We start from the raw sequence: 45,577 nt of genomic DNA, 5'->3' as shown, positions 1-45,577 counted from the left end.
TCCGCCCCCATCGACAACGCCTTGCGCAGCGCGTCCTTCGCATCCTCCGGACCCACCGTCAGCACCGTGATCTCCGCGTCGTCCGCCGCCTCGGCAATCTGCAGCGCCTGCTCGACCGCGTACTCGTCCAGCTCCGACAGCAGACCGTCCACATCATCACGATCGACCGTCAGGTCATCCGCGAAATGCCGATCACCGGTGGCATCCGGCACGTACTTCACACAGACAACGATCCTCAAGCTCACGCCGGCTCTCCTACTGCATCGTCATTTCTGAGCTGCCTTGTGCAGGCAGCATAGGCGCCTGAAGGCGGGGTTTCCGGTCGGGGCGACCGGCACTCCGAACGAAATATTACTCACCAGTACACCCACTCCGTACCCGCTGAGCAAGCGCTTGGAACTGTGACCTTGCCAACGCTGCGTAGTCGGGATCTCTCAGTCCCTGAGCGCGTTGAAGCGGCCCTGGTGATAGAGGAGCGGGCGGCCGGCACCGGCCGGGTCCCCGGCGACGGCCGCGGCGACGACGATGTGATGATCCCCCGCCGGCACCCGGGCGACGACCCGGCAGACCAGCCACGCCAGCACCCCGTCCAGGACGGGAACTTCCTCGGGTCCGGTACGCCATTGGGTGGGCGGCGCGAAGCGGTCGGCGCCGCTGCGTGCGAAGGTCGCCGCCAGCTCGCGCTGGTGCTCGCCGAGTATGTGGACGCCGATGTGCTCGGCCCGCGAGACGACGGGCCAGCTGGAGGAGGAGGTGCCGATGCCGAACGAGATCAGGGGCGGCTCGGCCGCGACGGAGTTGAGCGAGGTCGCCGTGAAGCCGACGGGGCGCTCACCCCGGGCGGTGATGACGGCGACGCCTGCCGCGTGCTGCCGGAAGACGGAGCGTAGGAGATCGGGAGAGGCCAGCCGAGGGGTGCCGAGGTCGGGCGAAGCCGTCATGGAGTCGTCCTTCTGCGGTGGGCGCGTACGGGTCCGTGGTCGCTCAGGCACCCGGACAGCGCGCGCTCGCGTTGCGGGCCAGGTCCACATGGGGCCGCCCGAAGAGAAGGAGTCGTCGTGGCACCTCGTCAGACTGACGATTGTTGGCAGGTGCAGTCAAGTGGGCCCTGGGAGATGCGAGCTGTGTCACGACACGTGCACGCCCCGCTCACACCGCCTCGCCGAGCGCCGCGATCACATCGGCCTTACGGGGCTGCCCCGACGCCCTCCGCACGATCCGGCCGCCCGCGTCGAGCACCAGCACGGTGGGCGTCCTCAGGATCTCCAGCTCGCGCACCAGCGTGAGCCGCTCCTCGGCGTCGATCTCCACATGGGCCACCCCGCCCACCATGCCCGCCACTTCGGCAAGGGTCCGCCGGGTCGCCCGGCAGGGCTGACAGAAGGCACTGGAGAACTGCACGAGCGTGGCCCGCTCCCCCAGCTCCGCCCCCAGATCGGCCGCGCCGAGCCTGCGCTCCTCGTCCCGCCCGCGCACCTTCAGCCTCCCGCTGTTCCTCCGGTGCAGCAGACCGAAGGCCCCCGCCACCGCGAGGACCACCGCGCACACCACCAGTCCGGTCATGGTTCCCTCCCGACTCCCTTCCAGCGTTCACAGGATCGCAAAGATTCCCGCACCCGCTCTCCGCGTGTCCTGCGGGATCCTGGGCCGCATGGACATCGACGTCAGAGGGCCACGCTTCGGCGCCGCCGTGACCACCGTCGTACTTGCGGCCGTTCTCATCACCTCCAGCGGGATCCTGCTCGCCTGGCAGACGCTGTGTTTCGCGGTCGGGGCCGTGGCCGGCGTCCAGCGCTCCCCGTACGGATGGCTGTTCCGGACGGCCGTCAGGCCGCGGATCGGCCCGCCCACGGAGCTGGAGTCCCCTGCCCCGCCGCGCTTCGCGCAGGCCGTCGGGCTCGGCTTCGCCGTGCCGGGGCTCGTCGGCTATGCCTGGGGGCCCGAGTGGCTGGGGACGGCGGCCACCGCGTGCGCGCTGGCCGCGGCGTTTCTGAACGCCGCCTTCTCGTACTGCCTCGGCTGCGAGATGTACGTGCTGCTCCGCCGGGCAACGGCGGCACGCGGCTGATCTGTTGAGCGCGTCGTGAGCGCGATGACCGCGTGTCGGGAGCGACGAGGTTACGCGACGTGACAAGAATCTCTCCGTGCGACGGCCCCAGGACTGGCCGTTACGCCGCGCATGGGGCACGATCTGCCCAATGCCGGAAAACCTACGGCTGCGTAACTTCCGCCGGGCGAACCCTCCCCGGGGCACAGTAAGGAAGGGTCTCCCCACACATGGCAGAGCTCGTCTACCGGCCGGTCGTCGGCGCCGCTCTCACAATGTTCAAGGCGCTGGACCTGAAGATCGAGACCAAGGGTTCGGAGAACATTCCGCGCTCCGGCGGAGCGGTGCTGGTGAGCAACCACATCAGCTACCTCGACTTCATCTTCTCCGGTCTGGCGGCGCTGCCGCAGAAGCGGCTGGTCCGCTTCATGGCGAAGGACTCGGTGTTCCGGCACCGGATCTCGGGTCCGCTGATGCGCGGGATGAAGCACATCCCGGTGGACCGCTCGCAGGGCGAGGCGGCGTATGCGCACGCGCTGGACTCGCTGCGCTCCGGCGAGATCATCGGGGTCTTCCCGGAGGCCACGATCTCCCAGTCGTTCACGCTGAAGAGCTTCAAGTCGGGTGCGGCGCGCCTCGCCCAGGAGGCCGGGGTGCCGCTGATCCCGATGGCGCTGTGGGGCACCCAGCGCCTGTGGACCAAGGGGCGGCCGAAGAACCTCAGGCGCAGTCACATCCCGGTGACCATCCGGGTCGGGGAGCCGGTGGAGGCGCCCACCGACCAGTACGCGGGCGCGATCACCCGTCGGCTGCGCGAGCGGGTGCAGGAGCTGCTGGAGTCGGCCCAGCGCGCGTATCCCGTACGTCCCAAGGACCCGAGCGACACCTGGTGGGTGCCCGCGCACCTCGGGGGCACGGCGCCGACCCCGGCCGAGGTCCGCGAGGCCAGCTGAGCGGCTCGTCCTCCGGAGCCGGGCCGACGGGCAGAAACGTCACTTCGGGGTGTGGACGGTGATCCGCGCCCCGGGGCTCAGCTTCTCCAGCGACTCGGCGAGTTCGGCGCCCGCGGCCTCGAGCTCGCCGGTCGTCATGGGCGGGAGCGACTCCAGCAGGAAGATCGCGTTCACCGATTCCTCGGTGAGCCGGGTGCGCGGGCCCTGGCGCCAGTTCCAGCGCCGGCAGGTGACGCCCTCGTCGTCGCACCAGACGATCTCGCCCGCTTCCGGGTGCTCCACGGTCTCCTCGCCCGCCGCGGCGGTGACGAACGGTTCGTCGCCGGTCGCGCGCACGAGACGCATGCCGCCCTGGACACGGTCAAGGTCCTCGCCGCCGACCGGGATCAGATGGGCCACGCTGATCGCGTTGTAGGCGTCCACGAGGAGGTTGATGCGCGGCAGGCCGCCGTCGGCGAGCGCGCGCCTGGCAAGCGCCTCCGCGGAGTTGCGCGTGCGGGACGGCTTGGCGCCGAAGGCGCTGTAGGCCGCGCGCCAGGCGGTCATGTGCGGGTCCTCGTGCGGTGCGTGGCCGTCCAGCCGCTCGGCGAGCCGGCGCGCGGCATCGTCGAGCAGCGCCGAACTCGCTTCGCTGCTGGGACCGTTGACCAGGCCACGGGCCTCGGTCACGAGATGGGTGAAGCCGGGTACGAGGCTGCGCACCTCGTCGGACACGGTGAGCGTGAGGGTCATCGTCTGCCTTGCTTCGGCGTTCAGCGCTCGGGAGCGCGACGGAAGGGACTGCGCAGTCCATCATACGGCACTACGCAGTCCACTTCATTGACCTTTTGTGCCCGTTCCCGGGCGGCGGCCCTGCTACCGGGCCATCTCTTCCTTCAGCGCCTGGAGGAAGGCGTCCACATCGTCCTCCGTGGTGTCGAAGGAGCACATCCAGCGAACGTCGCCGGCCGCCTCGTCCCAGAAGTAGAAGCGGAAGCGCTGCTGCAGTCGCCGGCTCACGTCGTGCGGAAGGCGCGCGAAGACCGCGTTGGCCTGGACCGGGTGGAGGATCTCGACGCGGTCCACCGCCCGTACGCCCTCGGCGAGGCGCTGGGCCATGGCGTTGGAGTGCCGGGCGTTGCGCAGCCACAGGTCCTTCGCGAGCAGCGCCTCCAGTTGCACGGAGACGAAGCGCATCTTGGAGGCGAGCTGCATGGAGAGCTTGCGCAGGTGCTTCATGTGGCTGACGGCGTCCGGGTTCAGGACGACGACGGCCTCGCCGAAGAGCATGCCGTTCTTGGTGCCGCCGTACGAGATGACGTCCACGCCCACCGCGTTGGTGAACGCGCGCATGGGGACGTCCAGCGACGCGGCGGCGTTGGCTATCCGGGCCCCGTCGAGATGGACCTTCATGCCGAGGCCGTGCGCGTGCTCGACGATCGCGCGGATCTCCTCCACCGTGTAGACGGTGCCCAGCTCGGTGTTCTGGGTGATCGAGACCACCTGCGGCATGGCGCGGTGCTCGTCGTCCCAGCCGTACGCCTGCCGGTCGATCAGCTCGGGCGTGAGCTTGCCGTCCGGCGTCGGCACCGTCAGCAGCTTGAGCCCGCCGACCCGCTCGGGCGCCCCGCACTCGTCGACGTTGATGTGCGCGGACTCGGCGCAGATCACCGCCCCCCAGCGGTCGGTGAGCGCCTGGAGGGCGACGACATTGGCCCCTGTGCCGTTGAAGACCGGGAACGCCTCCGCGCATGCGCCGAAGTGGCTGTGCATGATCCGCTGGAGGTGGTCCGTGTAGTCGTCCTCGCCGTAGGAGACCTGGTGGCCGCCGTTGGCCAGGGCGAGGGCGGCCAGGATCTCCGGGTGCGCGCCCGCGTAGTTGTCGCTCGCGAAGCCCCGGACGTCGGGGTCGTGGTGGCGGCGGGCATCCGTGCGAACGGTCTTCGACGGGATCACGGCTTGGGGGTCAGCCACAGACGCTGTCCATTCACTTCCGGGGCGGGCCGGTCCCAGACTCCGGCGATGGCCTCGGCCAGTTCCTTGACGTCCGTGAAGCCCGCGAACTTCGCATTCGGGCGCTCGGCGCGCATGGCGTCGTGCACCAGTGCCTTGATGATCAGGATGGCAGCCGCCGTCCGCGGGCCTTCCTCGCCCCCAGCCTTCCTGAACGAGTCGGCGAGCGCCAGGGTCCAGGCCTCGGCGGCGGCCTTGGCCGCGGCATAGGCGGCGTTGCCCTCGGTGGGCTTGGCCGCGCCGGACTGGCTGACCAGCACGAAGCGGCCCCGGTCGCTGCGCTTCAGCGCCTCGTGGAAGGCGAGCGACGTGTGCTGGACGGTGCGGATCAGCAGCTTGTCCAGCAGGTCCCAGTCGGCGAGGTTGGTCTCGGCGAAGGTGGCGCTGCCGCGCCAGCCGCCGACGAGATGGACGAGACCGTCGATGCGGCCGAACTCCTTCTCGGTCTGGTTCGCCCAGTCCTGCGCGGCAACCGCATCGAGCAGGTCGACGGTGTCCCCGGTGACGGTCGCGCCGCCGTGCGCGTACCGGGCGGCGTCGACCGCCTCGGCGAGGCGCTCGGTGTCCGCGTCGGCACCCACGACGACCGCTCCGGCCTCCGCGAGGCGCAGCAGGGTGGCGCGGCCGGCCGGGCCTGCGGCACCGGCCACCGCGATCACGGCGCCGTCCAGCACTCCACCATTGCCGTTCGAGTTCATAGTGGTCGTCTCCTCCGTGCGAGAGCTCACGCGGCGACTCGCTCAGCTGCGTCGGCAGTGATCCCCTGGGTGGAGGCGATCACGTCCTTCAGCTTCTTGGAGAGCGCCTCATAGAACATGCTGAGCGGAAACTCGTCCGGAAGCACGTCGTCCACGAGCTTGCGCGGCGGCTGGGAGACGTCCAGGGCGTCGGGACCCTTGGCCCAGCGGGAGCCGGGGTGCGGGGCGAGGTAGTCGGCGACCAGGTCGTACGCCTTGAACCAGTGGACCAGCTTGGGGCGGTCGATGCCGTCCCGGTACAGCGTCTCGATCTCGGCGCAGAGCTGGTTGGTGACCTGCGGGGCCCGCTCCCAGTCGATCCTCAGCTTGTTGTCGGTCCAGCGGACCACGTCGTGCTTGTGCAGGTACGCGAAGAGCAGCTGGCCGCCGAGACCGTCGTAGTTGCGGACGCGGTCGCCGGTGACCGGGAAGCGGAACATGCGGTCGAAGAGCACCGCGTACTGCACGTCGCGGCCGTGCGGGTTGCCCTCGGCCTCGAGCTTCACGGCCTCCTTGAAGGCGGTGAGGTCGCAGCGCAGCTCCTCCAGGCCGTACATCCAGAACGGCTGGCGCTGCTTGATCATGAAGGGGTCGAAGGGCAGGTCGCCGTGGCTGTGGGTGCGGTCGTGGACCATGTCCCAGAGGACGAAGGCCTTCTCGCAGCGCTCCTGGTCGTGGACCATGACGGCGATGTCGTCGGGGAGCTCGATGCCGAGGAGCTCCACCGCCGCGGCCGTGACACGGCGGAAGCGGGCGGCCTCGCGGTCGCAGAAGATGCCGCCCCAGCTGAACCGCTCGGGGGCCTCGCGCACGGCTATGGTCTCGGGGAACAGGACGGCCGAGTTGGTGTCGTACCCGGCGGTGAAGTCCTCGAAGGTGATCCCGCAGAAGAGCGGGTTGTCGTAGCGGGTGGCCTCCAGCTCGGCGAGCCAGTCCGGCCAGACCATGCGCAGCACGACCGCTTCGAGATTGCGGTCCGGGTTGCCGTTCTGCGTGTACATGGGGAAGACGACCAGGTGCTGGAGGCCGTCCACGCGGTTCGCGGCGGGCTGGAAGGCAAGGAGCGAGTCCAGGAAGTCCGGCACGTCGAAGGCGCTGTCGGCCCACTTCTGCAGGTCGGCGACGAGCGCGCGGTGGTACGCGGCGTCGTGCGGGAGCAGCGGGGAGAGCTCCTCGATCGCGGCGGTCAGGCGCTCGACGGCGTACTCGGCTGCGGCGCGAACCGGGGCGCCCTCGGCGTCGAAGTCGATCGAGCCGTCCTTGGACTGCCAGGGCCGGATCTCCCCGACGGCGTTCTTGAGCGTCAGCCACGCCGGGTGATCGACCACTCGCTCCGCAGTGGCTATGTCCCCACCAGAAGCATCCTGCACAAGAATTTCCGTCATGTCACTTCCTCCACGGGAGAACCTCGCGTCAAGACACCGTATCCATGCGTAGTTCTTCCGTACAAGTGCGACCATGGGAAATTATCCTGCCGCGCCCCCTGGCTCGCCGCAGATTTTGCTGTCAGATCCCGATATCGAGTCGATGGCTTCGGCCACACCGCGCACCGCCCGCCGGGCGGCCTCGAGCTGTCCGGTCAGCGCCAGGAAGCCGTGGAACATCTCAGGGAAGTGTGCACGGACGGCCGGGACCCCCGCATCCCGAAGCCTCGTGACGTACACCCGCCCCTCGTCGCGGAGCGGATCGCAGCCTGCCGTGACGGCGTACGCGGACGGCAGGCCCTCCGGGCGGGCCCGCAGGGGTGAGGCGAGCGGATGGGCCGGGTCGCCGTCCGGGCCCGGGTACTGCGCCCGGAACCAGGCGAGATGCATGGCGGTGAGGTACTGGCCGCGCGCGTTGGTCCGGTACGAGTCCGTGTCCATGGCCGCATCGGTGGCCGGGTGGACCAGCACCTGGAGGGCGAGGGCCGGGCCGCCGCGGTCGCGTGCGAGGAGAGCGATCGCGGCGGCGAGCATGCCGACCGAGCTGTCGCCCGCGACCACCAGCGCAGCCGCGTCGCCGCCGAGCTCACCGATGTGGCCGGCCGCCCGGACGAGCGCCGCGTACGCGTCCTCCACCGGCACGGGGAAGGGCGCCTCTGGGGCGAGCGGGTGATCCACGGAGACGACGACGGACCCCGCGGTGCGGCACAGGGCGCGGCACGTGCGCGCGTACGTGTCGAGGCCGCAGAGGGTGAAGCCGCGGTGCTCCACGGCTCGGATCCGGTCGAAGCCCATCTCCTCTGCAAGCACGGCCTGTTCGACGCAGTCACGGATGATCTGGTGCTCGCGCTCGACGGTCGGATCGGCGAGCTGGGCCTCGAGGATGACGGAGAACTTCACCAGCGATCGCCTCACGACGGGTTGCTTCCTGTGGGCTGCCGCTATTTCAATTCGCCATATGACCAGTCGTCAGATGCTGATGGACAAGACATACGACAGCGCCTGTCCGCGGCGGAGTTGCCCGCGACGGCGTGGGCCGTGCTCGGGCTGCTCTCGTTCCCCGGTGAGCGCACCGGTTACGAGCTGAAGAAGTGGGCCGACGCCTCGCTGCGCTTCTTCTACCGGTCGCCCGCGATCAGCCGGATCTACGCGGAACTGCGGCGGCTGGAGGGCCTGGGCCACGTCACCTCGCAGCGCTCCGGACCGCAGGAGCCCCGCGCCGAGCGCCGGTACGCGATCACCGAGGCGGGCCGCTCCGCGCTCGCCAACTGGGCCGGGGCCGACGGGGACGCGGGCCCGCCCGTCCTGAAGCACCCGCTGGTGCTGAGGGTGTGGCTGGGGCATCTGGCCGCGCCCGAAAGGCTGCGGGCGCTCGTCGACGAGCACATCGACCGCACGAGGGCCGAGTTGAAGGAGGTACGGGCCGCACCGGCCAGGGCCGAGGGCGTGGACGACTGGGCGCATCCGCAGGTGGCACTGCGCTGGAGCGAGCGGCACCATCTCGCCGAGCTGGAGCTGGCCGGGGCGCTGTTGAACGACCTGGAGCGGATCCGTCAAGGCCCGGGGGACGCGCCCACTCGCGGGTGAAGCGATGAGCCCACGGCCCGCGGAACAAGCCGCTCCGGCCCGTCCCCGTACGCTCCGCGGGCTTGTGCACGACCGGGTCCGCCCGGCACGGCGGCCGTTAGGCTGCGGCCGTGCCGCGTGGGGCACCAGTTGCCGCACGGGGGCCGAGCCGCCGGAGCCGAGGGACGCGTGGCCTGCAGCGCCCCGAAGGCGACGACCCGACAAGACGACGGAAGAGAGAAGATCTTGAGTTTCCTCACCATCGGTCATCGCGGGGTCATGGGTGTCGAGCCGGAGAACACTCTCCGTTCCTTCGTCCGTGCCCAGCGGGAGGGTATGGATGCCATCGAGCTGGATCTCCATCTGAGCAAGGACGGCGCACTCGTCGTCATGCACGACGCGGAGGTCGACCGGACGACCGACGGCACCGGACCGATCGCCGAGAAGACCCTCGCCGAGCTGCGGGAGCTCGATGCGGGTCAGGGCGAGCGCATCCCCCTCTTCGAGGAGGTCCTGGACGCCGTGAGCGCGCCGCTCCAGGCGGAGATCAAGGACATCGCGGCGGCGCGGGCGCTCGCAGAGGTGATGCACAAGCGCGATCTCGTGAGCCGGGTCGAGGTGTCGTCCTTCCACGACGACGCCGTCAAGGAGATCGCCACGCTGGTGCCGGGAGTGCGGACCGCCCTCATCGCCGGCCGCTGGGAGAGCGATCTGGTGGAGCGCGCACAGGCGGTGGGCGCCACCACCCTCGCCCTGAACATCCGCCGGCTGACGCTGGAGACCGTGGAGCACGCGCACAACGAGGGTCTCAAGGTCATCGGCTGGGTCGTCAACACCCTGGACCATCTGCGGCTGGTGCGCGCTCTCGAACTCGACGGCGCGACCACCGACTTCCCCGAGATCCGGCGCACCGGACGCTTCACGGCCTGACGGAGCCTCGGGGCGGCTCCCCCGCGGCGTCCCTGCGGCCTCCCCGGAGGACTCCTCAGCCGAGGGGCTTCACCAGGAGCTCGAACTGCAGGTCGTCGCGCTGCGGGACGCCGAAGCGCTCGTCGCCGTACGGGAAGGGCGTCGTCCTTCCCGTACGGCGGTACCCGCGCCGCTCGTACCAGGCGATGAGCTCGTCACGCACCGAGATGACGGTCATGTGCATCTCGCTCACGCCCCACGAATCGTGCGCGATGCGCTCGGCCTCGGTGATGATCCGCCGGCCGAGGCCGCCGCCCTGCAGCTCCGGTCGTACGGCGAACATGCCGAAGTACGCCGCGTCGCCCCGGTGCTCCAATTGGCAGCAGGCGATCAGCTCGCCGTCGCGCTCCACGACGACCAGTCGGCTGCCGGCCGCCGTGATGACCTCGCGGACGCCCTGCGGGTCGGTGCGCTGCCCGTCCAGGATGTCCGCCTCCGTGGTCCAGCCCGCCCGGCTGGCATCCCCTCGGTAGGCCGACTCGATCAGCTCGACGAGCGCCGGCACGTCGGCCTCGGCGGCGTCGCGGAAGGTGAGCTCGGCCGGGTGCCGGGACGGGGCGGTCTCCATGGTGCGGGTCTCCGTTCTCTCTCCTCGTACACGCTGCACACGCGCGCACGCGCGGCACACGCGCGAAGGCGCGGTCCCGAGGAGCCTAACGCGGGCGCCGCCGCGGTCTACTGTGCTGACCATGATGCACGTGCTGAGCAGCCGCATCCTTCTGCGGCCGACCGATCCCGAGCGGTCCCGGCGGTTCTACGAGGACGTACTCGGCCTGCAGATCTACCGAGAGTTCGGCACCGGCCCGGACCGGGGCACGGTCTACTTCCTCGGCGGGGGCTTCCTGGAGCTCTCCGGACGCTCGCCGACCCCGCCCGCACCCGGGATCGCGCTGTGGCTCCAGGTCTCGGACGCGAAGGCGGCGTACGGGCATGTGATGTCGCACGGGGCGACGGTGGAGCGGCCCCCGCAGCGGGAGCCGTGGGGACTCGTCGAGATGTGGCTGACCGACCCGGACGGGGTGCGCATCGCGGTGGTCGAGGTGCCCGAGGACCATCCGCTGCGACACCGGCCGTAGGGCCTGCCTGACTCGTGGATCAGGCCGGATCCACGAGCGGCCCGCCGCGGAGCGGTTGATGTCACAGCACTGCGTGCAGCTGCAAGGCGGAGGCGGACATCGACCCGGTGGGGGGTACCGCCCGTGCCCGGAGGGCCACGCGGGAGCCGGTGACCGAGGGCCACACAGCTGGGGGTACCCCCAGGCGAAGCTCCGGGGAGCGCTTGCCGGCACACGCGAGCTCGGCAAGATCCGAAAGACGTGCCCTCGGACGCCGCGTCACCGGCCCCCGCCGTCCCGAGCGCCCCGTGTACGCCTGTGCGCTCGTATGTGCCGTGCGCGACGCGGGCATCACCCCCTCGACACCGTCGAGCGGGGAGGTGCTCGGTGCACGGACCGGCGATGTCGGGCTGGCTGCTCGTCGCATTGTGCGCGGCATCGGGTGCGTACTGTCTGGTGCGCGTGCGCAGCGGTCCCGATGAGGCGCGCGGGGCGGCGGGCGGCGAGGCGGTGATGGGGTTCGGGATGGCCGCGATGGCGGTTCCCGCCGCCGTCGTACCGCCACCGCCGTGGGCCTGGCTGGTGTACGCGGCCGTCTTCGGCGCGGCGGCGCTGCGGGCCCTGTGGGCGGCGCGGCTGCCGTCGGGCGCGGGGCATCATCTGCACCATCTGGTGGGATCGCTGGCCATGGTGTACATGGCGCTGACGATGGCGCCGGGCGGTGGGGGCCATTCCGGGCACGGCCGGGCCGGCGGGGTGCCGCTGCTGACCGGGGCCCTGCTCGTCTACTTCGCCGTGTTCGTGCTGCGTGCGGGGACGCGGCTGGTGCCGGTGGCCTCGGCCGCGGGCGGCGGGACCGTGGCGTGGGGCGCGCGGCCCGAGCTGGCGCTGGCCTGCAGGGTGTCGATGGGCGTGGCGATGGTCGCCATGCTCCTCACCGTGTGAGCCACGCTCGGTACAACCGTGGCGTACGTCACTTGCCGTGCGAGACCGTACCCGGGGGTAGTACCGCGCTCATAAGCTGGCAGGTATGTGGGTCTCCCTCGCGCTGCTGTCGCTCGGCGCACTGGCCGCCGTCGTGGCACCGCGAGTGATGTCGCGGGCCGACTGGCCGGAGCGCGAGCCCGTGGTGGCGCTGTGGGTGTGGCAGTGCGTGGTGGCCGCGGTGCTGCTGAGCTTCGGGCTCTCGATGACGTTCAGCGCGGCGGCGGCCTGGCAGGCGGTCCGTGGCCATGTGTTCGCGCCCGCGCCGAACTCTGTGGTGGAGGCGTACGCGCTGGCTGCGCACGGACCGTGGTCGGCGGTGCTCGCCGTGCTGCTGGCGTGCGGAGGGCTGTGGACGGCCGCGATGCTGACCCGGGAGATCCACCGGGCGTACGCGCGGCGCAGACGGCGCAGGGCGGAACTGCTGGTGCGTGCTCCGTCGTTGCCGGGCGAGGGGCCGGGCAGCGAGTCGCTGGTGCTGCTGGAGGGCGAGCGGCCCGACGCCTGGTGGCTGCCGGGCGCCGCACCCCAGCTGGTCGTCACCACCGCCGCGCTACGGCGTCTGAAAGGCCGTCAGCTCGATGCGGTGCTGGCCCATGAGCAGGGGCATGCGCGGGCCCGGCACGACTGGCTGCTGCACTGCTCGGCGGCCCTGGCGAACGGCTTTCCGCAGGTGCCGGTGTTCGCCGCGTTCCGCGACGAGATGCACCGGCTGGTGGAGCTGGCCGCGGACGATGTGGCCTCGCGGCGGTTCGGCCGGCTGACGATCGCGCTGGCGCTGGTGGAACTGAACGAGCACCGCGGAGTGTTCGGCCCCGGTCCGGCGCCGGACGCACAGCTGCCGAAGCGCGTGAACCGCCTGCTGGCTCCGGTCCCCCGGCTCGCCGCGGGCCAACGGCTGGGGCTGACCGCGGCGGCGGCGCTGGTCCCCGTCGTACCGCTGCTCGTGGCATTCGTGCCGGGTCTGCGCGCTCTGGGATAGCCCGCCGCGGTGGTCGTCGGCAAGGATCTCCGTATGCGTCGCCCCTCCCGGCCCACGCGGCCGCGCACCCCGGTCCCCTCCCCCGCCCGCACGGCTTCGCTGACCGCCGGCCTGGCCGCGCTCTTACTGGTGCTGGTCGGCGCCGCGTGGGGGCCGCTGATGGCCCTGGACGTCACGGTCGCCGACGAGCTGCACCGCTCGGCGCTCGCCGAGCCTGGGTTCACGCACGTCAACCGAGTGTTCAGCGACTGGGTCTGGGACCCGTGGACGATGCGGCTGCTGATCGCCGCTGTGGTCGTGCTGCTGCTGTTCCGGAGGGCGGCGCTACTGGCGCTCTGGGTGGCCGCCGCGAGCGCGCTGGGCACCGCCCTGCAGCAGGTCCTGAAGTGGGCGCTGGGCCGCGAGCGGCCACGATGGCAGGACCCGGTGGATTCGGCGCACTACGCCGCGTTCCCCTCCGGGCACGCGATGACCGCGATGGTCACGCTCGGTCTGCTGCTGTGGCTGCTGGGCCGGCAGGGCGTGGGGCCACGGTTGTGGTGGGCCGCGGTGCTGGTGTGCGCCGTCTCGGTGCTCGGGGTGGGCTTCACCCGGATCTACCTCGGGGTGCACTGGCTGACGGACGTCGTGGCCGGCTGGCTGCTGGGGGCGTGTCTGGTGGCCCTGGCCGCTGCGTCGTACGAGCGGTTCACCTTCCGGTCGCCCGGAGACGCGGAATGACGCACGGCGCACCGGATTCCGAGCACGCCCCACCGGATTCCGGGCAGGACGACGCCGACCGGACCGGGCGATCCCCCGCGTCGCCCGGTCGGGCCGGTCACCCCGCTGACCAGGCACGTAAGTGCACCGGAGCGGTGAGCGCTGAGTATATTGGCTCGGAGCCAGTCAACGCAGGAGTTAAGCATGTCCCCGCGGAGCGCATCGGTCAATGAAGAGCTCCGTCGGCGTTCTCGGGAGCGTCTGCTGCAGGCGACCCTGGACCTCGTCGGGGAGCGCGGCTACGAGGCGACGACGCTGGGTGACATCGCGGACCGCGCGGGGTCGGCGCGCGGTCTGATCTCGTACTACTTCCCCGGCAAACGGCAGCTCTTCCAGTCGGCGGTGCACCGGATGATGCATCTGACGCTGGAGGCGGCGCTGGAGCGCGAGCCGCGCACGGAGGACGGCCGGGAGCGGCTGGCGCGGGCGATCGACGCGGTGCTGGGGCTGGCGGTGGACCGGCCGGTGCTGATGCGGGCCCACATGGCGGGCATTCTGCAGGCCGAGGGGTTCGTCCAGTGCCCGGAGCAGCAGCGGCTGGCATTCCTGCTGCGCGACACGGTGGAGCGGTACGGCGCGCAGGACGTGGACACCGACTATCCGCTGCTGCGCGCCCTGCTCATGGGCGCGGTGTTCGCGGTGGCGCTGCCCGGTGCGCCGATGCCGCTGGAGCGGCTGCGGGCGGAGCTGTTCCAGCGGTACGGGCTGGACTGGGAGCTCGGCGTCCCGCCGGGCGATGAGCCGCCCGGCGGGACGCGTCACGCTCACGAGGATCCGGAAGGGGATCGGACCCCGCCGGACCGGTTCTCGTCGGATCAGTCGTCGTCGAAGTCGTCGAAGTAGTCCGGCTGGGTCTGCACGTTGAGTTCGTCCATCCGGATGCGCTTCGCCGGGTCCGTGCGACGGTCGTCGAGCTTCAATACATCGAAGCCCTTGGCGATGTCGTTGGAGTAGATGTAGCCGTTGTAGTAGTACGCCGACCACGAGCCGGCCGTGATGTTCGCGGTGGTGGAGACCGGACCGCGCTCGAAGAAGGCGATCTCCTTCGGCTTGGCCGAGTCGGTGAAGTCCCACACCGAGACACCGCCCTGGTACCAGGCCTGGACCATGATGTCGCGTCCCTTGACCGGGATGATCGACCCGTTGTGGGCCACGCAGTTCTCGGTGTCCGCCTGGTGACGGTCGATCTTGTAGTAGCTGCGGAAGACGAGCTTGCGCTTGTCGCCCTTGCCGACGATGTCGTAGATGCCGTCCGCGCCGCGGTTCGGACCGACCGCCGCGTTGCAGGTGGCACCGACGCCGCCGCCCAGCTCGTCGGTGAAGACGACCTTGTTGGCCCGCTGGTTGAACGTCGCCGAGTGCCAGAACGCGAAGTTGACGTTGTCCTGGACCCGGTCGATGACCTTCGGGTGCTCCGGGTCGTCGATGTCGAACAGGATGCCGTCACCCATGCAGGCGCCCGCCGCGAGGTCCTCCGACGGCAGCACGGTGATGTCGTGGCAGCCCGTCGTCTTGGAGACACCCGGGTTCGTCGGAGCGCCGGGGTTGCCGCCGCCGTCCGGTCCCTCGCCCGGGAAGAGCACCGGGAAGTTCACGATCGCGGACTTCTCGGGGGCGTTGCGCGGCACCTTGATGACGGAGATCCCGTCGTGCGGCGGCTGGCAGTCCGGGAACTCCGTACGCGGCGAGTACGAGGAGACGTACACGTACACGTTGCGGCGCTCGGGCACCAGGGTGTGGGTGTGCGAACCGCACGCGGTCTCGACAGCGGCGACGTACTTCGGGTTGCGCTTGTCGCTGATGTCGAAGATCTTCATGCCCTCCCAGGACGACTTCTCGGTCGCGGGCTGCGAGACGCTGTTGCAGGAGTTGTCGCTGCGCGAGGAGTCGGTGGAGAGGAAGAGCAGGTTCCCGGAGACGGAGATGTCGTTCTGCGACCCGGGACACAGGACCTGGGAGACGGTCTTCGGGGCGCTCGGGTTGCTGATGTCGAAGATCCGGAAGCCGTCGTAGTTGCCGGCGAAGGCGTACTTGCCCTGGAACGCCAGGTCGGAGTTGGTACCCGGGAGAGCATCCTTGGGGATGTTGACCAGGGGCTGGATGTTGTCGCTGTGGACGATCTCGTCCACGCCGGGTATCTCGCCGTTCGCCACGGCTGCCCGGGCGTCGGCGCGCTGGGCCGAGGAGACCGTCCCCTGGGTCGGGGTGTCCCCGGGGTCGGGGATGGCGGCCGCGGGCGCGGCCGTCAACAGTGTGGCGAGCAGCCCGGCCGCGGCTGCTGCCACGCCCAGACGTCTGCGCCGCACGCGGGTGGTGTGCAACGAGATCACTGCGTCCTCCCTTGTCTCCGTTCGAAGTTGAACGGTTCTTGGACCCCGGCAGTATCGTCCTTTGCATGCCCATTCCAACAGATGGAAGCAGAGCCGTAATGAAAGATTTTGATCATTGAGCCGTGCAAGCTTGCTAGTACGATCACCGACGACTCGCTGACGACCCCAAGCGCTCCAGGAGGTTGCTGTGTTGCTTCGCCGTAGATCCGGCCCCGCCGGCAGAACCGCGATCGCCGCGGCGGCGGTGGCCGCCCTACTCGCCCTGAGCGCCTGCGAGTCGGGGTCCGGCGGCACGGCCGAGGCCAAGGGCGAGGGGGGTCCGTCCGTGGTCGCGCCCGGGAAACCGGGCGAGCCGGCGAAGACGTTGTCGGCTGAGGAGGCGAAGAAGGCGCTGCCCGACAACAGCGCCAACTCGGCCGACGTCGCCTACGCCCAGATGATGATCATCCATCACACCCAGGCCCTGGAAATGACCAATCTCGTGCCGGATCGCGCGGGCAGCGACCCGGTCAAGCGGCTCGCCGAGCGCATCACGGCGGCGCAGCAGCCGGAGATCGGGGCGATGGAGGGCTGGCTGAAAAGCAACGGCGGCGGGAAGGACGGAACGAGCGGGGGCGGTCACGGCGCCCACGATCACGCCGCCATGCCCGGAATGGCCACCAAGGCACAGTTGGACCAGCTGCGCGCGGCACGCGGGAAGGCCTTCGACGAGCTCTTCCTCAAGCTGATGATCACCCACCACCAGGGCGCGGTCACCATGGCCGGCGACGTTCTCGCACAGGGCAACAACGTCCAGGTGGAGGAAATGGCCAATGATGTGATCGCACAGCAGACGGCAGAGATCAACCGTATGCGCGCGATGTGAGCCTCCCCGTGCGCCCTCCCAGATGCAATCCTGGAAGAACCCTGCGGGAAGGAGCGCAGCTGTGCTTCGAGTCGCCGTCGTCGGTTCTGGCCCGAGCGGGGTGTACACCGCTCAGGCCCTCGTCCAGCAGTCCCTGGTCCCGGACGTCCGTGTGGACGTGCTGGACCGGCTCCCCACTCCTTACGGGCTGGTGAGATACGGAGTCGCGCCCGACCACGAGAAGATCAAGTCGCTGCAGAACAACCTCCGGACGGTCCTGGAGGACGAGCACATCGGCTTCATCGGCAACATCGAGGTGGGCGCGACCGGGCCGGGGCCCGCGCAGCTGCTCGAGCTCTACCACGCGGTCGTCTACTGCGTCGGGGCGGCGCGAGACCGCAGGCTCGGGGTGCCGGGCGAGGATCTGCCCGGCAGCTGCTCGGCCACCGACTTTGTGTCCTGGTACAGCGCGCACCCGGACGCCGCGGCCGAGGACTTCGCGCTCGGCGGCGCGCGGTCGGCGGTGGTGATCGGGGTCGGCAATGTCGCCGTGGACGTGACGCGGATCCTCGCGCGCGGCGCGGCGGAGCTGCTTCCGACCGACGTGCCGCATGCCGCGCTCGACGCACTGGCCCAGAGCGGGGTGCGCGAGGTGCACATGGTCGGCAGGCGCGGCCCCTCACAGGCCAAGTTCACGACGAAGGAACTGCGGGAGCTGGGCGGGCTGCCGGACGCCGCCGTCTCCGTCGAGCCGTCGGATCTCGGACTGGATCCCGGGTACGCGGACCCGTCGGGGCTGCCCGCCGTGAACCGGCGCAACGTCGACGTCGTACGGGGCTGGGCCGCCGGACCGTCGGCTCCCGACGCTGCCGGCGAGCGCTCGCGCCGCATCCATCTGCGGTTCTTCCTGCGGCCCGTGGAACTGCTGGAGGGCGACGGGCGGGTCGCGGCGGTGCGCTTCGAACGAACTGTTCCCGACGGTTCGGGCGGCGTGCGCGGCACGGGGACGTACGAGGAGATCGAGGCACAGCTGGTGCTGCGGGCGGTCGGCTACCGCGGAGTGCCGCTGGAGGGGCTGCCGTTCGACACGGCGCGGGGAACCGTGCCGCACGAGGCGGGACGGGTGCTGCGGGACGGCGTCCGCTCACCGGGCGAGTACGTGGCGGGATGGATCAAGCGCGGCCCCACCGGGGTGATCGGCACGAACCGGCCGTGCGCCAAGGAGACGGTGACGTCCCTGCTCGCGGACGCCGCCGAGCTGTCGACCCGTCGGCTCGCCGGCGAACCGCTCGAGGTGCTACGGGAATTGGGGCACCGGCCCGTCGAGTGGCCCGGCTGGGAGGCGATCGAGGAGGCCGAGGCGGCACTGGGCAGGTCGCTGGGGCGGCGCTCGGTGAAGATCGCCGACTGGGCAGGGCTGCTCGAGGCGGCGGCGGGCGTGGAGTCGGCGCCGAAGGAGCCGGCGGCCTGATCCAGGAACGGCGATCCGGGAGGGGTGACACAGGCGCCCGGCCACCCGGGACGGATCAGTCGGTGCCGCGGCGGCCCGCCTCGCGGGCTGCCGCGGCGAGAACGCTGTCGAGGAGGCCGGGGAACAGGGTGTCCAGGTCGTCGCGGCGCAGCCTGTTCATCTTCGCCGTGCCCCGGTAGATCTGCCGGATCACACCGCTCTCGCGCAGCACACGGAAGTGGTGCGTGGTCGTGGACTTCGTGACGGGCAGGTCGAAGTACGAACAGGAGAGCTGGTCCGCCGCGGTCGCCAGCTCCCGTACCACCCGCAGCCGCATCGGGTCGGACAGCGCGTGGAGCACACCTTCCAGGCGGATCTCCTCGCGCGCGGGGTGGGCGAGTGCGCGAGGGCTGGTCGCGGTGGTCACGGCGGCTCCACTTCATCCGGGGACTCCATGGTACGAGACTCATCGTAGTTTGCCCCGGGGCGACGGGTCGGGCGGGGGACGAAGGGCGACGCGGGTGCGGTGCCCGGACGACCGGGCACCGCACCTGCGTCGCCTTCCCCTGCCCCGCCCCGCGTCGCCCCGGGACGCGCGGTCCACGTGACCGGCTGGTCGCGTCGGGGCGCGGCGCCGTGGCGACTACTCGACGATCAGCTCGACCGGGATGTTGCCGCGGGTCGCCTTGGAGTAGGGGCAGACCTGGTGGGCCTGCTTCACCAGCAGCTCACCGGTCTCACCCGCGAGGGCCTCCGGCAGCTCGACGCGGAGCGTCGCCGTGAGGGAGAAGCCGCCGTCCTCGTCCTTGCCGATGCCGATCTCGGCGGTGACCGAGATCGCGCTGGTGTCGACCTTGGCCTGGCGCCCGACCAGGCCGAGGGCGCTCGCGAAGCAAGCCGCGTAACCGGCCGCGAAGAGCTGCTCCGGGTTGGTGCCCTCGCCGCTGCCGCCCAGGGCGGCGGGCGCGGCAAGGGCCAGGTCGAGGCGGCCGTCGGAGCTGACGGCGCGCCCCTCGCGGCCGTTGGCGGTGGCGACGGCGGTGTACAGCGCGTTCATCGGGACATCCCTCTGTCGATGGGGTCTGACAGGAGCAACTACAGCACACAACTCAGTTGCGCACAACTCAATGGCGTGAGTGATAGGTACCCTGGACCCCATGAAGACGACACCGGACGCCACGTGGGAAGCGGAGATCCTCCGCCTCGACCACCAGATCTGCTTCTCGCTGCACGCGGCCTCGCGCGCCTTCAACGGCGTCTACCGGGCGATCCTCAAGGATCTGGGGATCACGTATCCGCAGTACCTGGTACTGCTGGTGCTCTGGGAGCACGGCGAACTCCCCGTCAAGACCATCGGGGCCCGCCTCCGCCTGGACTCCGGCACCCTTTCCCCGCTGCTGAAGCGACTGGAGGCGCTCGACCTCGTGGAACGCCGGCGCAGCACGGAGGACGAGCGCTCCGTCACCGTGCGCACCACCGAGCAGGGCACGGCGCTCCGGGAGCAGGCCGTCCTCGTTCCGCAGCGGATCGCGGCGGCCACCGGACTGACCCTCACGGAGATCGGCGATCTGCAGGAGCGACTGGCGACGCTGACCGCCAAGCTCGACGCGGCCGATCTGGGCCTCGGCGACTGGTCGGCCTGCGCGGGGACGGACGCGGGGGCCGGCGCGGACCCGGACACCGACGCGGGCTGACGGCCGACGGGCGGCGACTGCCGAACGACGGCGGACCGACGGCCTTGTACGAGGAGTCTCGTAGTTTGACAATTGCCGTACTACGATGAGTATCGTACGAGTATCTATTTCGGCCCGTCGTGAATGGAGTCCGCCGTGAGCGCCCTGTTCGAGCCGTACACCCTTCGGTTGCTGACCGTGCCCAACCGCGTCTGGATGGCGCCGATGTGCCAGTACAGCGCGGAGGCGGACGGACCGAACGCCGGCGTCCCGGGCGACTGGCACTTCGCCCACTACGCGGCCCGCGCGACCGGCGGCACCGGGCTGATCCTCACCGAGGCCACGGCGGTCTCTCCCGAGGGCCGGATCAGCCCGCACGACCTGGGCATCTGGAACGACACCCAGGTGGAGGCCTTCCGCCGGATCACCGGCTTCCTCAAGGCGCAGGGCACCGTCCCCGGCGTCCAGATCGCGCACGCCGGCCGCAAGGCATCCACCGGCCGCCCGTGGGAGGGCGGCGCCCCGGTCGGTCCCGAAGCGGGCGGATGGCAGCCCTTCGGGCCGAGCCCGGTGGCCTTCGACGAAGGGCACCCGGTCCCCGATGCGCTGACCACCGGTCAGATCGCGGAGGTCGTCGGTCAGTTCGCGGACGCCGCGCGGCGCGCGCTGGACGCGGGCTTCGAGGTCGTCGAGGTGCACGGCGCGCACGGCTATCTCATCGGCGAGTTCCTCTCCCCGCACAGCAACCACCGCACGGACGAGTACGGCGGCTCCTTCGGGAACCGCATCCGGCTCGCGCTCGAAGTCGTCGGCGCCGTACGGGCGGTGTGGCCCGAAGACCTGCCGGTGTTCTTCCGGATCTCGGCCACGGACTGGCTCGACGACAAGGGCTGGACGGCCGACGAGACGGTGCGCTTCGCTGCGCTGCTTAAGGAGCACGGCGTCGACCTCCTGGATGTCTCGTCCGGCGGCAACGCCGCGCGGGTACGCATTCCGGTCGGCCCGGGCTACCAGGTGCCGTTCGCCGCCCGGGTGAAGGCCGAGACAGGACTGCCGGTGGCGGCCGTCGGGCTGATCACCGAGGCGGAGCAGGCCGAGAAGATCGTCTCCAACGGCGAGGCCGACGCGGTGCTGCTCGGCCGCGAACTGCTGCGCAGCCCGTCGTGGGCGCGGCAGGCGGCGCACGAGCTCGGGGGCCGCGTCCGGGTCCCGGAGCAGTACCACCGCTCGGTCTGACGGGCGTACGGCGGCACTCCGGCCGCCCGGAACCCGGGCCGACCGGTCGACGAGACCCATGGGGACGCCCCGGTCGGGAACGCGCCGGTCACGACGCCGCGCCCGGCCGGGCCGACCTGCCGGGCCGACCTGCCGGGAGTGCCGAACCACGGGCCGCTGTCAGTGGTCGGGTGCAGACTGGCCCGTATCCGTGACAACGGCGTCCTGGAGGTGTCGGCCATGACCGACGTACTGCTCGCTGTAGGCACTCGCAAAGGGCTCTTCATCGGCCGCAGGCGCGGCGGCCGATGGGACTTCGACGGCCCCCACTTCAACGCGCAGGCGGTGTACTCGATCGGGATCGACACGCGCCGCCCGGTACCCAGGCTGCTCGTCGGCGGCGACAGCTCGCACTGGGGCCCTTCCGTGTTCCACTCCGACGACCTGGGCGCGAGCTGGACCGAGCCGGCGAAGCCCGCGGTCAAGTTCCCCAAGGACACCGGGGCCTCCCTGGAGCGCGTCTGGCAGCTCCACCCGGCGGGGCCGGCGGCGCCGGACGTCGTCTACGCGGGGACGGAGCCGGCCGCGTTGTTCCGCTCCGATGACGCCGGCGAGACGTTCGAACTGGTACGACCGCTGTGGGAGCACCCGACGCGCGCGAAATGGGTGCCGGGCGGCGGCGGTGAGGCCGTCCACACGGTGATCACCGACCGGCGGGACCCGGACGCCGTCACGGTCGCAGTGTCCACGGCCGGGGTGTTCCGCAGCCGCGACGGCGGCGCCGGCTGGAGTCCCTCCAACCAGGGAGTATCGGCGGTCTTCCTGCCCGATCCCCACCCCGAGTTCGGCCAGTGCGTCCACAAGATCGCGCAGGACGCGGTCGATCTCGACCGGCTGTATCTCCAGAACCACTGGGGGGTGTACCGGAGCGACGACGCGGGCGCCAAGTGGACGGACATCGGCGAGGGCCTGCCCTCCGACTTCGGCTTCACCGTCGCCGCGCATCCGCACCGGGCGGACGTGGCCTATGTCTTCCCCATCACCGCGGACGCGGACCGTGTCCCGGCCGGACGGCGCTGCCGGGTCTACCGTACGAGCGACGCGGGCAGCAGCTGGGAGCCCCTGTCGGCCGGGCTCCCCGAGGGCGACCACTACGGCACAGTGCTGCGCGACGCCATGTGCACGGACGACGCGGACCCCGCGGGGGTGTACTTCGGCAACCGCAACGGCGAGGTGTACGCGAGCGCCGACGACGGGGACAGCTGGCAGCAGCTCGCCTCGCATCTGCCGGATGTGCTGTGTGTCCGGGCGGCCACGGTCGGTTGAGAGAGGGCTCCGCGGGGCCAGTAGAGTGACGCCCCGTGGCAGCACGACCCTTGAATGAGATTGTCGAGCCGGGATGGGCGCACGCCCTCGGTCCGGTGGCCGAACGCATCGCCGCGATGGGCGACTTCCTCCGCGCGGAGATCGCCGCGGGGCGGACGTATCTGCCGGCGGGTGCGCATGTCCTGCGCGCCTTCCAGCAGCCCTTCGAGGAGGTGCGGGTCCTGATCGTCGGCCAGGATCCGTATCCGACCCCTGGACATGCGGTCGGGCTGAGCTTCTCGGTGGGCCCCGAAGTACGGCCGCTGCCGGGCAGTCTGGAGAACATCTTCCGCGAGATGAACACCGACCTGGGGCTGCCCCGGCCGTCGAACGGCGACCTCACGCCCTGGACCCGGCAGGGGGTGCTGCTGCTCAACAGAGCGCTGACCACGGCTCCCCGCAGGCCGGCCGCGCACCGCGGCAAGGGCTGGGAAGAGGTGACCGAGCAGGCCATCCGGGCCCTGGTGGCCCGTGGCAAGCCCATGGTGTCCGTGCTGTGGGGGCGTGACGCGCGCAATCTGCGTCCGCTCCTCGGCGAGCTGCCGTCGATCGAGTCCGCGCATCCCTCACCGATGTCGGCGGACCGCGGCTTCTTCGGCTCCCGCCCGTTCAGCCGGGCGAACGAACTGCTCATCCGCCAGGGGGCGCAGCCTGTGGACTGGCGGCTGCCATGACGGGCGGCGGCGCCGTGGGCGGATGGGTGCTGGGGGTCGACTCCGGGGGCTCCGGTCTGCGGGTCGCACTCGCCCCGGCCGCCGATCCGTCGTCCGCCCTGACGACGGCATCGCGGGAACCGGTCCGTACCGGCCCCGCAGGCATCGACGCCGCGCATCTGCTGGAGCAGTTGCTGCCGATGGCTCGTGCGCTGCTCGAGCGTGCCCGTTCCACGGGTACGGGCGACTCGCCGCCCGCGCCGGGCACGGACGGTGGCGCCGGCGGAGCCGCCGGGCCGGCCGCCGTCGCCATCGGGGCCGCCGGGATGGCCACGCTCGGGGACGATCTGCGGGCCGTGCTCCCGGGGGCGCTGGAAGCGGCGTTCGGGGTGCGCAGGCTGGCGCTCGCCGCCGACGCCGTGACCGCGTACGCGGGGGCCATCGGGCAGCGGCCGGGGGCGGTCGTCGCCGCCGGGACCGGCATGATCGCGATCGGGACGGATCTCACCGGCTGGCGCAGGGCGGACGGCTGGGGTCATCTGCTCGGAGACTGCGGCGGCGGCGCATGGATCGGCCGGGCGGGCCTGGAGGCGGCCATGCGCGGGCACGACGGGCGCAGGGGCGGTTCGGCCGCGCTGCTGGCCAGGCTGGAGGCGGTGTTCGGCCCGGCGGACGAGCTGCCGGGGCTGCTCTATCCGCGCTCCGACCGGCCGGCGCTGCTGGCCTCCTTCGCACCCGAGGTCGCCCGCTGCGCGGCCGACGATCCGGTCGCCGCGCGCATCCTCGCCGGAGCCGCCGACGACATCGCCGCCGCCGCGGCCGCGGTCTGTCCGCCGCCGTCGGCCGGTTCGTGCGAAGTCGCCCTGACCGGAGGCCTGTTCAAGATGGGTGACCCCCTTCTCGTACCGCTGCGGGAGGCGCTGTCCGCACAACTGCCGCACGCCCGGCCGGTGTCCGCGGCGGGCGATCCGCTCAACGGTTCACTGACCCTCGCCGCCGCCCTCGCGACCGACTCGCTGACGCTGCCGCGCGACCCTCGCATGCTCCGGGTGACAGCGCCGTCCGATGACGCAGACCAGGACACCTAGCCGTTAACGAATTCACCGGATAAATACGGACAGACGTCGCGCGAGTGCCCCCTCCCCGAACAGCTGCGCCGACAAAACCAGTAGCATGCGGCGCCATGAGCTCCCCCACTGGGCCTGCATCCGGCCTGCCTGTACGAATGCCGCGACCCCGCCAGCCCGGGCGGCACCGCCGCCCGGAGCCCGTGGCCGCCCCCGAGGGCGCGCCCGCGCTCGTTCTCGCCGTGCCCGGCACCCCCACCTCCGCGATACGCGGCCTCGCCGAGGAAGTCGTCAGCATCGCCCGTTCGGAGCTGCCCGGCCTCAACGCCGCGATCGGCTACCTCGACGGTGACGACGCCGAGTACCCCACGCTGGGGAGCGTGCTCGCGCAGTCGGCCGCGCAGCGTATCGAGCGGTACGAACTGGCCAAGGCCGCCGGTCGTGAGGTCGCCGAGCCCGAGGGCCCGGCCTCCGTCGTGGTCCCGCTGCTCGCGGGTCCGGACAGCGCCCTGACCCGCCGGATCCGCCAGGCGGTCATGGACAGCCGGACGACGGCCGAACTGACCGATGTGCTCGGCCCGCACCCGCTGCTCGCCGAGGCGCTGCACGTGCGCCTCTCCGAGGCCGGCCTGGCCCGCGCCGACCGCGCCAGGCTGTTCACGGTCGCGACGGCCGCCGACGGCATCGTGCTGGCCACGGTCGGCGGCGACGAGGCCGTCCAGGCCGCCGGGATCACGGGCATGCTGCTGGCCGCCCGGCTCGCCGTGCCGGTGATGGCCGCGGCGCTGGACCAGGAGGGCGCGATCGCCGCGACCGCCGAGGAGCTGCGCGCTTCCGGTTCCGGTCAGCTGGCCCTGGCCCCGTATCTGGTCGGCCCCGAGCTGCCGGAGGGTCTGCTGGCCGCTGCTGCCGAGGAGGCGGGCTGCGCCGCCTCCGAGCCGCTGGGCGCGTACCCGGCGATCGGCAAGCTGGTGCTGTCCCAGTACACGACCGCGCTGGGCATCCCGACGCAGCCGCAGGGGGCTCAGGCCCACTGATCCGGCCGACGCCCGGGGACATCCTCGCGGCATCGCGTCCGTACCGGGACAGTCACGTCCGCACAGACGGAAGGGGCCCGCGCCGACACGGCACGGGCCCCTTCGTGCACGCCGCCGACGCAGTGCCGTCGGCGGAGCACGGCATACGGTCAGGCGAAGACGACGCAGGACGCCGCCGGGGCCTCCGTGGACCCCGTCCTGTGCGGCACACCCGTCTCGTCGTCGATCCGGAACCAGGTGACGTCGCCGGAACGCTCGTTGGCGGCGTACAGCCTGGTCCCGGTCGGGTCGAGGGCAAGGCCGCGCGGCCAGTGACCGCCGCACGGCACGGTGGTGACCAGCTGGGCCTTCTCCCCCGTGGCATCGAGCCGGACGACGGCGATGGAGTCGTGGCCCCGGTTGGCCACCCACAGGAAGCGGCCGTCGTGCGCCACGGCCACCTCGGAGGCGTAGCTGGGGCCTTCGGCGCCCTCGGGCACGACCGCGGTCTCGCCGAGAGGTTCGAGCACGCCCTCGCCCGCGTCCCAGCGGCAGACGGTGAGGGTCGGCTCCAGCTCGTTGAGCACGTACGCGTACCGGCCCGAGGGGTGGAACGCGAGCTGGCGCGGCCCCGTGCCCGGCCGCAACGCGGTTTCGCCGTGCAGCGTCACGGCCCCGGTGGACGGGTCGAGCTCATGGATGCGTACGCGGTCGGAGCCGAGGTCGACACTGAGGAGTCGTCCTCCGGTGAGGTCGGGGACCACGTGATGGGTGTGCGGGGCGCGCTGCCGCTCCGGATGCGGGCCCGCGCCCTCGTGCCGCAGCACGCCGACGGCGGCGCCGGGCTCCCCGCCGGGGCCGACGGGCAGGGCGCTGACGCTGCCCGAGGTGTAGTTGGCGGTGAACAGGTGGCCGAAGGCCAGGGCAAGATGCGTGGGGCCTGCGCCGCGCACCGGGACAGGCGGGCCCAGGAGCATGGGCGCCGCCGCGTCGTCGCTGATGTCGAAGGCCGCGACGGCTCCCTCCTCGGTCTCGGACACGGCGTAGAGGACCGGGCCCCTCTCCGCCACGCCGAGGGCGAGATACGACGGGTCGGCGACGGCGTCCGTCGCGGCGGTCTCCGTGAGGGCCCCGGTGTCGTCGTCCACGGCGGCCGTGATGATCCCCCGGCCGCCCGCCGAGGTGAAGGACCCGATGAAGGCCCGTCCGCCGCTCGTGTCGCCCATTGCGCTAACCCTTCGCCGTCGGCATGTCCTCTGCCGGGCCGACGGTAGCAGGCACGGTCTAGACCATCCCCTCCTCCTCGCCCCGGGCGCGCGCCAGCGCCTCCCGGTGGTGGACGAAGGCGGGCTTCGACTCCGTCGTGTCGTACGTGCGGTGGAAGACGGGTGTGGCCGAGCCGGAGATGGGCGGCACGATCCAGGACCAGTCGGCGCCCACCCGGCGGCCCCTGTCGTGCTCGCGGTCGATGTGGGTGAGGAAGCGGCGCGCCTCGGTGTGGTGGTCGGCGAGGGTCACCCCGGCGCGGTCGAACGAGTGCAGGACGGCCCGGTTGAGTTCGACGAGCGCGCGGTCCTTCCAGAGGGTGCGGTCGGTGGAGGTGTCCAGGCCGAGCCGTTCGGCGACGACCGGCAGCAGGTGGTAGCGGTCGGTGTCGGCGAGGTTGCGGGCGCCGATCTCGGTGCCCATGTACCAGCCGTTGAAGGGCGCCGCCGGGTAGCAGACACCGCCGACCTCCAGGCACATGTTGGATATGGCGGGTACGGCGTGCCAGCGCAGCCCGAGGGCCGCGTGCCAGTCGTCGTCGGGGTGGCGCAGTGCGACCTCGAGTACGGCGTCGTCCGGCAGTGCGAACCACCGGGGCTTGTCGTCGCTGCCCTGGATGACCAGGGGCAGTACGTCGAACGGGCTGCCGGGGCCGCCCGGCCAGCCGAGCCGCTGGGCGTAGGCGGTGAGGCCGGCGTTGCGCGGGTCGCCGGTGACGCCGCTGCCGTACCGGTCGGCGTAGCCCGCGTAACGGACCAGCTGCTCGTTCCAGATGCGCGGGCCGGGCAGGCCGGGTGCGTCGGGTGCGAAGATCGTGATCACGGGTCGTATCCGGCCCCCGTTGGTCGCCTCCCGCAGATGGGCGCCGGCCTCGGCGGCCATGGTGTCGGCGTCGCGGACGTCACGGCGGTCCCTGACGCGTAACGAGCGCCAGTAGAGGCGTCCTATGCAGCGGTTGCTGTTGCGCCAGGCGACGCGTGCTCCGTGGGCGAGTTCGGCCGCGGTGTGCCGGTACGTTCCGGTCGCGTCGATCTCGGCGTTGACGGCGGCGATACGGGCGGCAAGGGCGGCAGGACCGCCCGACGCCGGCTCCTCACGGTGATGGAGACGCAGGAACTCCTCGGCTTCGTGCCGCAGTTGCGTGTGACGGCTGCTGCGGGCGGCGGCGGCTCTTCGACGGGTCTTCCGCATGGTGCGCACCCTCGGTCGTGACGGGGACGGGACATGATTGCCCACCACTACCCCATTTGCGGACTGATCCACCCTGTACGTGCCACTCGCACATGCCTCTCGCAGGAGGCATGTGCCGGGCAAGGCCCTGCCGTTGCCCGGGCAGGGTCCGGTCAGGCGGAGACGAGCGGGGCGCGCGGAGAGGTACCGAGGGGCGCGGCGAGCTCGGCGAGCGCCCGCTCGAGCCCGTGCAGATGCGTGAGAGCGGCGTCCGCGGTGGGGTGTTGCCGCTGGGCGGGCAGGGCGACCCGGCCTTCGGCCGCGGCCCGCGGGACGGCTGCGTGGCCGGTCCCGGCCGATGCGGTCGCGCGGTCGGGCGACTCCAGGGCGTGCACGGCCGCCTCGACACGCCAGCAGGCTGCGGCCAGCCGCGCGTCGTGCGAGGCGTCCGGGTCGGCCGCGACGGTGGCCAGGCCGCGCACCTCGCGGGCGCAGTCGTCCAGCAGGGCGATGACCTGGCGGGCACGGGCCTTGCGCGCGCGCAGCGGGCTGAGCGGGTGGACGAGCGGCGCCAGCGACATCCGTACGCGCCCGAGGAGCAGCTCCAGCTCGGCGGCGAGCGGTGCGGGGTCGGCCTCCGTGTCCCCGGCCAGCCTGCGCGTCGCCGCCGTGGTGCACTCGTGCACGCAGCGCACGGCACGCCGGATCCATGCGTCGGTCGCCGCGTGCGTGGTGACGGGCAGCACGAGCGCGACGCCGATCACGGCGCCCAGGGCGCCGACCGCCGTCTCCTCGAAGCGGAGGAGCAGCAGCCCGGGATGCAGGACGCCGAGGAGCCCGTACAGCAGTCCGGCCATCACCGTGACGAAGAACATCATCCAGCTGTAGGAGGGTGCGGCGGTGTAGAAGATCCCGAAGACACAGACGGCGACCAGCGCGGCGGTGGGCCCCGGCGCGCCGTCCAGCGGTACGGCGATGAGCAGCCCGGCCGCGATACCGGTGACCGTCCCGACGACGCGCCGGAAGCCGCGGACGAGGGTCTCGCCGCGCGACGCCGTGTTCACGAAGATCCACCACGCGGTGCCGACGGCCCAGTACCAGCGCTCCTGGGACAGCAGCTGACCGACCGCGAGCGCGACTCCGCAGGCCAGGGTGGCCTGGAAGGCCTGCCGGGTCGTCGGCCGGGCCAGCCCCCGGCCCGGCAGCGGCGCGGGCGCCGCGGGCGGCGGCGTGCGCCGCTCGATGCACCACGCCCCGAAGCGGACCGCGGAGCAGGCGACGAGGGCGAGCGCGACGGCGCCGTACAGCTCCGGCAGCTGTGCGGGGACCGCGTGGAGGAACTGCGTGGTGAAGAACATCATGAAGGCGAAGATCCCCAGCGCATGCGCGCGCGGGCCCCAGCGCCGCGCGTACACGCCGAGGAAGACCACCGCGAGCCAGGCCGTGTCACGCAGCAGCGGCAGCCCGTGCAGCATGGTCGCGAGCGCGAGGGCGGGAAGGCCGACGGCCGGGAGCAGGGCGGTGGTGACGGCCTGGCGGCGTACGGTCGGATCGCCGACGGTGAAGAGCGCGAGGAGCGCGGCGAGGCCCCCGGTGATGGAGGCGCTGAGGGAGAGCCCGGCCAGCTCGGCGGCGGCGACCGCGAGGCCGATGCCGAGCACGGCGCGCGCGGACAACCTCAGGCGGACACGCCCCGGGTCCGGAGCCACGAACATCCTCTTCACGGCGGTCGGCCGCCCCCCTTGCAGTGGTGTGCGTCGCACCCGCGGCCGTCCGGGGTCGTGGACGGCGGGCAGGCACGACGAGGGCACCGCGGTCCGGATCCGGCCTCGTCGCCGTCCGGCGCTGCGCGGCGCCGTAAGTACATGGATGCGACAAGGATAACCACCCAGGGGCCCACTGGCTCAAAGGGCGCATCATCGACAGGGCCATTGGCACAGTGGATCAGCCCGCACAGTGGCAGCCGGGAAGCCAACGGAACACCGGTCGCCCTTGCCACTCACCGTCCGCGGCCTGACGCGGGCTCGCCGCCGCATCCTGGGTCGCGGTCCGGCAGATGAGCGGTACGGACATGGGCGTCGCGACCCGGCGGATCGTCCCATTCCGATCGAAGAACGAAATCACCTCGCGCATCACCGGGCGGTGGCTCGGCTCGTCAAGGCGGCCATGAGCCATTGGTACAGTGTGGAGTCGCTTCCGAGCGGCCGGAGGAGGCCAACGGACCATGGCGGTCGATGGACTCGACACCCGTATCCTGCGGCTGATGATCGAGCAGCCGCGCACCAGCCTGCGTGAGTACGCGCGCATCCTGGGCATCGCGCGCGGCACGCTCCAGGCCCGGATCGACCGGCTCGAACGCGACGGGGTGATCACCGGCAGCGGGCCGTTCCTGTCCCCCGCCGCGCTGGGCCATCCGGTGCTGGCCTTCGTCCACATCGAGGTCACTCAGGGGCGTCTGGACGAGGTGGGCGATGCGCTCGCCGACGTGCCGGAGATCGTCGAGGCCTTCTCGATCACCGGAGGCGGGGATCTGCTGACGCGGGTGGTGGCCCGTGACAACGGTCACCTGGAGGATGTCATCCAGCGGCTGATCAACCTGCCGGGCGTGGTCCGTACGCGCACGGAGATGGCGCTTCGGGAGCGCGTGCCGCACCGGCTGCTGCCGCTCGTGGAATCGGTGGGACGCACCGCCGACGGGGCACGCTGACGCCTTCGCCAGGCAGGTCGGCATCCTGGAGTCCATGAGCACTGCGCGAAGGACGTCGGTCATTTTCGATCTCGACGGGACGCTCGTCGACAGCGAGCCGAACTACTACGAGGCGGGCCGCCGGGTCCTCGCCGGTTACGGCATCTCCGATTTCAGCTGGGAGCACCACACACGCTTCATCGGCATCGGCACCCGCGAGACGCTGGAGAGCCTGCGCGAGGAGTACGGGATCGACGCCCCCCTCGAGGACCTGCTGGCCGGCAAAAACCGGCACTACCTGACGCTGGCCCGGGCGAAGACCGAGGTCTACCCGGAGATGCGGAAGTTCGTCGAGCGGCTGGACGCGGCAGGCGTGCCGATGGCCGTGGCCTCCGGCTCCTCCCGCGCGGCCATGGAGGCGGTCCTGGAGGGCACCGGCCTCGGTGTGTACCTGACCACCCTGGTCTCCGCCGAGGAGGTCGCGCACGGCAAGCCCCGGCCGGACGTCTTCCTGGAGGCGGCGCACCGGCTGGGCGCGGAGCCCGCCGACTGCGTCGTCGTGGAGGACGCCCCGCCCGGCGCAGCCGCGGCACACGCCGCCGGAATGCGCTGCATCGCCGTCCCGTACGTGCCCGAGACGGCCGCCGGCGACGCCTTCCGCACGGCGGGGCTGCTCTTCCCGGGCGGCCAGCCGGAGTTCACGGCCCAGGCGGCGTACGACTGGCTCACCCGGCCGGTTCCGCCCGTCTGAACGCGCGGCAGGGGAGCCTGCCGGAGCGGCTGCGCCCGGCCCGGCCGGCTTCCGTCACGGCTCGGGGCGCGGCGTTTCGTCAGCCGTGTGCAGTGGCGTGCCGAACCGCGCCAGGCAGTGCCAGACCTTCTTGAGCGCCTGCGGGTCGTGGCGGCCGGTTCGGGCTGCGTTTCCGATGATCCGGGGATCGAGCAGGCCGTCGACCGCGATCTCGGTGCCGAGCTCCACGTACTCCTGTCCGCGGTAGTCGGGGTGGCGTCCCAGGTCCTCGACGGTGAGCCGGAAGCCGGAGTGCCATTCGACGGGGCACGGAAGCCGGCGAGCGGCCGCCTCCACGGCCGTGCCGCGGTAGCTCGGATCCAGGACCAGGGACTCCACGTCACGGTCGAGCCTCACCGGCCCGTGCACCTGCGCCTCGACGTAGTCGTCGAGAGCGTCCTGTCCGCCGGCCTCGGCGAGCTCGATGAGCGCCATGCGGGAGGCGACACCGAATGCCGACGGCTCGAGAAAACTGTCCGGGTAGCAGAACGTGGTGCGTCGAAGCGTCCCGGCGGCGAGTCGGACGTGGGCGGATCCGAATCGTGGCGCCGCGCCGAAGGGCTTGCGCCGGAAGTTCAGCGCACCGTAGACAGGACGCTCCTCGGCGGGTGCGTCGTCGTACGCGCCGCCGAAGATCCTGCTCTCCCAGCGCCAACGGTCCCCACCGGGGTGAGCTGTCAGTCCCCCGTTGCTCGTTCCGGTGACGAACTGCGAGCGGTAAACGCCGCCGATTGCCAGTTCGGGCAGGATCCCACGGTCGCCAACCTCGCGGTCCGGATGGAAGTTCAGCGTCACTCGTAGCTCGGAGCCGAGCGGATTCCCCGACGACAGGGCCTCGACATGGCGAAGGGCTCGCTCCTGCGACGGCCGGGAGGGGTCAGCGCTCATCGGCGCAGTGTGCCCGAGTGCGATCCGCCGCCGCATCCGGATTGCATCCTGCCCAGCGCCGAACTCCGTACCCGACACGGCTGCGGCGCGGCCGCGCCCCCCGACGGGTCCCGCTCGCTTCGGTACGTCGATCCAGACCGTATTGCCGTGCCCGTTGGGCTCACCGCCCCCCGCGCAGGAGAGAACTCGCAACTCGATCTCCATTCGAACAAGCTTGCCATCGCCGGCTCAGAAGGCCTCATCCTGGTGGTCCTCCACGCCGAGCCCGGCTGCCGCAGCGCCGAACTCCTGCGCCTCCTGAGGAGCCTTGTCGCTTCCGGCGACGGCACGCCGCGGGAGAGTGACCGCAGCGAGGTCATCGAGGAGCAGTGGGCGGAGGATCTGCCGCGTCGAGGGGCGGGACAGCAGGCAGCCCGCCGGCTGTTCCGCACACCGCCGCGGTCGGCAGCACGTACGTGGCGGTGAGCGGCGGGCCGGGCCGGGCCCCCGCCGGAGCTCCCGTGCGACGGGGCAGCGGATCGTGTGCGCGTCGTCGCCGGGACGTTCAGTCGGCCGGTCGTGACATCGCGTCCCGCACGGCTCGCAGGATGTCCTCGGAAAGGGGGAACCTGCCGTCGTCCGAGTGAGCGGTACGGCACTTACGAGGGTGGAGCCGCCGGTCCGGCATTCCCCGGAGCCGACCGGCCGGCCATCTCGCGAACACCGGACACCCAGGTTTCGCGAGATTCGGAATCATCGGACTCAGACACCACATCACCGGCGAAACCCGCCGCCGGGCATCCGCTACCAGGACCGTCACGGTGCTCGGTCGACAGCAGGAGCCGAGCAAACGGGGACACGGCAAAGACCGGTGCGTGTCGCGGCTCCGGCACCGCGGGAGCCTGTCGGCGTACCGGATGACCACCCGGCCCGGCCAGTCGACTGCGCCCGATCCTCAGAGCGCGGCTCGCCATGCCGGTGATCCACGTTCAGGACACGCCGAAAAGCCCCACGCCCAGAGTCACGACGCCCCCAAGAAGCTCAACCGGACCTGTCGCTCGGGGTTGTCCCTGTTGGTGTCCGGAAACTCCGTTAGGGCAACTCCCCAGTTTGTCAGGCAGCCATGTGGCAGTGCCCGCAAGGGGGGTGTTAGCCTGACGCGGCCTATGCCCCACGACGGACCCTGGCGGCCTTGCGGGCCTCGGCAATCTGACGGGCCTCAGCAGACCGGCGAGACTCGCCACCGCCGCGACCAGCCCGCCCCGGACGGGTGCCCAGTCCGCGAAAGGGGGCACCGTCGCGCTTCGGGCGCTCCGCGACCGGCCCCCTGCCGCTGACGGGGACACCGGAGGGAGCCTGGGCGCCGGTGATGCGGCTCAGCTCGGCCTCGCCGGAGCGGACCTGCGTGATCTGCGGCCTGATGCCCGCGTCAAACATGAGACGGGCCATGTCCCGGCGCTGGTTGGGCAGGACCATGGTGACGACGGTGCCGGACTCGCCGGCGCGGGCGGTACGGCCACCGCGGTGCAGGTAGTCCTTGTGGTCGCCGGGCGGGTCGACGTTGACTACCAGGTCGAGATGTTCGACGTGGATGCCGCGGGCCGCGACGTTGGTGGCCACCAGGACCGTGACGTCGCCCTCCTTGAACTGGGTCAGGGTCCGGGTGCGCTGGGGCTGCGACTTGCCGCCGTGGAGCGCCGCTGCCTTCACGCCGCTGCTCAGCAGGTGCTTGGTGAACTGGTCGACAGCGTGCTTGGTGTCCAGGAACATGATCACGCGCCCGTCGCGGGCGGCGATCTCGGTGGCGGTGGCGTACTTGTCGGCGCCGTGCACCTGCAGCACGTGATGCTCCATCGTGGTGACCACGCCCGCCGGCAGGTCGACCGAGTGGACCACCGGGTCATGGAGGTAACGACGGACCAGGAGGTCGATGTTGCGGTCCAGCGTGGCCGAGAACAGCATGCGTTGGCCTTCGGGGCGTACCTGGTCCAACAGTTCGGTGACCTGGGGCATGAAGCCCATGTCGGCCATCTGGTCGGCCTCGTCCAGGACGGTGATGTTCACCCGGTCCAGGCGGCAGTCCTTGCGCTCGATGAGATCCGCGAGGCGGCCAGGGGTCGCGACGACCACCTCGGCCCCGGCACGCAGTGCGCCAGCCTGCCTGCCGATCGACGTGCCACCGACCACAGTGGCCAGCCGCAGCTTCAGCAACCGGGCGTACGGGGCGAGCGCATCGGTGACCTGCTGGGCCAGCTCGCGCGTTGGGACGAGGATCAGGGCCAGCGGCTTCCGCGGTTCGGCACGCTGCCCGGCCGTGCGCACGAGGAGCGCCAGGCCGAAGGCGAGCGTCTTGCCCGATCCGGTGCGCGCGCGGCCCAGGACGTCGCGCCCCGCGAGGGAGTTCGGCAACGTGGCGGCCTGGATCGGGAACGGCTCGTTCAGGCCGAGACTGGTAAGCATCTGCAGCAACTCGGCGGGCATGTCCAGCTCGCCGAAGGTCGCAGCCGCGGGGAGGGCAGGGGTGACGGTGACCGGCAGCGCGAACTCCCCCTGCGGCGTGGAGGGGCGGCGCCCGCTGCCGTCCGAACTGGCGCCGGGGCGCCCCTGGCCCTGTGGCCGGAAACGGTCATTCGTGTGTGCTGAACGGCTCATGGAGAACCTTCCTCAACGGGGCACGCATCGAGGAATTCCCGACAGAAATGAGCCGGATGAATTGCAAGAACGAGCCGGAATTGGAGACTAAAATAAGTCCACCGGAATACAAAAATCAGCAAGCTGGGGCCCCACCCTGAAGGTGGGGCCCCAGCTACCTCATACGCTTCGGCGTCAGGCGGGAGTGATGTTCTCCGCCTGCGGACCCTTTTGTCCCTGCGTGACGTCGAAGTTCACCTTCTGGCCTTCCTGAAGCTCACGGAAGCCCTGGGTGGCGATGTTCGAGTAGTGGGCGAAGACGTCGGGGCCGCCACCGTCCTGCTCGATGAAGCCGAAGCCCTTTTCCGCGTTGAACCACTTGACGGTGCCAGTAGCCATGTCAGATCCCCTTCGGGGCAGTGCCCAGGGGTCCACACCGTGTGAACCCATGCGTTGCCACAATGAACCCCGTCCGGATAAGCACCGGAGATACGAAAATGCCCGACGACATGCAGCCGCCAAGGCACTTGAAGTTTGGGGAACCACAACTGCAACTACCGTTAAGTTTAGCACGGCACACGCATTTCGCACCACCCTTCACCCGCCACACCACACTCCACCCTCGCGGGAGCGCCCAATCAGCCACGCAAGCCTGTGCGAACTCGAATACACGTGAAAGGTTAATTTTCAGCTTAAATAAGGCGCAACGCAAGGAGAACTCGTCTCTTTATCACCTTCTTAGCAACTCCGCATTGGGGCACCCGGCCTCCGGAGCTGGCACGACATTCTCTCACCTGTCGAACATATGGCCGTTCGACGTCTCCGAGCGACATCTCGGCTTCGACACCTTCGACCTGGTCGAGCAGATTCTCGTATCGCACAACCTCACCCGCGACGGCGGCGTCGGCCGCTACCGTCGCGGCAGCTCCCGGCATCGGTACGCGTGGTCGGCGGTGCTCGACCTGATGGCACGGATCGCAGGGCTCGAACTGGAACGGCGCGTCGCGGACCGGGACGGAGCGCCGTTCACCCTGGTCCGACCGCCGAAGCGCCGGGAGGGGCCGCCGCAGGCCGGCCTGCGGCACTCCCATCAAGCCCCCCAAGGGCCAGGGACACAACGGCTGGGAGAAGCAGGCCAACTCCGCCCTCGCCAGGCTCCGCGCCCCTGCCGAGCGCGCCTCCGCCGAACTCGGGCGCTGGCGGGTACTCGACCTGTTGCGGATCAGCCCGAATCGCATTACCGCCGCGCTTCACGCCTCCTCGTGATCACACAAAAGCAAATCTTCACTCGCGAGAGGGTAGATCGGAAACGCTCAGTACAAGCGCCACGGTGAGGATCTGCGGTGGCTTCGTCGACATCAGCTGCTGCTGGTCGAGCAGTGCGAGACGTTTCCGAAGCCGTACATCGAGCTCGACAGCCTTGCGGTGGAGGCTCTCGGAGGACTCCTTGGGCTTCTCGCCCCTCCGTTCCTTCTCGGAGGCCGCCGCAGCATCGAGGAGCAGCCGCTCGCTCTCCGAGGTCAGGCGCTTGGTCACCAGTTCCCGGATCTTGATCAACTCTGCCAGGCGACGGGGCTGGACCTCGGCCAGGTATTCAGGAAGCTGGTTGGCGATGATCCAGCTCGTTGCCTTGTCTTCGGCGTCTGCGAGCCAGGGAAGTCCGCATGCGATGTGGGTCGCCGCGCCATTGGGAGCCGCGGCGCAGTCGAGGTAGGGCGCGGGGCCGGCCGGGTGCACGGTGCCGTGGCTGTCGACGTAGGCGTAGGCGAACCGTCGGGCCACCGACTCACCGGTGGCGTCCGCGACCTCTTCGACGACCCCGACGAGGAGGTGTGGTTCTTCGAGGGCGGCCGAGACGAGGACGGTGCCCTGGTTCAGGGCACCCCCGAAGTTCCGGATGGTTTCGTCCATGACGGCGTCGTGCAGCGGGTGGCCGGGGGCGACCAGGTCGGCGCGGGCGCGGTCGTCAGGCTGGACGTGGCTGAGGTCGAAGGTGATGCGGTCGTACTTGGTGGCAATCGGTCCGTTGCCTGCCGAGCGGATGTGCTGGGGCACGTTGGCTATCTCGTAACGCCCCTGTTCGCGCTTGACGATCCGGCCACCGAGCCGGGTGAAGGCGTCCTTGAACGTCGATTCGATGTAGTGCGGCTGAAGACGTCGAGAGCGGGCTTCGTCCATCGTGGCGCGCAGAGCACGAAGATCGGCATCCGAGAGGTGCTCCGAAGCGAGCGCACGCTCGTCCAGAAGGCCCTTGAGGCCGTCTCCGACGGTGGTGTCGATGACTTCGTGCATCCTTTCCTTGACATCTGGCTGCTCACCGTACTGGATGGCATCGAGCAGCAAGTCTCGCAGCGGGGCCTCGGCGAACGCCTCTCCCAGGACATCGAAGACCTTCCCGCCGTACGTCTCGCGCATCTGGTCGAGCTTCTCCAGCAGGCGCGTGAAAACTTCGCCCTCGCGGGTGTTGGAGGCGACGAGGTTCCAGAGCCGGCAGACCTCCTCCTGGCCGATGCGGTGGATGCGGCCGAAGCGCTGCTCGATGCGGTTGGGGTTCCAGGGCAGGTCGTAGTTGACCATCAGGTGTGCGGCCTGCAGGTTGAGTCCCTCGCCGGCGGCGTCGGTGGCCAGCAGGATCTGGACGTCGCGGTTCTTGGTGAACTCCTCGGTGATCTGCCGCCGCTCGGCCCGGCGTACGTCGCCGTGAATAGCCTTGACGGCATCGGGCTTGCCCAGAAGCGACCCGATCTTGCCCTGCAGATACTGGAGGGTGTCGCGGTGCTCGGTGAAGATGATGAGTTTCCGAGGCCGGCCATTGGCGTCTGTCACCAGCGCGTGGTCTTGGAGGAGGGCGGACAGCTCGGTCCACTTGCGGTCCGTACCTGCCTCCCTAACCCGCTGCGCCGTCTTCACCAACGCCCGAAGCTCGATGAGCTCGACGTTGAGCTCCTCGACCGTCTGCGCCGCCGTCGCGGCATCGAGCAGTTCCTCCTCGGCCTCCTCGATCTCTTCGGCATTGAGGTCGCCGTTGTCGAAGTCGGCAAGGTCGATCGTGGGCATGCTCTCGCGCCAGGTACCGTTGAGGATCTCCTGCTTCTTGCGCTCCAGGCGCTCGGTACGCCGCACGAGGCTCTTGTAGATCGCCTCGGGGCTGGAAGCCAGGCGTCGTTGCAGAACAGTAAGCGCGAAACCGACAGTGTTCTTGCGTTTGCCGCCAATGCGGTCGGCACGGTTCATCCCCTCGCGGACGTAGTGGGTGACATCCTCGTAGAGGTCGTACTCGAGTGCCGTGAGTTCGTAGGGGACGGTCTCCGCGAGGCGCTCGGGGAAGAGCTTCCTGCCCTCGAAGGTAAGCAGGTCTTCCTTGATCATGCGTCGCATGATCCCGCTGACGTCGGCGCTCCTCTTCTGCCTGCCCTCGAACCGGTCACGGTCCAGCAGGGTGAGGAAGAGCTGGAAGTCCTCCTCCTTTCCCGAGTGCGGGGTCGCTGTCATCAGCAGCAGGTGGCGAGTGATCGCGCCGAGCATCTCGCCGAGCTGGAACCGTTTGGTCTTCTCCACTTTGCCACCGAAGTAGTGCCCACCCATGCGGTGGGCCTCGTCAACGACGATCAGGTCCCACTCCGTCTCCTGAAGCTGCGCCTTCAGGTGCTCGTTACGAGAGAGCTGGTCCATACGAGCGATCAGAAGCGGGGTGGTCTCGAAGACATTGAAATGGACCTGGGAGTCGATGAGCTGGTTCGTGAGCAGGTCGAAGCGGAGGCCGAACTTGAAGAAGAGCTCGTCCTGCCACTGATCGACCAGGCCCCCCGGAGCCACGATGAGGCACCGCTTGACGTCATCGCGCAGCAGGAGCTCCTTGATGTAGAGCCCAGCCATGATTGTCTTTCCTGCGCCCGGATCGTCGGCGAGCAGGAAGCGCAGCGGTGTACGGGGCATGAGCTCGCCGTACACGGCGCGGATCTGGTGCGGGAGCGGCTGAACGTCACTGGTCGCCACGGCGATCATCGGGTCGAACAGGCCGGCCAGTGAGATCCGCTGAGCCTCGGCGACCAGCTTGAAGTCACGTGCGTTCGCGTCGAAGGCGCGGCTGCCGCTGCGAGCGACGCTCAGCTTGTCCTCGTCCTTTCGGAAGACGACCCGCTGGTCGAGGCCGCCCGCGGCGGTCTTGTAGGTCAGCTCGAGTGCGTTCGCACCGTGCCATTGAGCGGCGATGACCGTGACGACCTCCGCCGGCATGAGTCCGTCGATCCGCAGACCCGGCTTGAGCTCCTCGAGCAGCACGTACAGAACCTCCTGGTTGGCAGCCTGCGAACGCTACTCGGACGTTCCGGCGGTTTTGCGGTCCCGTCGACTTCGTCAACCGGGGTCGCTAATCTTCGCAGAGGGCATGCGATTCGGCGGGGGCAATGGAGCGAGAAGAACGTCAGCACCTTCGTGGTGTGGTGGAGGAAGTCAGCGGGTGGCGCAAGCTCGCGGCGAGGATCGTCGAGGAACGTGAGCCCGTAGAGGCAGCGGCGGAAGACGCCACCAGGGAATTCCTCGGCCGAGTGGCTTCTCTCGGGACCGGAGCCACCACCGCATGGCGCGTACTGCAGGTCTCACCGTCCGATGTCGACCTGGTGACCTCCCTGGCCTGCCGTCAGGCTCTTCCGGCGCTCACGGCCAATGCCCAGCACGGCATCCATCAGTTGACCGACGACGTCGGCCCGGCGCTGAAGGCCGTCCGGGCGCTGTTCGGTGCCCGCCGACTAGTGTCGGGCAAGAGCCGCAAGGACGAAGCAGGCCAAGCTGCGACATACCTGATATCCCTCCACGAGTGGGCTGCGAGCGCCCCACTCGTCACCGAGCTGGAAAGCCTCGCAGCATGGGACAGGAGGGCTCTCCCCGCAATCGGGCCCTCGGCCATCCTCGATGACACGGTCGGCTTCGCCAAGCGCCTCGGCGACCGGGCCGAACTCGTCGGGCGGCATGAACTGGACGTCGCCAAGACCGCGATCAGCGCAATCGATCAGGCCCTGCAGCGCGAGGACCAGTTCAGATCGGCAGTCAGTGTCGCCGGCAATGCCGTCCGACAGGACGAGGCTCGCAAGCTGGTCGCCGAAATGCCCGTCGAGCGGCTCAAGGACGCAACCAACGGCCAACTGCGCATCACGGCGCTGATCGATGCCGGGATCAGGAACGTGCAGCAGGTCCTCGACCAGAAATCACGGATTCGATCACTCCCCGGAGTCGGTGAGACGACGGGCAACCGGATGGTCGGCGCCGCGCGGACCATCTGGCAGACCACGCTGGACGAGATGCCGGTCCGGATCGACATCAAGAACCGATCCCGCGCCACCACGAAGCTCCTCAAGGCGATACGTGCTTGGGACGCGGCACGCTCGATCCGCAGCGCGACAGCCGACCTCGCTGCCGCCGACGCGGTTCGACCGCTCCTCCAAAGCCTTGATTCCAAGACCTCCCACGTGGTTCTCGTCCCCCAGGCCCGGACCGTCGCCGAGTTGCGTACCGCGCTGGCGGCCGTCGAGCGCCGCGGGGCGATGCTCAACGGCGGGGACGACTCCGCAGGCGGTGATCCTTGGGAGGATTTCATCGCCCGCCCGGCCGACTACTACGCGATGCTCGCGGAGCTCGGATTCCTGGCCGACGACGCCGAGAAGAGCCAAGGCGACCTACCGACCGAAATCGTCGAGGCGGTCAGGGAACTCAAGCTCGACACCGGCCATCTGAAGGTGTCTCTTCGTGGATACCAGTCATTCGGTGCCCGCTTCGCGATCGTGCAACGGAAGGTCATCATCGGCGACGAGATGGGTCTGGGAAAGACGGTCGAGTCACTCGCCGTACTCGCCCACTTGCGCGCCAAAGGCTCCTCCCACTTCCTGGTCGTTTGCCCAGCCGCTGTCGTGACCAACTGGGTGCGCGAAGTCCAGGCCAAGTCCGATCTGCGCGCGTATCGCCTGCACGGGCCCGGTCGCGACGACGCGCTGAAGTCCTGGATCCGCAACGGTGGAGTCGCGGTCACCACCTACGACATCCTCGGTTGGCTGGAAGGCCGGATCCCCGAACGCGCCGAACTTGCGTGCCTGGTCTTCGACGAAGCGCACTACATCAAGAATCCGGACGCCCAGCGAACCCGGCGCTCCACGGCCCTCATCAAGAGCTCGGAGCGAGCGATCCTACTGACCGGCACCCCGCTGGAGAACCGGATCGAGGAATTCCGCAATCTCGTCGGCTACCTCCGGCCAGACCTGTCGGTCAGTGCCTCGGAAATCGCTCCTCGCCAGTTCCGGAAGCAGGTGGCACCGGCCTACCTGCGACGCAATCAGGAAGACGTCCTCACCGAGCTCCCGGAGCGATTCGAAGTCGACGAGTGGATGCCGATGTCCAGCGCCGACGAGCAGCACTACCGAGCGGCTGTCATCGAGGGCAACTTCATGGCCATGCGCCAGGCCGCGCTACGCGCCGGCGCCAAGTCCGAGAAGATGCAGCGCCTCATCGACATCGTCCAGGAGGCAGAGGACAACGAGCGCAAGGTGCTGGTCTTCTCGTACTTCCGTGACGTCCTCGATGAAGTGGCGTCGGTCCTTCCGGGGAAGGTGTTCGGGCCCCTTACCGGCTCCGTTGCCGCCGCGAAGCGACAGAGCATGGTTGATGAGTTCTCCCAAGCCCGCCACGGGGCAGTCCTCGTCGCGCAGATCGTGGCAGGCGGCGTCGGTCTGAACATTCAGTCGGCATCGGTCGTCGTGATCTGCGAGCCCCAGCTCAAGCCGACTACCGAATGGCAAGCCATCGGCCGCTCCCACAGGATGGGGCAGCTGGAGTCGGTACAAGTACACCGCCTGCTCTCCGAAGAAGGCGTCGACCAGCGCATCATTGAGATCCTGGCGCGCAAGAACCAACTCTTCGCGGAGTTTGCCCGCGTCTCCGAAACCGCCGACAGCGCCCCGGAAGCGTTCGATATCACGGACGCTGAGCTGGCACGGGAGATCGTGGCGGCCGAGCGCGAGCGCCTACTCACGGGCGGCTGACGGACGCGAGAGCCGACCACAGTCGGCCGATCCAGGCGCCCCCATCTCTCTGACCGCCGCCAGAGCCACACTCCTCAACTCCTACTCGGAAGGCCGCCATGAGCTGGGGCGTGCTCCTCTTCCGCCTGCCCGACGGCGTCACCTCGGTGCACAAGATCCCCGCCGACCACTCCTCGGACCTGCTTGACCGGCGACACGATGGACTCGCGACTGTCCCAGGCCGTTCCCGAAGCTGATCTCTCGGACCCCACCTGCGGCGAACTTTCCGGACCCACTTGGTCCATCGAACTCAACATCGGAGGACTGGCGGCCCCTGGACGCCATGGTCGTCTGCGCACTGCGGCGCGGTGATGCCTCGACCGCACGTGCCGTGCTCCAGGCGGCGGACCGGCCGGGGTTTCATCAGGAATGGGTCCGGCGCCGGGCCCGTGAAGTCGACCAGGAACTCGAGAGAGCGTCCTTGCCGCTCGCGTGTTCCGCTTCGCGGCGCTCCTCGTCAGGTCAGCCCCGACTCAACCGCCGCGCCGCACGCGGGCCGCCTTGCGGGCTTCCCCGAGCTTGCGCGCCTCGCTCCCCTTGCGGGACTTACCGCCGGAGCCGCGAGCCTCGCCCTTGCTGGTGCCCAGACCGCGGAACGGAGCGTTGTGGTTCTTGGGCCGCGCTGCGGCGGGCCCACCGTCGAGGGACACTCCGGAGGGGGCCCTGGAGCCCGTAATCCGGCTCAGCTCCGCCTCGCCGGACCGTACCTTGGTGTTCGTGGACACGATGCCGGCCTCCGCCATGACCTGGCTCGTCTCGCGGCGCTGTCCCGACAGCACCAACGTCACGACGGTGCCGGACCGGCCGGCCCGGGCCGTGCGACCCGCGCGGTGCAGATAGTCCTTCGGGTCGGTGGCCGGGTCGACGTTGACCACGAGGTCGAGGTCGTCGACGTGCAGACCCCGCGCCGCGACATTCGTCGCCACCAGCGCGGTGACCTCTCCGTTCTTGAACTGTGCCAGGGTCCGGGTGCGCTGCGGCTGCGACTTCCCACTGTGCAGGGCCGCGGCGGGGACTCCGCTGGCCCGCAGATGCCTGGTGAGCTGGTCGACTCCGTGCTTGGTGTCCAGGAACAACAGGACGCGGCCGTCACGGGCGGCGATCTCCGTGGCAACCGCGTACCGGTCCGGACCGTGCACGAGCAGGACATGGTGCTCCATCGCGGTGACCGCCCCGGCCGACGGGTCGACCGAGTGGACGGCGGGGTCGTGCAGATAGCGGCGGACCAGTTGGTCCACGTCACGGTCGAGGGTGGCCGAGAACAGCATGCGCTGCCCTTCGGGACGCACCTGGTCCAGAATCTCGGTGACCTGCGGCATGAACCCCATGTCGCACATCCGGTCGGCCTCGTCCAGAACGGTGATGCGCACCCGTCCCAGACGGCAGCCCGCGCGCTCGATGAGGTCGTGCAGGCGACCGGGCGTGGCGACCACAATCTCGACCCCCTCGCGCAGCGCAGCAGACTGCCGGCCGATGGACACCCCCCCGACTACGGTCGCAAGGCGCAGCCGCAGCGCCCGGGCGTACGGGGTGAGCGCCTCGCTGACCTGTTGCGCCAGCTCCCTGGTGGGCACCAGGACGAGCGCCAGTGGCTGCTTGGGCTCCGCTCGCCGCCCGGCCGTCCGGGCGAGCAGCCCCAGACCGAAGGCGAGCGTCTTACCCGATCCGGTGCGCCCCCGGCCGAGGACATCCCGGCCCGCGAGAGCGTTCGGCAACGCGGCCGCCTGGATGGGGAAGGGCTCTGTCACGCCGAGTTCGTCGAGCATGCGCAGCACCTCGGCTGGCAGCCCCAGCTCCGAGAAGGTCGCCGCCGGAGGCAAGGCCGGATTAAGGGGCGACGACACGGCCAAGTCACCTTGCCGGGCGTCGGCGCGTGCTGAATCGCTCACAGAGAGCCTTCCTCCGAAGGGACCGTACCGAGGAAGGCGCGGCTGGGACGCAGCCACCGATCCCGAGGCGTCGGACGGAGTTCCGGTACGACGGCGCTGCAAACGCATCACGCTAGCACGGGCCCCCCTCTCCGGCTCCGGTCCACGCAAGCCGGCGTCACGCCGCCTGGGGGCTCGTTTGGCGCGGCCGGAGTCCGGCCCTACCGTCGTTCCCCCACAACACCATCACCCGAGAAACGACAACCGAACCTGCCGCTCCGGGTTGTCCCTGTTCGTGTCGACCAGACAGACCGACTGCCAGGTGCCCAGCTCCAGCCGCCCTCCGATGACGGGCAGGGTCGCGTGCGGCGGCACCAGCGCGGGCAGGACGTGGTCGCGGCCGTGGCCGGGGCTGCCGTGGCGGTGCTGGTAGCGGTCGTCGGCGGGGAGCAGGACGTGCAGCGCGGCCAGCAGATCGTGGTCGCTGCCGGCACCGGTCTCGATGAGCGCGATCCCGGCGGTGGCGTGCGGCACGAAGACATGGAGGAGCCCGTCCCGGCCCCCCGCGGTCTCCTCCAGGAACTTCTCGCACTCGCGGGTCAGGTCGGTCACGGCCTCGGCCGAGCCGGTGACCACGTTCAGAACTCTGGTCGTGAAGGCTTCGGGCATACGTCCATCCTCTCGCCCATCCTGCAGGGTCGCGCGTCCGCGTGGCGGGACACCATTGACCCGTCGCCGGGCCGGTCGCTACGTTCTGCGCCATGTTGCGTACAGCCTTGCTCACCACGCGCGGTCACATCGACCTGCGGCGGGTGGCCTCCGCCGCGTGTCGCCGCGGCTGCTGACGCCCTCTCAGCGCAGGGAACGGGATCGACGCGCCGAGCGTGCGCGTAGGCCGTAGCGCTCGCACCGCCCTCCCTTCTTTCCCGCTCGCACGTCTCCTCCTCTCCCCTCTCCTGCCTCGCCCCCCTGGTCACGGCTTCAGTTCTTCCGCACCGACGTCATCGTCGTCTCCGCCTTCCTCGGTCTGCTCGCCGACGCGATCGTCCGCACTCTCGAAAGGCTCCTGCTGCCATGGCGACCGACGTTCAAGGGAGAGTGAGCACCGTCCCTCAGGCGACGACGGCGGTACGCGTCGAGGGGCTGATCCGCTCCTTCGACGGCCGTCCGGTCATCGCCCGTCTCGATCCGACCCTGCGCGGGGGCGAGTTCACCGCACTGCTCGGGCGCAGCGGCTGCGGCAAGTCGACGCTGCTGCGCGTGCTCGCCGGGCTCGACCGCGACGTCGAGGGCACGGTCCTCGTCCCCGAACGGCGGGCCGTCGCCTTCCAGGCACCGCGGCTGATGCCGTGGAAACGGGTGTGGCGCAATGTGCTGCTCGGCCTGTCGGGCAAGCCCGAACGCGCCGTCGCCGGGCGTGTATTGGAAGAGGTCGGTCTCGGTCACCGCTCGGGCGCCCGGCCGAAGACGCTCTCCGGCGGCGAGGCGCAGCGGGCCTCGCCGGCCCGGGCGCTCGTACGCGAACCCGACCTGCTGCTGCTCGACAAGCCGTTCGGCGCGCTGGACGCGCTGACGCGGCTCAAGGCCCAGCAGCTGGTCGCCGGCTGTGGCAGCGACGCGGTTGCGCCGTGCTGCTGGTCACGCACGACGTGGACGAGGCGCTCCTGCTCGCGGACCGGGCGGACGGCAACGGACCGGTGAACGGGCTCGGCTTCCAGGTCGCCTCGCCGTCGGCGCTCGCCGACAAGGAGAAGGCGGCCGCGATCGGCGACCTCGTCGAGCGGCTGCGGCGCGCCCAGACCTGGGTGTTCGATCACCCGGAGGAGTGGGCGAAGGTCTGGGCGAAGGACACGGGGCTGCCGTACGAGGTCGCTCTCGACGCGGTGAAGCGCTCGTACGGGACGAGGGTGCCCGTCGCCATCGACGCCGCCGCGATCGCGTCCGAGCAGAGGGGAGGGCGTGACGCCCGAGCTGGGGGCGCGCGGGCTGCTCCCGAAGGTCCCGGTGTCCCCGCTGCTGGGCGTTCCTGCGGCGAACGGTCGCCCGGCCTCGGCGCCGGGCGGCGCGCCGCTGCTCCTGGCCACCCGTGTGGTGGTGGCCGACGGTGCCATGGGCACGATGCTCCAGGCGCAGGACCCCACCCTCGACGAC

General features: G+C 70.5%; 43 protein-coding genes and 3 pseudogenes. 25 read left to right on the top strand and 21 right to left on the bottom strand.

Annotated features, from left to right (window positions below; genetic code table 11):
* The 3 genes from ABT078_RS35410 to ABT078_RS35400 form a co-directional block, all read right to left on the bottom strand.
* On the bottom strand, positions 1-245 hold a 245-nt coding region (locus tag ABT078_RS35410), incomplete at its 3' end, for an electron transfer flavoprotein subunit beta/FixA family protein (RefSeq protein WP_502981467.1).
* Positions 246-434: 189 nt separating this feature from the next.
* Positions 435-941 carry a flavin reductase family protein gene (locus ABT078_RS35405; RefSeq protein WP_351235232.1) on the bottom strand — a complete coding sequence of 169 codons (507 nt, stop codon included), beginning with the start codon at positions 939-941 and terminating at the stop codon, positions 435-437.
* A gap of 208 nt (positions 942-1,149) precedes the next feature.
* On the bottom strand, positions 1,150-1,563 hold the full coding sequence (locus ABT078_RS35400; RefSeq protein ID WP_351235230.1) for a TlpA family protein disulfide reductase: 414 nt from the start codon (positions 1,561-1,563) through the stop codon (positions 1,150-1,152).
* Positions 1,564-1,651: 88 nt separating this feature from the next.
* On the opposite strand from ABT078_RS35400, the gene ABT078_RS35395 reads away from it, so the two are divergent.
* Together ABT078_RS35395 and ABT078_RS35390 are read left to right on the top strand one after the other, a co-directional pair.
* Positions 1,652-2,068, top strand: a complete 417-nt coding sequence (locus ABT078_RS35395) for a DUF4395 domain-containing protein (protein WP_351235228.1) — start codon at positions 1,652-1,654, stop codon at positions 2,066-2,068.
* 209 nt (positions 2,069-2,277) lie between these two features.
* Positions 2,278-3,000, top strand: coding sequence for a lysophospholipid acyltransferase family protein (locus tag ABT078_RS35390; RefSeq protein ID WP_351235226.1), 723 nt, complete (start codon positions 2,278-2,280; stop codon positions 2,998-3,000).
* 39 nt (positions 3,001-3,039) lie between these two features.
* Here ABT078_RS35390 and ABT078_RS35385 read toward each other — a convergent pair whose 3' ends face one another.
* From ABT078_RS35385 to ABT078_RS35365, 5 genes are all read right to left on the bottom strand, one after another.
* Positions 3,040-3,732 carry a B3/B4 domain-containing protein gene (locus ABT078_RS35385; RefSeq protein WP_351235224.1) on the bottom strand — a complete coding sequence of 231 codons (693 nt, stop codon included), beginning with the start codon at positions 3,730-3,732 and terminating at the stop codon, positions 3,040-3,042.
* 123 nt (positions 3,733-3,855) lie between these two features.
* The gene (locus ABT078_RS35380; RefSeq protein WP_351235238.1) at positions 3,856-4,935 is read right to left on the bottom strand and encodes a threonine aldolase family protein; all 1,080 of its coding nucleotides are present in this window, start codon (positions 4,933-4,935) and stop codon (positions 3,856-3,858) included.
* Entirely contained in the window at positions 4,932-5,690 is a 759-nt protein-coding gene (locus ABT078_RS35375) for an SDR family NAD(P)-dependent oxidoreductase (protein WP_351235222.1), read from the bottom strand. Before ABT078_RS35375 ends, ABT078_RS35380 begins: the two co-directional genes overlap by 4 nt.
* Positions 5,691-5,716: 26 nt before the next feature.
* Entirely contained in the window at positions 5,717-7,114 is a 1,398-nt protein-coding gene (locus ABT078_RS35370; protein WP_351235220.1) for a DUF6421 family protein, read from the bottom strand.
* An 81-nt stretch (positions 7,115-7,195) separates the two neighbouring features.
* Positions 7,196-8,068 carry an alpha/beta hydrolase gene (locus ABT078_RS35365; protein WP_351235218.1) on the bottom strand — a complete coding sequence of 291 codons (873 nt, stop codon included), beginning with the start codon at positions 8,066-8,068 and terminating at the stop codon, positions 7,196-7,198.
* Between the two features lie 102 nt (positions 8,069-8,170).
* Here ABT078_RS35365 and ABT078_RS35360 point away from each other — a divergent pair, with 102 nt between their 5' ends.
* Positions 8,171-8,740 (top strand): PadR family transcriptional regulator, encoded by a 570-nt coding sequence (locus tag ABT078_RS35360; RefSeq protein WP_351235216.1) that lies wholly within the window; start codon positions 8,171-8,173, stop codon positions 8,738-8,740.
* Positions 8,741-8,965: 225 nt separating this feature from the next.
* Entirely contained in the window at positions 8,966-9,649 is a 684-nt protein-coding gene (locus tag ABT078_RS35355; protein ID WP_351235214.1) for a glycerophosphodiester phosphodiesterase, read from the top strand.
* Positions 9,650-9,704: 55 nt separating this feature from the next.
* Here the strand turns inward: ABT078_RS35355 and ABT078_RS35350 are convergent, their stop codons facing one another.
* Positions 9,705-10,256 (bottom strand): GNAT family N-acetyltransferase, encoded by a 552-nt coding sequence (locus ABT078_RS35350; protein WP_351235212.1) that lies wholly within the window; start codon positions 10,254-10,256, stop codon positions 9,705-9,707.
* A 121-nt stretch (positions 10,257-10,377) separates the two neighbouring features.
* On the opposite strand from ABT078_RS35350, the gene ABT078_RS35345 reads away from it, so the two are divergent.
* The 5 genes from ABT078_RS35345 to ABT078_RS35325 all read left to right on the top strand — a co-directional run bounded on the left by ABT078_RS35345 (position 10,378) and on the right by ABT078_RS35325 (position 14,311).
* A complete protein-coding gene (locus ABT078_RS35345; RefSeq protein WP_351235210.1) occupies positions 10,378-10,764 on the top strand; it encodes a VOC family protein in 387 nt (128 codons plus the stop codon).
* A 366-nt stretch (positions 10,765-11,130) separates the two neighbouring features.
* Entirely contained in the window at positions 11,131-11,688 is a 558-nt protein-coding gene (locus tag ABT078_RS35340) for a DUF5134 domain-containing protein (RefSeq protein WP_351235208.1), read from the top strand.
* Positions 11,689-11,773: 85 nt separating this feature from the next.
* Positions 11,774-12,709 carry a M56 family metallopeptidase gene (locus tag ABT078_RS35335; RefSeq protein ID WP_351235205.1) on the top strand — a complete coding sequence of 312 codons (936 nt, stop codon included), beginning with the start codon at positions 11,774-11,776 and terminating at the stop codon, positions 12,707-12,709.
* A 33-nt stretch (positions 12,710-12,742) separates the two neighbouring features.
* The gene (locus tag ABT078_RS35330) at positions 12,743-13,429 is read left to right on the top strand and encodes a phosphatase PAP2 family protein (protein ID WP_351235203.1); all 687 of its coding nucleotides are present in this window, start codon (positions 12,743-12,745) and stop codon (positions 13,427-13,429) included.
* A gap of 183 nt (positions 13,430-13,612) precedes the next feature.
* Positions 13,613-14,311, top strand: coding sequence for a TetR/AcrR family transcriptional regulator (locus ABT078_RS35325; protein ID WP_351235202.1), 699 nt, complete (start codon positions 13,613-13,615; stop codon positions 14,309-14,311).
* Here the strand turns inward: ABT078_RS35325 and ABT078_RS35320 are convergent.
* Positions 14,284-15,798, bottom strand: coding sequence for an LVIVD repeat-containing protein (locus ABT078_RS35320; protein ID WP_351235200.1), 1,515 nt, complete (start codon positions 15,796-15,798; stop codon positions 14,284-14,286). The genes ABT078_RS35325 and ABT078_RS35320 overlap by 28 nt on opposite strands.
* 187 nt (positions 15,799-15,985) lie before the next feature.
* On the opposite strand from ABT078_RS35320, the gene ABT078_RS35315 reads away from it, so the two are divergent.
* Both ABT078_RS35315 and ABT078_RS35310 read left to right on the top strand, forming a co-directional pair.
* Positions 15,986-16,663, top strand: a complete 678-nt coding sequence (locus ABT078_RS35315; protein WP_351235198.1) for a DUF305 domain-containing protein — start codon at positions 15,986-15,988, stop codon at positions 16,661-16,663.
* A gap of 61 nt (positions 16,664-16,724) precedes the next feature.
* The gene (locus ABT078_RS35310; RefSeq protein ID WP_351235196.1) at positions 16,725-18,113 is read left to right on the top strand and encodes an FAD-dependent oxidoreductase; all 1,389 of its coding nucleotides are present in this window, start codon (positions 16,725-16,727) and stop codon (positions 18,111-18,113) included.
* Between the two features lie 55 nt (positions 18,114-18,168).
* On the opposite strand, the gene ABT078_RS35305 is transcribed toward ABT078_RS35310, so the two are convergent.
* On the bottom strand, positions 18,169-18,519 hold the full coding sequence (locus ABT078_RS35305) for an ArsR/SmtB family transcription factor (protein WP_351235194.1): 351 nt from the start codon (positions 18,517-18,519) through the stop codon (positions 18,169-18,171).
* Between the two features lie 216 nt (positions 18,520-18,735).
* The gene (locus tag ABT078_RS35300) at positions 18,736-19,149 is read right to left on the bottom strand and encodes an organic hydroperoxide resistance protein (protein ID WP_351235192.1); all 414 of its coding nucleotides are present in this window, start codon (positions 19,147-19,149) and stop codon (positions 18,736-18,738) included.
* Positions 19,150-19,249: 100 nt separating this feature from the next.
* Between ABT078_RS35300 and ABT078_RS35295 the strand changes: the two genes are divergently transcribed.
* The 6 genes from ABT078_RS35295 (at position 19,250) to ABT078_RS35270 (ending at position 25,102) form a co-directional block, all read left to right on the top strand.
* Positions 19,250-19,786 carry a MarR family winged helix-turn-helix transcriptional regulator gene (locus ABT078_RS35295; protein ID WP_351235190.1) on the top strand — a complete coding sequence of 179 codons (537 nt, stop codon included), beginning with the start codon at positions 19,250-19,252 and terminating at the stop codon, positions 19,784-19,786.
* 135 nt (positions 19,787-19,921) lie between these two features.
* Positions 19,922-21,001: an NADH:flavin oxidoreductase/NADH oxidase gene (locus ABT078_RS35290; protein ID WP_351235188.1), complete on the top strand. Its 1,080-nt coding sequence runs from the start codon at positions 19,922-19,924 to the stop codon at positions 20,999-21,001.
* A gap of 219 nt (positions 21,002-21,220) precedes the next feature.
* Positions 21,221-22,306, top strand: a complete 1,086-nt coding sequence (locus tag ABT078_RS35285) for a WD40/YVTN/BNR-like repeat-containing protein (RefSeq protein WP_351235186.1) — start codon at positions 21,221-21,223, stop codon at positions 22,304-22,306.
* A 35-nt stretch (positions 22,307-22,341) separates the two neighbouring features.
* Complete coding sequence (locus ABT078_RS35280) at positions 22,342-23,019, top strand: uracil-DNA glycosylase (protein ID WP_351235184.1); 678 nt, start codon at positions 22,342-22,344, stop codon at positions 23,017-23,019.
* Entirely contained in the window at positions 23,016-24,086 is a 1,071-nt protein-coding gene (locus tag ABT078_RS35275; protein ID WP_351235182.1) for an N-acetylglucosamine kinase, read from the top strand. The genes ABT078_RS35280 and ABT078_RS35275 overlap by 4 nt, the downstream gene beginning before the upstream one ends.
* A 95-nt stretch (positions 24,087-24,181) precedes the next feature.
* Positions 24,182-25,102 (top strand): sirohydrochlorin chelatase, encoded by a 921-nt coding sequence (locus ABT078_RS35270; protein WP_351235179.1) that lies wholly within the window; start codon positions 24,182-24,184, stop codon positions 25,100-25,102.
* Between the two features lie 149 nt (positions 25,103-25,251).
* On the opposite strand, the gene ABT078_RS35265 is transcribed toward ABT078_RS35270, so the two are convergent.
* The 3 genes from ABT078_RS35265 to ABT078_RS35255 form a co-directional block, all read right to left on the bottom strand.
* Positions 25,252-26,307, bottom strand: coding sequence for a lactonase family protein (locus tag ABT078_RS35265; RefSeq protein ID WP_351235177.1), 1,056 nt, complete (start codon positions 26,305-26,307; stop codon positions 25,252-25,254).
* Between the two features lie 58 nt (positions 26,308-26,365).
* Positions 26,366-27,538, bottom strand: a complete 1,173-nt coding sequence (locus ABT078_RS35260) for a nitric oxide synthase oxygenase (RefSeq protein ID WP_351235175.1) — start codon at positions 27,536-27,538, stop codon at positions 26,366-26,368.
* A 152-nt stretch (positions 27,539-27,690) separates the two neighbouring features.
* Positions 27,691-29,232 (bottom strand): FUSC family protein, encoded by a 1,542-nt coding sequence (locus tag ABT078_RS35255; RefSeq protein WP_351235236.1) that lies wholly within the window; start codon positions 29,230-29,232, stop codon positions 27,691-27,693.
* Between the two features lie 509 nt (positions 29,233-29,741).
* Between ABT078_RS35255 and ABT078_RS35250 the strand changes: the two genes are divergently transcribed.
* A complete protein-coding gene (locus tag ABT078_RS35250) occupies positions 29,742-30,224 on the top strand; it encodes an Lrp/AsnC family transcriptional regulator (RefSeq protein WP_351235173.1) in 483 nt (160 codons plus the stop codon).
* 34 nt (positions 30,225-30,258) lie between these two features.
* Entirely contained in the window at positions 30,259-30,954 is a 696-nt protein-coding gene (locus ABT078_RS35245; RefSeq protein WP_351235171.1) for an HAD family hydrolase, read from the top strand.
* 54 nt (positions 30,955-31,008) lie between these two features.
* Here ABT078_RS35245 and ABT078_RS35240 read toward each other — a convergent pair whose 3' ends face one another.
* Complete coding sequence (locus ABT078_RS35240) at positions 31,009-31,881, bottom strand: DUF3626 domain-containing protein (RefSeq protein WP_351235169.1); 873 nt, start codon at positions 31,879-31,881, stop codon at positions 31,009-31,011.
* Positions 31,882-32,028: 147 nt separating this feature from the next.
* Here ABT078_RS35240 and ABT078_RS35235 point away from each other — a divergent pair, with 147 nt between their 5' ends.
* The gene (locus ABT078_RS35235; protein ID WP_351235167.1) at positions 32,029-32,346 is read left to right on the top strand and encodes a hypothetical protein; all 318 of its coding nucleotides are present in this window, start codon (positions 32,029-32,031) and stop codon (positions 32,344-32,346) included.
* A 678-nt stretch (positions 32,347-33,024) separates the two neighbouring features.
* Here ABT078_RS35235 and ABT078_RS35230 read toward each other — a convergent pair.
* A complete protein-coding gene (locus tag ABT078_RS35230; protein ID WP_351235165.1) occupies positions 33,025-34,512 on the bottom strand; it encodes a DEAD/DEAH box helicase in 1,488 nt (495 codons plus the stop codon).
* A gap of 174 nt (positions 34,513-34,686) precedes the next feature.
* Entirely contained in the window at positions 34,687-34,890 is a 204-nt protein-coding gene (locus ABT078_RS35225; protein WP_210586179.1) for a cold-shock protein, read from the bottom strand.
* Between the two features lie 410 nt (positions 34,891-35,300).
* On the opposite strand from ABT078_RS35225, the pseudogene ABT078_RS35220 reads away from it, so the two are divergent.
* Positions 35,301-35,522 (top strand): annotated as a pseudogene (locus tag ABT078_RS35220) (SAM-dependent methyltransferase); the annotation flags it as partial.
* Positions 35,523-35,775: 253 nt separating this feature from the next.
* Here the strand turns inward: ABT078_RS35220 and ABT078_RS35215 are convergent.
* Positions 35,776-38,772 (bottom strand): DEAD/DEAH box helicase, encoded by a 2,997-nt coding sequence (locus ABT078_RS35215; RefSeq protein WP_351235163.1) that lies wholly within the window; start codon positions 38,770-38,772, stop codon positions 35,776-35,778.
* Positions 38,773-39,110: 338 nt separating this feature from the next.
* Here ABT078_RS35215 and ABT078_RS35210 point away from each other — a divergent pair, with 338 nt between their 5' ends.
* Entirely contained in the window at positions 39,111-41,519 is a 2,409-nt protein-coding gene (locus ABT078_RS35210) for a DEAD/DEAH box helicase (protein ID WP_351235161.1), read from the top strand.
* A 512-nt stretch (positions 41,520-42,031) separates the two neighbouring features.
* Here ABT078_RS35210 and ABT078_RS35205 read toward each other — a convergent pair.
* Both ABT078_RS35205 and ABT078_RS35200 read right to left on the bottom strand, forming a co-directional pair.
* On the bottom strand, positions 42,032-43,447 hold the full coding sequence (locus tag ABT078_RS35205; protein WP_502981465.1) for a DEAD/DEAH box helicase: 1,416 nt from the start codon (positions 43,445-43,447) through the stop codon (positions 42,032-42,034).
* Between the two features lie 225 nt (positions 43,448-43,672).
* Complete coding sequence (locus ABT078_RS35200) at positions 43,673-44,095, bottom strand: secondary thiamine-phosphate synthase enzyme YjbQ (protein ID WP_351235157.1); 423 nt, start codon at positions 44,093-44,095, stop codon at positions 43,673-43,675.
* 92 nt (positions 44,096-44,187) lie between these two features.
* Here ABT078_RS35200 and ABT078_RS35195 point away from each other — a divergent pair, with 92 nt between their 5' ends.
* The 3 genes and pseudogenes from ABT078_RS35195 to ABT078_RS35185 all read left to right on the top strand — a co-directional run.
* A complete protein-coding gene (locus ABT078_RS35195) occupies positions 44,188-44,271 on the top strand; it encodes a putative leader peptide (protein WP_351235234.1) in 84 nt (27 codons plus the stop codon).
* A 137-nt stretch (positions 44,272-44,408) separates the two neighbouring features.
* A pseudogene (locus tag ABT078_RS35190) lies at positions 44,409-44,528 on the top strand (ABC transporter permease); the annotation flags it as partial.
* Positions 44,501-45,375: pseudogene (locus ABT078_RS35185) on the top strand (ABC transporter ATP-binding protein); the annotation flags it as partial. The pseudogenes ABT078_RS35190 and ABT078_RS35185, both read left to right, overlap by 28 nt.
* Positions 45,376-45,577 lie beyond the last annotated feature (202 nt).

The sequence above is a fragment of the Streptomyces sp. NPDC002133 genome (assembly GCF_040296405.1).
Classification (GTDB): domain Bacteria; phylum Actinomycetota; class Actinomycetes; order Streptomycetales; family Streptomycetaceae; genus Streptomyces.
Note: the sequence above shows the minus strand (reverse complement) of the source record. Positions and strands in the feature narration are given on the sequence as shown.

Coding starts and splice junctions, on each gene's coding strand:
- ABT078_RS35260 (WP_351235175.1), bottom strand. CDS start 27,538: ATGCGGAAGACCCGTCGAAGAGCCGCCGCCGCCCGCAGCAGCCGTCAC.
- ABT078_RS35225 (WP_210586179.1), bottom strand. CDS start 34,890: ATGGCTACTGGCACCGTCAAGTGGTTCAACGCGGAAAAGGGCTTCGGC.
- ABT078_RS35385 (WP_351235224.1), bottom strand. CDS start 3,732: ATGACCCTCACGCTCACCGTGTCCGACGAGGTGCGCAGCCTCGTACCC.
- ABT078_RS35300 (WP_351235192.1), bottom strand. CDS start 19,149: ATGAACGCGCTGTACACCGCCGTCGCCACCGCCAACGGCCGCGAGGGG.
- ABT078_RS35345 (WP_351235210.1), top strand. CDS start 10,378: ATGATGCACGTGCTGAGCAGCCGCATCCTTCTGCGGCCGACCGATCCC.
- ABT078_RS35195 (WP_351235234.1), top strand. CDS start 44,188: ATGTTGCGTACAGCCTTGCTCACCACGCGCGGTCACATCGACCTGCGG.
- ABT078_RS35335 (WP_351235205.1), top strand. CDS start 11,774: ATGTGGGTCTCCCTCGCGCTGCTGTCGCTCGGCGCACTGGCCGCCGTC.
- ABT078_RS35400 (WP_351235230.1), bottom strand. CDS start 1,563: ATGACCGGACTGGTGGTGTGCGCGGTGGTCCTCGCGGTGGCGGGGGCC.
- ABT078_RS35245 (WP_351235171.1), top strand. CDS start 30,259: ATGAGCACTGCGCGAAGGACGTCGGTCATTTTCGATCTCGACGGGACG.
- ABT078_RS35395 (WP_351235228.1), top strand. CDS start 1,652: ATGGACATCGACGTCAGAGGGCCACGCTTCGGCGCCGCCGTGACCACC.
- ABT078_RS35330 (WP_351235203.1), top strand. CDS start 12,743: ATGCGTCGCCCCTCCCGGCCCACGCGGCCGCGCACCCCGGTCCCCTCC.
- ABT078_RS35265 (WP_351235177.1), bottom strand. CDS start 26,307: ATGGGCGACACGAGCGGCGGACGGGCCTTCATCGGGTCCTTCACCTCG.
- ABT078_RS35370 (WP_351235220.1), bottom strand. CDS start 7,114: ATGACGGAAATTCTTGTGCAGGATGCTTCTGGTGGGGACATAGCCACT.
- ABT078_RS35240 (WP_351235169.1), bottom strand. CDS start 31,881: ATGAGCGCTGACCCCTCCCGGCCGTCGCAGGAGCGAGCCCTTCGCCAT.
- ABT078_RS35325 (WP_351235202.1), top strand. CDS start 13,613: ATGTCCCCGCGGAGCGCATCGGTCAATGAAGAGCTCCGTCGGCGTTCT.
- ABT078_RS35275 (WP_351235182.1), top strand. CDS start 23,016: ATGACGGGCGGCGGCGCCGTGGGCGGATGGGTGCTGGGGGTCGACTCC.
- ABT078_RS35375 (WP_351235222.1), bottom strand. CDS start 5,690: ATGAACTCGAACGGCAATGGTGGAGTGCTGGACGGCGCCGTGATCGCG.
- ABT078_RS35285 (WP_351235186.1), top strand. CDS start 21,221: ATGACCGACGTACTGCTCGCTGTAGGCACTCGCAAAGGGCTCTTCATC.
- ABT078_RS35295 (WP_351235190.1), top strand. CDS start 19,250: ATGAAGACGACACCGGACGCCACGTGGGAAGCGGAGATCCTCCGCCTC.
- ABT078_RS35250 (WP_351235173.1), top strand. CDS start 29,742: ATGGCGGTCGATGGACTCGACACCCGTATCCTGCGGCTGATGATCGAG.
- ABT078_RS35390 (WP_351235226.1), top strand. CDS start 2,278: ATGGCAGAGCTCGTCTACCGGCCGGTCGTCGGCGCCGCTCTCACAATG.
- ABT078_RS35230 (WP_351235165.1), bottom strand. CDS start 34,512: ATGAGCCGTTCAGCACACACGAATGACCGTTTCCGGCCACAGGGCCAG.
- ABT078_RS35270 (WP_351235179.1), top strand. CDS start 24,182: ATGAGCTCCCCCACTGGGCCTGCATCCGGCCTGCCTGTACGAATGCCG.
- ABT078_RS35405 (WP_351235232.1), bottom strand. CDS start 941: ATGACGGCTTCGCCCGACCTCGGCACCCCTCGGCTGGCCTCTCCCGAT.
- ABT078_RS35200 (WP_351235157.1), bottom strand. CDS start 44,095: ATGCCCGAAGCCTTCACGACCAGAGTTCTGAACGTGGTCACCGGCTCG.
- ABT078_RS35350 (WP_351235212.1), bottom strand. CDS start 10,256: ATGGAGACCGCCCCGTCCCGGCACCCGGCCGAGCTCACCTTCCGCGAC.
- ABT078_RS35255 (WP_351235236.1), bottom strand. CDS start 29,232: ATGTTCGTGGCTCCGGACCCGGGGCGTGTCCGCCTGAGGTTGTCCGCG.